The organism is Motilibacter peucedani (assembly GCF_003634695.1).
Taxonomy (GTDB): domain Bacteria; phylum Actinomycetota; class Actinomycetes; order Motilibacterales; family Motilibacteraceae; genus Motilibacter; species Motilibacter peucedani.
The window spans coordinates 1-56390 of sequence record NZ_RBWV01000017.1 but is presented as its reverse complement, the minus strand read 5'-3'; the positions used below and the strand labels follow the sequence as shown (position 1 = coordinate 56390).

52 protein-coding genes and 1 pseudogene are annotated in these 56390 nt (G+C 73.9%); 33 read left to right on the top strand and 20 right to left on the bottom strand.

What is annotated here, in order from left to right:
- The first annotated feature begins 68 nt into the window (after positions 1 to 68).
- From prcB to CLV35_RS18885, 3 genes are all read left to right on the top strand, one after another.
- Entirely contained in the window at positions 69 to 791 is a 723-nt protein-coding gene (gene prcB, locus CLV35_RS18895; protein ID WP_269203941.1) for a proteasome subunit beta, read from the top strand.
- A gap of 58 nt (positions 792 to 849) precedes the next feature.
- A complete protein-coding gene (prcA, locus tag CLV35_RS18890; protein WP_121195071.1) occupies positions 850 to 1656 on the top strand; it encodes a proteasome subunit alpha in 807 nt (268 codons plus the stop codon).
- A gap of 109 nt (positions 1657 to 1765) precedes the next feature.
- Positions 1766 to 2176, top strand: a complete 411-nt coding sequence (locus tag CLV35_RS18885) for a ChaB family protein (protein ID WP_121195070.1) — start codon at positions 1766 to 1768, stop codon at positions 2174 to 2176.
- A gap of 42 nt (positions 2177 to 2218) precedes the next feature.
- Here the strand turns inward: CLV35_RS18885 and CLV35_RS18880 are convergent, their stop codons facing one another.
- Both CLV35_RS18880 and CLV35_RS18875 read right to left on the bottom strand, forming a co-directional pair.
- Complete coding sequence (locus CLV35_RS18880) at positions 2219 to 2644, bottom strand: hypothetical protein (protein WP_121195197.1); 426 nt, start codon at positions 2642 to 2644, stop codon at positions 2219 to 2221.
- A 131-nt stretch (positions 2645 to 2775) separates the two neighbouring features.
- Positions 2776 to 4602 (bottom strand): putative bifunctional diguanylate cyclase/phosphodiesterase, encoded by a 1827-nt coding sequence (locus CLV35_RS18875; protein ID WP_183062080.1) that lies wholly within the window; start codon positions 4600 to 4602, stop codon positions 2776 to 2778.
- 165 nt (positions 4603 to 4767) lie between these two features.
- On the opposite strand from CLV35_RS18875, the gene pafA reads away from it, so the two are divergent.
- Positions 4768 to 6129 carry a Pup--protein ligase gene (gene pafA, locus CLV35_RS18870; protein WP_121195068.1) on the top strand — a complete coding sequence of 454 codons (1362 nt, stop codon included), beginning with the start codon at positions 4768 to 4770 and terminating at the stop codon, positions 6127 to 6129.
- 148 nt (positions 6130 to 6277) lie between these two features.
- Complete coding sequence (locus CLV35_RS18865; RefSeq protein WP_121195067.1) at positions 6278 to 7222, top strand: type IV toxin-antitoxin system AbiEi family antitoxin domain-containing protein; 945 nt, start codon at positions 6278 to 6280, stop codon at positions 7220 to 7222.
- An 84-nt stretch (positions 7223 to 7306) separates the two neighbouring features.
- Here the strand turns inward: CLV35_RS18865 and CLV35_RS18860 are convergent, their stop codons facing one another.
- Complete coding sequence (locus CLV35_RS18860; protein ID WP_121195066.1) at positions 7307 to 8401, bottom strand: DUF3866 family protein; 1095 nt, start codon at positions 8399 to 8401, stop codon at positions 7307 to 7309.
- Positions 8402 to 8476: 75 nt separating this feature from the next.
- On the opposite strand from CLV35_RS18860, the gene CLV35_RS18855 reads away from it, so the two are divergent.
- From CLV35_RS18855 to CLV35_RS18830, 7 genes are all read left to right on the top strand, one after another.
- A complete protein-coding gene (locus tag CLV35_RS18855) occupies positions 8477 to 8848 on the top strand; it encodes an FKBP-type peptidyl-prolyl cis-trans isomerase (RefSeq protein WP_121195065.1) in 372 nt (123 codons plus the stop codon).
- Positions 8849 to 8891: 43 nt separating this feature from the next.
- Positions 8892 to 9875 (top strand): helix-turn-helix transcriptional regulator, encoded by a 984-nt coding sequence (locus tag CLV35_RS20250; protein ID WP_183062079.1) that lies wholly within the window; start codon positions 8892 to 8894, stop codon positions 9873 to 9875.
- Positions 9872 to 10837 carry a helix-turn-helix transcriptional regulator gene (locus tag CLV35_RS20245; RefSeq protein ID WP_183062078.1) on the top strand — a complete coding sequence of 322 codons (966 nt, stop codon included), beginning with the start codon at positions 9872 to 9874 and terminating at the stop codon, positions 10835 to 10837. The genes CLV35_RS20250 and CLV35_RS20245 overlap by 4 nt, the downstream gene beginning before the upstream one ends.
- Positions 10838 to 10975: 138 nt before the next feature.
- Positions 10976 to 11296: a hypothetical protein gene (locus CLV35_RS20240; protein ID WP_183062077.1), complete on the top strand. Its 321-nt coding sequence runs from the start codon at positions 10976 to 10978 to the stop codon at positions 11294 to 11296.
- Positions 11297 to 11440: 144 nt separating this feature from the next.
- Positions 11441 to 11722 carry a Sec-independent protein translocase subunit TatA gene (gene tatA, locus CLV35_RS18840; RefSeq protein ID WP_121195064.1) on the top strand — a complete coding sequence of 94 codons (282 nt, stop codon included), beginning with the start codon at positions 11441 to 11443 and terminating at the stop codon, positions 11720 to 11722.
- A gap of 61 nt (positions 11723 to 11783) precedes the next feature.
- Positions 11784 to 12668 (top strand): twin-arginine translocase subunit TatC, encoded by an 885-nt coding sequence (gene tatC, locus CLV35_RS18835; RefSeq protein WP_121195063.1) that lies wholly within the window; start codon positions 11784 to 11786, stop codon positions 12666 to 12668.
- Between the two features lie 65 nt (positions 12669 to 12733).
- On the top strand, positions 12734 to 15448 hold the full coding sequence (locus CLV35_RS18830) for a DEAD/DEAH box helicase (RefSeq protein WP_121195062.1): 2715 nt from the start codon (positions 12734 to 12736) through the stop codon (positions 15446 to 15448).
- A gap of 117 nt (positions 15449 to 15565) precedes the next feature.
- On the opposite strand, the gene CLV35_RS18825 is transcribed toward CLV35_RS18830, so the two are convergent.
- Positions 15566 to 16486, bottom strand: coding sequence for a 5'-3' exonuclease (locus CLV35_RS18825; RefSeq protein WP_121195196.1), 921 nt, complete (start codon positions 16484 to 16486; stop codon positions 15566 to 15568).
- Between the two features lie 80 nt (positions 16487 to 16566).
- Between CLV35_RS18825 and CLV35_RS18820 the strand changes: the two genes are divergently transcribed.
- The 3 genes from CLV35_RS18820 to CLV35_RS18810 all read left to right on the top strand — a co-directional run bounded on the left by CLV35_RS18820 (position 16567) and on the right by CLV35_RS18810 (position 20120).
- On the top strand, positions 16567 to 17688 hold the full coding sequence (locus CLV35_RS18820) for a M24 family metallopeptidase (protein ID WP_121195195.1): 1122 nt from the start codon (positions 16567 to 16569) through the stop codon (positions 17686 to 17688).
- Between the two features lie 196 nt (positions 17689 to 17884).
- Positions 17885 to 18433: a CAP domain-containing protein gene (locus tag CLV35_RS18815; RefSeq protein WP_121195061.1), complete on the top strand. Its 549-nt coding sequence runs from the start codon at positions 17885 to 17887 to the stop codon at positions 18431 to 18433.
- Positions 18434 to 18500: 67 nt separating this feature from the next.
- A complete protein-coding gene (locus CLV35_RS18810) occupies positions 18501 to 20120 on the top strand; it encodes an amidohydrolase (RefSeq protein WP_121195060.1) in 1620 nt (539 codons plus the stop codon).
- Between the two features lie 50 nt (positions 20121 to 20170).
- Here the strand turns inward: CLV35_RS18810 and CLV35_RS18805 are convergent, their stop codons facing one another.
- The gene (locus CLV35_RS18805; protein WP_121195059.1) at positions 20171 to 22792 is read right to left on the bottom strand and encodes an FG-GAP repeat domain-containing protein; all 2622 of its coding nucleotides are present in this window, start codon (positions 22790 to 22792) and stop codon (positions 20171 to 20173) included.
- A 630-nt stretch (positions 22793 to 23422) separates the two neighbouring features.
- Between CLV35_RS18805 and lnt the strand changes: the two genes are divergently transcribed.
- Genes lnt through CLV35_RS18790 form a run of 3 tightly spaced genes read left to right on the top strand, consistent with a single transcriptional unit; the run spans position 23423 to position 26417 of the window.
- The gene (lnt, locus tag CLV35_RS18800; RefSeq protein WP_231122055.1) at positions 23423 to 25105 is read left to right on the top strand and encodes an apolipoprotein N-acyltransferase; all 1683 of its coding nucleotides are present in this window, start codon (positions 23423 to 23425) and stop codon (positions 25103 to 25105) included.
- Positions 25102 to 25878 (top strand): polyprenol monophosphomannose synthase, encoded by a 777-nt coding sequence (locus tag CLV35_RS18795; protein ID WP_121195058.1) that lies wholly within the window; start codon positions 25102 to 25104, stop codon positions 25876 to 25878. The genes lnt and CLV35_RS18795 overlap by 4 nt, the downstream gene beginning before the upstream one ends.
- 5 nt (positions 25879 to 25883) lie before the next feature.
- A complete protein-coding gene (locus CLV35_RS18790) occupies positions 25884 to 26417 on the top strand; it encodes an FxsA family protein (RefSeq protein WP_121195057.1) in 534 nt (177 codons plus the stop codon).
- An 87-nt stretch (positions 26418 to 26504) separates the two neighbouring features.
- Here CLV35_RS18790 and CLV35_RS18785 read toward each other — a convergent pair whose 3' ends face one another.
- Together CLV35_RS18785 and CLV35_RS18780 are read right to left on the bottom strand one after the other, a co-directional pair.
- Entirely contained in the window at positions 26505 to 26864 is a 360-nt protein-coding gene (locus CLV35_RS18785) for an RNA polymerase-binding protein RbpA (RefSeq protein WP_121195056.1), read from the bottom strand.
- A gap of 287 nt (positions 26865 to 27151) precedes the next feature.
- Positions 27152 to 28366 carry a lycopene cyclase family protein gene (locus CLV35_RS18780; RefSeq protein ID WP_183062076.1) on the bottom strand — a complete coding sequence of 405 codons (1215 nt, stop codon included), beginning with the start codon at positions 28364 to 28366 and terminating at the stop codon, positions 27152 to 27154.
- A gap of 62 nt (positions 28367 to 28428) precedes the next feature.
- Between CLV35_RS18780 and CLV35_RS18775 the strand changes: the two genes are divergently transcribed.
- Entirely contained in the window at positions 28429 to 29400 is a 972-nt protein-coding gene (locus CLV35_RS18775; RefSeq protein WP_121195054.1) for an aldo/keto reductase, read from the top strand.
- Here the strand turns inward: CLV35_RS18775 and larC are convergent.
- The gene (larC, locus tag CLV35_RS18770; protein WP_121195053.1) at positions 29385 to 30587 is read right to left on the bottom strand and encodes a nickel pincer cofactor biosynthesis protein LarC; all 1203 of its coding nucleotides are present in this window, start codon (positions 30585 to 30587) and stop codon (positions 29385 to 29387) included. The two genes, CLV35_RS18775 and larC, sit on opposite strands and share 16 nt — an antisense overlap.
- Positions 30584 to 31378, bottom strand: coding sequence for a nickel pincer cofactor biosynthesis protein LarB (gene larB, locus CLV35_RS18765; RefSeq protein WP_121195052.1), 795 nt, complete (start codon positions 31376 to 31378; stop codon positions 30584 to 30586). Before larB ends, larC begins: the two co-directional genes overlap by 4 nt.
- A 19-nt stretch (positions 31379 to 31397) precedes the next feature.
- Here larB and larE point away from each other — a divergent pair, with 19 nt between their 5' ends.
- Complete coding sequence (gene larE / locus CLV35_RS18760; protein ID WP_231122054.1) at positions 31398 to 32207, top strand: ATP-dependent sacrificial sulfur transferase LarE; 810 nt, start codon at positions 31398 to 31400, stop codon at positions 32205 to 32207.
- Between the two features lie 88 nt (positions 32208 to 32295).
- Positions 32296 to 32676, top strand: coding sequence for a hypothetical protein (locus tag CLV35_RS18755; protein WP_231122053.1), 381 nt, complete (start codon positions 32296 to 32298; stop codon positions 32674 to 32676).
- On the opposite strand, the gene CLV35_RS18750 is transcribed toward CLV35_RS18755, so the two are convergent.
- From CLV35_RS18750 to CLV35_RS18740, 3 genes are read right to left on the bottom strand one after another with little or no spacing between them, the layout of a single operon-like run.
- Positions 32673 to 34262 (bottom strand): N-acyl-D-amino-acid deacylase family protein, encoded by a 1590-nt coding sequence (locus CLV35_RS18750; protein WP_121195050.1) that lies wholly within the window; start codon positions 34260 to 34262, stop codon positions 32673 to 32675. The two genes, CLV35_RS18755 and CLV35_RS18750, sit on opposite strands and share 4 nt — an antisense overlap.
- Positions 34259 to 35497: a glycoside hydrolase family 10 protein gene (locus CLV35_RS18745; RefSeq protein WP_121195049.1), complete on the bottom strand. Its 1239-nt coding sequence runs from the start codon at positions 35495 to 35497 to the stop codon at positions 34259 to 34261. Before CLV35_RS18745 ends, CLV35_RS18750 begins: the two co-directional genes overlap by 4 nt.
- Entirely contained in the window at positions 35494 to 36330 is an 837-nt protein-coding gene (locus tag CLV35_RS18740) for an SDR family NAD(P)-dependent oxidoreductase (RefSeq protein ID WP_121195048.1), read from the bottom strand. Before CLV35_RS18740 ends, CLV35_RS18745 begins: the two co-directional genes overlap by 4 nt.
- Before the next feature lie 109 nt (positions 36331 to 36439).
- Here CLV35_RS18740 and CLV35_RS18735 point away from each other — a divergent pair, with 109 nt between their 5' ends.
- Positions 36440 to 38818 (top strand): ATP-binding cassette domain-containing protein, encoded by a 2379-nt coding sequence (locus tag CLV35_RS18735; protein WP_231122052.1) that lies wholly within the window; start codon positions 36440 to 36442, stop codon positions 38816 to 38818.
- 52 nt (positions 38819 to 38870) lie between these two features.
- On the opposite strand, the gene CLV35_RS18730 is transcribed toward CLV35_RS18735, so the two are convergent.
- The 6 genes from CLV35_RS18730 to CLV35_RS20900 form a co-directional block, all read right to left on the bottom strand.
- Entirely contained in the window at positions 38871 to 39335 is a 465-nt protein-coding gene (locus CLV35_RS18730) for a phage tail protein (protein ID WP_121195047.1), read from the bottom strand.
- Between the two features lie 203 nt (positions 39336 to 39538).
- Entirely contained in the window at positions 39539 to 40315 is a 777-nt protein-coding gene (locus tag CLV35_RS18725; protein ID WP_121195046.1) for a VOC family protein, read from the bottom strand.
- 64 nt (positions 40316 to 40379) lie between these two features.
- Entirely contained in the window at positions 40380 to 41141 is a 762-nt protein-coding gene (locus CLV35_RS18720) for a DinB family protein (RefSeq protein ID WP_121195045.1), read from the bottom strand.
- Positions 41142 to 41166: 25 nt separating this feature from the next.
- Entirely contained in the window at positions 41167 to 41373 is a 207-nt protein-coding gene (locus tag CLV35_RS18715) for a hypothetical protein (RefSeq protein ID WP_183062075.1), read from the bottom strand.
- A 50-nt stretch (positions 41374 to 41423) separates the two neighbouring features.
- Positions 41424 to 42704, bottom strand: coding sequence for a WD40 repeat domain-containing protein (locus CLV35_RS18710; protein WP_121195043.1), 1281 nt, complete (start codon positions 42702 to 42704; stop codon positions 41424 to 41426).
- Positions 42701 to 43150, bottom strand: a complete 450-nt coding sequence (locus tag CLV35_RS20900) for a PadR family transcriptional regulator (RefSeq protein ID WP_121195042.1) — start codon at positions 43148 to 43150, stop codon at positions 42701 to 42703. Before CLV35_RS20900 ends, CLV35_RS18710 begins: the two co-directional genes overlap by 4 nt.
- Here CLV35_RS20900 and CLV35_RS18700 point away from each other — a divergent pair.
- On the top strand, positions 43149 to 43919 hold the full coding sequence (locus CLV35_RS18700) for a phosphotransferase (protein ID WP_121195041.1): 771 nt from the start codon (positions 43149 to 43151) through the stop codon (positions 43917 to 43919). The genes CLV35_RS20900 and CLV35_RS18700 overlap by 2 nt on opposite strands.
- Positions 43920 to 43929: 10 nt before the next feature.
- On the opposite strand, the pseudogene CLV35_RS21050 reads toward CLV35_RS18700, so the two are convergent.
- Positions 43930 to 45107, bottom strand: a pseudogene (locus CLV35_RS21050) (APC family permease).
- A 335-nt stretch (positions 45108 to 45442) separates the two neighbouring features.
- On the opposite strand from CLV35_RS21050, the gene CLV35_RS18690 reads away from it, so the two are divergent.
- Positions 45443 to 45628 carry a hypothetical protein gene (locus CLV35_RS18690; RefSeq protein ID WP_121195040.1) on the top strand — a complete coding sequence of 62 codons (186 nt, stop codon included), beginning with the start codon at positions 45443 to 45445 and terminating at the stop codon, positions 45626 to 45628.
- A 192-nt stretch (positions 45629 to 45820) separates the two neighbouring features.
- Here CLV35_RS18690 and CLV35_RS18685 read toward each other — a convergent pair whose 3' ends face one another.
- Positions 45821 to 46117: a putative quinol monooxygenase gene (locus CLV35_RS18685; RefSeq protein ID WP_121195039.1), complete on the bottom strand. Its 297-nt coding sequence runs from the start codon at positions 46115 to 46117 to the stop codon at positions 45821 to 45823.
- A gap of 767 nt (positions 46118 to 46884) precedes the next feature.
- Between CLV35_RS18685 and CLV35_RS18680 the strand changes: the two genes are divergently transcribed.
- The 9 genes from CLV35_RS18680 (at position 46885) to CLV35_RS18640 (ending at position 56266) form a co-directional block, all read left to right on the top strand.
- Positions 46885 to 47253 carry a DUF308 domain-containing protein gene (locus CLV35_RS18680; protein WP_121195038.1) on the top strand — a complete coding sequence of 123 codons (369 nt, stop codon included), beginning with the start codon at positions 46885 to 46887 and terminating at the stop codon, positions 47251 to 47253.
- Positions 47254 to 47345: 92 nt separating this feature from the next.
- Positions 47346 to 49232 carry a molecular chaperone DnaK gene (dnaK, locus tag CLV35_RS18675; protein WP_121195037.1) on the top strand — a complete coding sequence of 629 codons (1887 nt, stop codon included), beginning with the start codon at positions 47346 to 47348 and terminating at the stop codon, positions 49230 to 49232.
- Between the two features lie 7 nt (positions 49233 to 49239).
- Positions 49240 to 49818, top strand: coding sequence for a nucleotide exchange factor GrpE (locus CLV35_RS18670; protein WP_121195036.1), 579 nt, complete (start codon positions 49240 to 49242; stop codon positions 49816 to 49818).
- A gap of 3 nt (positions 49819 to 49821) precedes the next feature.
- Complete coding sequence (locus tag CLV35_RS18665) at positions 49822 to 50832, top strand: DnaJ C-terminal domain-containing protein (protein WP_121195035.1); 1011 nt, start codon at positions 49822 to 49824, stop codon at positions 50830 to 50832.
- Positions 50829 to 51212, top strand: coding sequence for a chaperone modulator CbpM (locus CLV35_RS18660; protein WP_121195034.1), 384 nt, complete (start codon positions 50829 to 50831; stop codon positions 51210 to 51212). Before CLV35_RS18665 ends, CLV35_RS18660 begins: the two co-directional genes overlap by 4 nt.
- Entirely contained in the window at positions 51203 to 53827 is a 2625-nt protein-coding gene (clpB, locus tag CLV35_RS18655; RefSeq protein WP_121195033.1) for an ATP-dependent chaperone ClpB, read from the top strand. Before CLV35_RS18660 ends, clpB begins: the two co-directional genes overlap by 10 nt.
- Positions 53824 to 54288, top strand: coding sequence for a thioredoxin (gene trxA / locus CLV35_RS18650; RefSeq protein ID WP_121195032.1), 465 nt, complete (start codon positions 53824 to 53826; stop codon positions 54286 to 54288). Before clpB ends, trxA begins: the two co-directional genes overlap by 4 nt.
- A complete protein-coding gene (locus tag CLV35_RS18645) occupies positions 54285 to 54557 on the top strand; it encodes a UBP-type zinc finger domain-containing protein (protein WP_183062074.1) in 273 nt (90 codons plus the stop codon). Before trxA ends, CLV35_RS18645 begins: the two co-directional genes overlap by 4 nt.
- Complete coding sequence (locus CLV35_RS18640) at positions 54554 to 56266, top strand: FAD-dependent oxidoreductase (RefSeq protein WP_121195031.1); 1713 nt, start codon at positions 54554 to 54556, stop codon at positions 56264 to 56266. Before CLV35_RS18645 ends, CLV35_RS18640 begins: the two co-directional genes overlap by 4 nt.
- The last annotated feature ends 124 nt before the right edge of the window (positions 56267 to 56390 follow it).

The following is a 56390-nucleotide window of genomic DNA, read 5'->3' as shown; positions in this document are numbered from 1 at the left end:
CGCGACGGGCGAGAGCCCCCACGCGACGACCATCGTGGCCATCACCTTCGACGGCGGCGTGGTCATGGCTGGCGACCGCCGCGACGGGCGAGAGCCCCCACGCGACGACCATCGTGGCCATCACCTTCGACGGCGGCGTGGTCATGGCTGGCGACCGGCGCGCGACCATGGGCAACCTGATCGCCTCGCGCGACATCGAGAAGGTCTTCCACGCCGACGAGTTCTCCGCGGTCGGCATCGCGGGGGCCGCCGGGCTGGCCGTCGAGATGGTGCGCCTGTTCCAGGTCGAGCTCGAGCACTACGAGAAGCTCGAGGGCACGACGCTCTCGCTCGAGGGCAAGGCCAACCGGCTCGCGACCATGATCCGAGGCAACCTCGGCCTGGCCATGCAGGGCCTGGCGGTCGTGCCGCTGTTCGCGGGCTACGACCCCGAGTCCGAGCAGGGGCGCATCTTCAGCTACGACGTCACGGGCGGGCGCTACGAGGAGACGCGCTACCACTCGGTGGGCTCGGGCTCGCTGTTCGCCCGGGGCGCGCTCAAGAAGCTCTTCCGCGACGGTCTCAGCGCCGAGGACGCTGTCACGTGCAGCGTGCAGGCGCTCTACGACGCCGCCGACGACGACAGCGCCACCGGCGGGCCCGACCTGACCCGGCGCATCTTCCCGGTGGTCGCGGTCGTCGGCGCCGAGGGCTACCGGCGCCTGGCCGACGACGAGGTCGGCGCGGTCGTCGAGACCGTGCTCGCCGGGCGCATGGCGCGCCCCGGCGGTCCCGGCGCACCGCTGACCTGACCGCCGTCGCACCCACCCCGCCGTCCCAGAACCACCCGAGAAGGAGGCCCGAGCCCCGGTGAGCATGCCGTTCTACGTCTCGCCCGAGCAGGTCATGAAGGACAAGGCGGACTACGCCCGCAAGGGCATCGCCCGCGGGCGCAGCGTGCTCGTCCTCGCCTACGCCGACGGCATCCTCTTCGTGGCCGAGAACCCCTCGCGCGCGCTGCACAAGATCTCCGAGATCTACGACCGCATCGCGTTCGCCGCGGTCGGCAAGTACAACGAGTTCGAGAACCTGCGCATAGCAGGCGTGCGCATCGCCGACTTCCGCGGCTACGCCTACGACCGGCGCGACGTGACCGGCCGCGGGCTCGCCAACGTCTACGCCCAGACGCTCGGCACGATCTTCACGGAGACCTCGAAGCCCTACGAGGTCGAGCTGGCCGTGGCCGAGGTCGGCGAGACGCCCGACGACGACCAGATCTACCGGCTCACCTACGACGGGTCGGTCGCCGACGAACAGGGCTTCGTCGTCATGGGCGGGCAGGCCGACACCATCGCGAGCGTCCTGCAGGAGCGCTGGACCCCGGGGCTGCCGCTGCGCGACGCGCTCGGCCTCGCGGTCGAGCTGCTCGCGCGCGACCCGGCCGGCGGCGAGGCCCGCGCCTTGACACCGGGCCAGCTCGAGGTCGCGGTGCTCGACCGCGGCCGGCCGCGGCGCAAGTTCCGCCGCCTGGCCGGCACGGCGCTGGCCGCGCTGCTCGACGGCGAGGTCGCCGACGTGTCGCTGGCCCCTGACGACCCGGCCCTGCGCGAGGTCCCCGGCCCGACGAAGCTGGCCGGCGGGGGCCACGAGCCCGCAGGACCGACGCCCGAGGGCTGACCGGCTCGGCTGCCGGGCCGCGCAGAGCGGGCGGCCCGCGCAGGTGCGAGAGCCGGCGAGGAGGGGAACGAGTCGGGGGAGACGACCCCGTCGGACCCGGAGGTGCGCGATGCCCGGTCGCAAGGAGCTGCCCTCGACGCTCGCCCGCTCGCCGGAGAAGGCCCAGGACACCTGGGTCGAGACCCACGACTCGGCGGTCGAGACCTACGGCGAGGGCGAGCGCGCCCACCGCACCGCGTTCTCGGCGGTGAAGCACTCGTTCGAGAAGGTCGGCGACCACTGGGAGCCGAAGGACCAGCGCGGGCCCAGCGACGCGCAGGCGGCGAAGAAGGCGTCGGAGACCTCCTCGGCCACCGGGCCCACCAAGGGCGGGGTGGACGCGAACGCCAGCAAGGAGCACCTCCTGCAGGTCGCGCGGCGCCTCGAGGTCAAGGGCCGCTCGCGCATGACCAAGGACGAGCTGGTCGACGCGATCGGCAAGGCCAACGACAGGGCGACGGCGAAGGCGCGGAAGGGCTGAGCTCCCGCGCCTGCGCCGTGGACCCCCGGTGCGGACCGGGTCTCAGAGCTCGGCGGGCCGGGCCTCGTGGCCCGGGAGCCCGTGCGTACGCCGGTCCTCCTTCATCTCCGCCTCGTAGACGTGCCGGCGCCCGCCGGTGAGCGCCTCGCGCACGTCGCGCTCGAGCCCGCGGAACGTCGACCAGTAGCCGTCGTCGTAGTCCTCGACGATCTGGAACGTCCAGCGGCCCTTGAGCACGTTGCGGCCGACTAGCTCGGTCTCGACGCGCTCGGCGAGCTCGACGTGGCCGGCCGCGCGCAGCTGCTCCGCCGCGTCGCCCGCCTTGATGTCGGCCTCGCCGGTGAGCTGGTGGAAGTCGAAGAGCCGCCCGCGGGCGCGCTCGACGGTCTCGAGCGCCTCGGTCAGCCGGCCGACCGCAGCGACCGTGGCGTCGTCGAGGCCCTCAGGGCGCACGTGGTCCTCGAGCATGCGCTCGGTGACGGGCACGCTGCCGTCCGGCGGCCCGTCGAGGGTGGTGCGCGTGGCGCTGGCCACGCTGGTGGTGGTGTCTGTCGGGGAGTCGCTGCTCATGCCGGCGGGCCTACCCGCCGGCGACGGTCTCACAACCGCTCGGCCGCCACGGGCTCCACCTGGGCCAGCAGCTCGGCCGGCGGCACGGGGCGGCCGAACAGGTAGCCCTGGCCCTCGCCGCAGCCCAGCGACGCGAGCAGCAGCGCCTGGTGCTCGTCCTCGACGCCCTCGGCGACGACGGCCAGCCCGAGCGCGCTGGCCATCGCGGTGATCGCCGCGACCAGGGGCGCCGAGCGGGTGGTGGGCCCGATCGGCGACACGAAGGACCGGTCGATCTTGAGGATGTCGATGGGGAGGGCGTCGAGCCGGCTCAGGCTCGAGTAGCCGGTGCCGAAGTCGTCGATCGCGATGCGTACGCCGTGGCCCCGCAGGTGCTCCAGGGTCCGCTGCGCCTGCTCGCCCGGCCCCGAGAGCGTGCTCTCGGTGATCTCGAGCACGAGCGCGTCGGCCGGGAGGCCGGAGCGCTCCAGCGCCTCGTGCACCTGCTCGGCGTAGCACTCGTCGTCGAGCTCGCGGGCCGAGACGTTGACGGTGACCTTGAGCGGCCGGCCCTCGGAGCGGTCCCAGGCCGCCGCGTGCTCGCACGCCTCGAACAGCACGTGCCGCCCGATCTCCCGGATGAGCCCGCTGCTCTCGGCGAACGGGATGAACTCGAGCGGCGGGACGGTGCCGCGCTCCGGGTGGATCCAGCGCACCAGCGCCTCGGCGCCGGTGACGCAGGGAACCGGCCCGCCGAGGTCGACGATCGGCTGGAAGTAGACGTGCAGCTCGCCGCCGACGAGCGCGCGGCGCAGCTCCTCGGCGGCGGCCCGGTCTCCGGCCTGGTGCACGGTGCGGTCCCGGCCCGAGCGCTTGGCCTCGTAGAGCGCGACGTCGGCGCGGTTGACCAGGATGGAGGCGGAGTCGCCGGGCTCCCACTCGGCCAGCCCGGCCGAGGCGGTGCGGCCCTCGGGCAGTGCGCGGCGCAGCTCGTCGACGATGACGGTGGCGCGGTCGCTCGGACAGCTGGGCAGCAGCAGCGCGAACTCGTCGCCGCCGAAGCGTGCGAGCACCTGGCCCGGCCGCAGCAGCGGCCCCCACGCCTTGGCGACCGCGCGCAGCAGGCGGTCACCGGCACCGGAGCCGTCGCGCTCGTTGACGTGGCGGAAGTGGTCGAGGTCGATCAGCGCGACGAGCAGGGTGCTCTGCGTACGCTCCGCCGCCGTCATCGCGTCGCCGAGCAGCCGGTCGAAGCCGCGCCGGTTCGGCAGCCGAGTCAGGACGTCGAACTCCGCCGCTGACGCGGCGTTGGCGAGGTACCCGGTGACGGTGGCGACTGCGAGCACCACGCCGACGAGCATGACGCCCTGGCCGGCCGACGCCTTGCCGGTCGTGATCAGGGCGCCCGCGCCGGCACCGACCGCGCACGTCGTGTGCGCGGTCGCGACCGGCCACGAGTAGAAGAAGAAGGTGTCGACGGCGATGAAGACGTAGAGGCTCGCGTAGGCCAGCGAGGCCCCGCCACCACCCGCGGCGAGCACGCTCACGGTGATGATCAGCGAGCCGCTGCACACCGCCAGGTGGTGCGCCCAGACCGGGATGTGCCGGCCCACGGCGACCAGCCCGACCGCGGCAGCGACCGCGACGACCGCCAGGAGCTGCAGCAGCCCGACGTGGGTCACCGACGGCTGGGGGAACAGCAGGGCGATCAGCGAGACGAGGCCGCCGCTGCCGAACAGCGCACCGGTGACGAGCGAGACCTTCAGCGGGGTGGCGTTGGTGGGCGTCGGGCGCAGGAGCTCGGCGAGCCGCTCGAGCCGCTCCGGGCCGAGGGCGCGGCGCAGCGCTGCAGGGCCGCGCAGGGGCACCGGGCGCACGCAGTCCTCCGCCGGCTCGCCGCCCCCAGGTCGGGGCTCTCGGGCCACTGATCGGCACCGCGGCCGGGGAGTTGAGCGCATCGGCCGCACCGCGTACCCGAGGCGGTGTGTATAGGCTCTTGACGAGGGCGTGGCACTGCACGGCGCGGCAGACGGGACACGATCATCGACCGGCGGATCTTCGGCATCGAGAACGAGTACGGCGTCACGTGCACGTTCCGAGGGCAGCGCCGGCTGAGCCCCGACGAGGTCGCCCGCTACCTGTTCCGGCGCGTCGTGTCGTGGGGCCGCTCGAGCAACGTGTTCCTCGCCAACGGCGCTCGGCTCTACCTCGACGTGGGCTCCCACCCCGAGTACGCGACGCCCGAGTGCGACTCCGTGCGCGACCTGGTCGTCCACGACAAGGCGGGGGAGCGGATCCTCGAGGGGCTGCTCATCGACGCCGAGCGCCGGCTGCGCGAGGAGGGCATCGCGGGCGACGTCTACCTGTTCAAGAACAACACCGACTCGGCCGGCAACTCCTACGGCTGCCACGAGAACTACCTCGTGGGCCGGCACGGCGAGTTCTCGCGGCTGGCCGACGTGCTGATCCCGTTCCTGGTGACCCGCCAGATCGTGTGCGGCGCGGGCAAGGTGCTGCAGACCCCGCGCGGCGCCGTCTACTGCGTCTCGCAGCGCGCCGAGCACATCTGGGAGGGCGTGTCGTCGGCCACGACCCGCTCGCGCCCGATCATCAACACCCGCGACGAGCCGCACGCCGACGCCGAGCGCTACCGCCGGCTCCACGTCATCGTCGGCGACGCCAACATGAGCGAGTCGACGACCCTGCTCAAGGTGGGCTCGGCCGACCTCGTGCTCCGGATGGTCGAGGCCGGGGTCGTCATGCGCGACCTGACGCTCGAGAACCCCATCCGCGCCATCCGCGAGATCAGCCACGACATCACCGGCCGGCGGAAGGTGCGCCTGGCGAACGGGCGCGAGGCCTCCGCGCTCGAGATCCAGGAGGAGTACTTCACGCGGGCGCGCGACTTCGTGGCCCGCCGCGAGATCTCCGACCCGACCGTCGCGCGCGTGCTCGACCTGTGGGAGCGGACGCTGACCGCCGTCTCGTCCGGCGACCTCGACCTCGTCGGCCGCGAGATCGACTGGGTGATCAAGTACAAGCTGCTCGAGCGCTACCGCGCCAAGCACGACCTCGCCCTCGGCTCCGCCCGCGTCGCCCACCTCGACCTCGCCTACCACGACATCCGGCGCGGACGCGGCCTCTACTACCTGCTCGAGTCGCAGGGCGTCGTCGACCGCGAGGTCGAGGACCTCGAGGTCTTCGAGGCCAAGTCCGTGCCACCCCAGACCACCCGGGCCCGGCTGCGCGGCGAGTTCATCAAGCGCGCCCAGGAGAAGCGCCGCGACTTCACCGTCGACTGGGTGCACCTCAAGCTCAACGACCAGGCCCAGCGCACCGTCCTCTGCAAGGACCCCTTCCGCGCCGTCGACGAGCGCGTCGACAAGCTCATCGCCTCCATGTAGGGGGCGCGCTCCGCGACGTTGATCGCCCTAGCCGATCAAACTCGTGCGAGGCCGACGCAAGTTGCTCGGCCTGGCACGAGGTTCGTGGGCCTCGCACGCCTGTGGACAACCACAGCGGCTGACACACCACTTGGCAGACGATCGACCGATGTCGACACGATCGTCGGGGCAGCATTCGTCGTTGCTCGCTGGCCGGGTGTTCGCGGCGTCCGAAGCTCTCGCAGCCGGTGTCTCGCGCGACGAGATCACGCGACTCGTCCGCACCCGGCAGTGGGTCCGCCTGCGGCACGGCGTCTATGTCGACCGCGCCACCTTCGACTCGATGAGCGGCCAGGCTCAGCGCCACCGGTTGTTCGTCCAGGGCCACCTGCTGAAGCTGGGCCCCGGGGCGGTCGCGAGCCACCGCTCAGCTGCTCTGCTCTCGGGCATGTCGCTGCTCGAGGGGCCGAGCGACGTGGAGGTCACGCGTACGACCTCCACGACTCGCGTGCGCGCCGGTCTGCGCGTGCTCGACGCGCCGCTGCCCGCGCACCACGTGGCGACCGACGCCCAGGGCGTCGCGATCACCGCACCGGCGCGTACGGTGGTCGACCTCGCGCGCTACCTGCCCTTCCGCGAGGCGGTCGTTGCAGCGGACAGCGCCCTCCACCAGCGACTCGTCGCGCCGGGGGAGCTGGCGACCGCCCTCGAGTTCGTGCGCTTCTGGCGGGGCTCGCTCCGGGCGGGTCGAGTCGTCGCCGCAGCGGACGGTCGCGCCGACTCGCCCGGTGAGAGCCTGCTCCGCCTCGACCTGCACGCGCTCGGCTGGCTCGAGGCCGTGGCGCAGGCAGAGGTGCATGGCGCCTCGGGTGCGAGGTACTTCGCCGACTTCCTCCTGCCGAGCGTCCACGTGATCATCGAGTTCGACGGACGCATCAAGTACCTCGACTCGCCCCACGCCGTCTTCGACGCGGAGAAGCGGCGTGAGGACGACCTGCGGCAGATGGGGTGGGCGTTCGTCCGCATCACCTGGGCCGACCTCGGTCGCCTCGACGTCCTTCGGGAGAAGATCCGCGCGGCAGTCGCCGTTGCTCACCTGCGACGGGCGGACTGAACTGCTCCGCAGCCAGGCCTACGAACATCGCGCCAGACCCATTCAACTTGCTAGGCCTCGCACGAGTTCGATCGGCTAGGGCGATCAACGTCGGGGAGCCGCCAACGTCGCGGCGTGGGCGCCGGCGGCGGCGGGGGAGAGGAAGCAGGGCGGGTCGTCGGCGTAGCCGCGGCCCATCGACGACAGGCGTACGGGTGAGGTGGCCAGCGCTTCGGGCAGCCCGTCGCACGCCACCTCCACCAGCCGGTGCCGGGCCGCGAGCGGTGCGGCGTCGGCCACGACGCGGTCCCCGAACGACCCGCCCAGCAGCGGCACCACCACGTCGGCGCGGGCGAGGGCCACGCGGCCGTACGCGGTGAGCGAGTGGTGCGAGACGCCGCGGTGCCGCTCGCGCGGGTCCGCGGACGACACCCGCAGCGAGGCCACCGGTCGCCCGGACAGCGCCGCCACGGCGTTGACGGCCTCTCCGCAGGCGACGCCGGAGAAGCCCCAGCGGGTGTCGGTGCCGAGGTTGCCCGGCCCCTGCGTCACGACGACCACGTCGCACTCCAGCACCAGCCGCGCAGCCAGCAATCCGGTGTGCAGCGTGACGGCCTCGAGGTCGCCGCCGAAGCTCTGCCCCACGGTCACGCACCCGGCGAGCCACCCGGCCGACCGCAGCCCCGACACCGTCCGCGACAGCCACAGCGGAAGGGCCGCGCCGTCGGTCATCACGTAGCCGACGCGGAGTGACGGCGACACCGACCGCAGGCCGCAGAGGATCGCCGGCAGCGCCGAGTGCAGGTCGGCCACGACCACCGGCATCCCGTCGAGCGACTCCGCGGTGGAGAGCGCCGCGTGCCACGGGCTGTCCTGCTCGTCGACCCCGAGGACGACCGGCTGGAGCGGGGTGTAGCGCGCCTTCACCAGGTGCCCGGGCCCGGCGGGCGGCGCAGGCGCCACCGGGTCGGGCGGCAGCCGGTCGGGCAGCGCGACGACGAGCGCGGAGCCGCCGGTGCCGAGGCCGAGGGACAGCGCGGTGACGTTGAGCAGCACCCGGTCGCCGGGCACGGGCGCGCCGACGAGCGCGACGTAGGCCAGGGCGCGTACGGCGTCCCCGTCCACCTCGACCGTGACCTCGCGGGCGCCGTCCCACTCGCGGTCGACCGTCGTGACGGTGCCCTGGCGCCACTGGATCACGGGCGCCACCCTTGCAGATGGTGTCGGCTAGTGTCGCTGCGGCACAGCCATCCGGACGAGGCGAGGAGCACGCACATGGCCGAGAAGCCCGAGGTCGACTTCCCCGTCGGCGACCCGCCGGCCGACCTGGTCGTCGAGGACATCACCGTCGGCGACGGCGACGAGGCGCAGCCCGGCCAGAACGTCACCGTCCACTACGTCGGCGTGTCGTTCTCGACCGGCGAGGAGTTCGACTCGTCCTGGAACCGCGGCGACCCGTTCGTCTTCCCGCTCGGCCGCGGTCGCGTCATCGCCGGCTGGGACCAGGGCGTCGCGGGCATGAAGGTCGGCGGCCGCCGCCGCCTCACCATCCCGCCGCACCTGGGCTACGGCGACCGCGGCGCCGGCTCGGCCATCAAGCCGGGCGAGACGCTGATCTTCGTCGTCGACCTGCTCCGCGTGCGCTGACCCCGACCGCAGCACGACGAGCGAGCGAAGGACACCCGACCGCGTGGCCGGCACCCCGACACGGCAGAAGACCGAGCGCCTGCTCAACCTGCTGATCGCGCTGCTGGCCACGCGTCGTCCGCTCACCCGGCGCGAGCTGCGCCGGCTGGTCCCTGGCTACCCCGAGTCCGACGAGGCGTTCGAGCGCGGCTTCGAGCGCGACAAGGACGAGCTGCGCGAGATGGGCGTGCCCGTCGAGACCGCGAGCGTCAGCGGCTCCGAGCTGTTCGAGGACGAGGTGGGCTACCGCGTGCGCCGCGAGGCCTACGCGCTGCCCGAGGTCCGCTTCACCCCCGAGGAGATGGCCGTGCTGGCCCTCGCGGCGCGCGCCTGGCAGTCGGCGGCGCTGAGCGGGCCCGCCAGCCGGGCGCTGCTCAAGCTGCAGGCGTCCGACGCGACCACCGCCGACGTCAGCATCGCGGGCATCGAGCCGCGCGTCGGTGCCAGCGAGCCCGCGTTCCTGCCGCTGTGGCAGGCGGTCCGCGACCGCCGGCCGGTCCGCTTCGACTACCGCAGCAGCCGCGCCGGAGCATCCGCCACGCGGGCCGTCGAGCCCTGGGGCGTCGTGTCGCGCGCCGGCCGGTGGTACCTCGTGGGCTTCGACCGCGACCGGCAGGACACCCGGGTGTTCCGCCTGAGCCGCATCGCCGGCCAGGTCAAGCCGTTCGGCCGCGCCGGCGAGGTGAGCGCACCGGCCGACGTCGACCTGCGCGCCGCCGTCGAGGCGGTCGCGCCGCGCACGCAGGAGGGCACCGCACGCGTACGCCTGCGGTCCGGTTCCGGCGGGTGGCTGCGGCGCGCGGCCACCGCGGTCGAGCCCGGTGAGGGCTTCGACGTGGTGGAGGTCGCCTACGCCGACCTCGGCCTGCTCGCCGACGACATCGCCGCGCTCGGCACCGCGGCCACGGCGCTCGAGCCGCCCGAGCTGCGCGCCGAGGTCGAGCGCCGGCTGCGCCAGGCGCTCGAGGCCCACGAGGTGGCCCGGTGAGGAACGGAGCCTCCGACCGGCTCGCCCGGCTGCTCGCGCTGGTGCCCTACCTGCTGGCCCGCCCCGGCGCGCGCGTCACCGAGGTGGCGGCCGCCTTCGGCATCGACGAGGAGCGGCTCGTCGACGACCTGCAGCTGCTGTTCGTCTGCGGGCTGCCCGGCCACATGCCCGACGACCTGATCGAGGCCAGCTTCGAGGGCGGGGTCATCCACGTCGGCAACGCCGACGCCATCGCGCGTCCCCTGCGGCTCGGGGCCGACGAGGCGCTCGCCCTGCTCGTCGGCCTCCGGGCGCTCGCCACCGTGCCCGACCTGCTGCCCGGCGAGCTCGGCCGCGACGCGCTCGACCGCACGACGGCCAAGCTGGAGGCCGCCGCGGGCGACGCCGCCTCGGCCGCCCGGGGCGTCGAGGTCGCCGACGCGCCGGGCGACCCGGCCGCGCTGCCGCTGGTGCGCGAGGCGCTCGCGGAGGGCCGGCGCCTGCACCTGCGCTACTGGAGCGCCGGGCGCGACGAGGTCACCGAGCGCGACGTCGACCCGATGCGCCTGCTCGTGGTGGAAGGCCGTCCCTACCTCGAGGGGTGGTGCCGGCGGGTCGACGACGTGCGCCTGTTCCGCCTCGACCGCGTCGAGCGCGCCGAGGTCCTCGACGTCGCTGCCGAGGTGCCGGCGACCGCGCAGCCGCGCGAGCTCGACGCCGGGCTCTGGCAGCCCGGTGAGTCCGACGTCACGGTCACCCTCGAGCTCGAGCCGGGCGGCCGCTGGGTGTCGGAGTACTACCCGTGCGAGCGCGTCGAGGAGCTGGGCGAGGGCCGGCTGCGCGTCGAGCTCCGCACGCCGCAGACCGGCTGGGTCGCCCGGCTCGCCCTGCGCTTGGCCGGTGCCGGGCGCGTCGTCGCCCCGCCGGAGCTGGTCGCCGAGGTGCACGCCTCGGCGGCGGAGGCGCTCGCCTCCTACTCCTGAGGCCGGGTCGCTCCTCGGAGCCCGTACGCCTGAACGGGTGGTGGTGCTCGCCCGACGTGTCAAGCCGCAGGCCGGACCGTCCGAAGCCCCTGTCATCACCGACACACCACGGGTCGGGGCGGACGGGGAGGACCCACCATGACGACGATCAAGGCTTCGTGCCCCATGTGCGGCGACGTCGAGCTCAAGCCGGCCCAGCTGCGCCTCGTGGTCTGCTCGCGCTCCGAGTGGTCGTACTACGCCTTCACCTGCCCCACCTGCTCCGACGAGGTCCGCAAGCCGGCCGACGAGGAGATCGTCGCGCTGCTGGTCTCGGGCGGGGTCGCGGCCGAGCGCTGGCACGTGCCGGCCGAGGTGCTCGAGGAGAAGACCGGCGGGGCGATCTCCTACGACGACGTCCTCGACTTCGTGCTCAACCTCGACCGCATCGACGCCGAGGCCCACGCGCTGTTCGGCTGAGGCCGCCCGGGTGGCCGCACGGCCGTTGCCGAATCGTCACCCGACCGACGCGCGCGAGGTTGGCTCGAGTCGTCGCGGTGCCCATACTCGGGGCGTACGATCCAGAGGTCGGTGTCACTGTCGAGCTGAGTAGGACCTTGTCGCATGCGCAACATCGGGGCACCCGAGATCATCGCCATCCTCCTGGTCGTCGTCCTGCTCTTCGGCGCCAAGCGGCTTCCTGACACCGCGCGCGGCCTGGGCCGCTCGCTGCGCATCTTCAAGGCCGAGACCAAGGGCCTGCGCGACGACGACAAGGCCGACGAGGAGACCGTCGTCACCACCCAGCAGGTGACGCCCTCCCCGCGGCCCATCGAGAGCCCGGCCCCGACGGTCACGCGCGTGACGCACACCACCCAGCACTCGTCGGACGTCTCCGAGCGCTGATCCCGCACACCTGTCCCACGTCCTCCACCGAGCGCTGAGGGCTGCCTAGACCGTGGCTGGTGTGAACGAGGCGATCCCGATCCCGCGCAACCGCCGACGCCCCCGCGTACCCGTGCCGCCCCTGCGCCGCAAGCGCCGCCGGCGCTCGCCCGACGGCGCGATGACGCTGGTCGAGCACCTGCGCGAGCTGCGCGCGCGTCTGGTCAAGTCCTTCGCGGCGGCGATCCCCGGCGTCGTCGTCGGCCTGGTCTTCTACAAGCGCATCTCTGCGTTCCTCGTGCAGCCGTTCTGCGACGCCCACATCCGCGGGTTCGGCCAGACCAGCTGCCCGGCGCTGGTGCAGAACGGCATCACCGCGCCGTTCAACACGGCGCTCTCCGTGGCCGCGATGACCGGCATCCTGCTGGCCGCGCCGGTGTGGCTCTACCAGCTGTGGGCCTTCGTGACGCCCGGGCTGCACACCAACGAGCGCCGCTGGTCGATCGCCTTCCTCTCGACCGCGATCCCGCTGTTCTTCTCCGGCGCCGTCGTCGCCTACCTGATCCTGCCGAAGGCGATCTCGGTCCTGCTGAGCTTCACGCTGACCGACGCCTCGAACCTGGTCGAGGTCGGCGACTACCTCAACATCCTCATCCGGATGATCCTGGTCTTCGGGCTGGCGTTCGAGATGCCGGTGTTCATCGCCATGCTCAACGTCGCGGGCGTGCTCTCGGCCCGCAACCTGCTGCGCTCGTGGCGCTACACCACCTTCGGCATCTTCGTCTTCGCCGCCGTCGCCACCCCGACCGGTGACCCCTTCACCATGCTGACGCTCGCCCTGCCGATGGTGGTGCTCTTCCTCGCGGCCTACCTGTTCTGCGTCTGGAACGACCGCCGCCGCGCCGCCCGCGGCACCGACTACGACCAGTTCGACGACGACGAGGCCTCGCCGCTCGACTACACCTGAGCCGGGCGCCGGGCGGGCGGCGCGCGCCTCGCGCGAGCGTCGGCACCGACACGTACGCTGAGGCCATGAGCTCTCCCGCCGAGCGGTACGCGGCGTCGCGGAGGCGGGCCGCCGAGGCCCGCACGGAGGTCGCCAGGTTCAGCGCGGGCTACGAGTTCGGGCTCGACGACTTCCAGCTGCGCGCGTGCAGGGCCCTCGAAGCAGGGCACGGCGTGCTGGTCGCCGCGCCGACCGGCGCCGGGAAGACGGTGGTGGGCGAGTTCGCCGTGCACCTCGCCCTCGCGCAGGGCCACAAGTGCTTCTACACGACGCCGATCAAGGCGCTGTCGAACCAGAAGTTCCACGACCTGGTCGAGCGCTACGGCCCCGAGAAGGTCGGGCTGCTCACCGGCGACAACACCGTCAACGGCGAGGCGCCGATCGTCGTCATGACGACCGAGGTCCTGCGCAACATGCTCTACGCCGGCTCGCCGACGCTGGTCGGGCTCGCGTTCGTCGTGATGGACGAGGTGCACTACCTCGCCGACCGCTTCCGCGGCGCCGTCTGGGAAGAGGTGATCATCCACCTGCCCGAGTCGGTGCGGCTGGTCTCGCTCTCGGCGACCGTGAGCAACGCCGAGGAGTTCGGCGACTGGCTGGTGACCGTGCGCGGCGACACCACCGTCGTCCTCGAGGAGCACCGGCCGGTGCCGCTCTGGCAGCACGTGATGGTGCAGGACACCTTGTACGACATGTTCACGGACCCCGACCAGCGGGCGGTGAACCCGGAGGTCGTGCGGGTCGCGCGGGAGCAGTCCGTGCGGATGTACGACCCCCGCCGACAGCCGCGCGGGCGCGGTCCGAGGGGCGGCGGGTTCCGCGGCGCCTCGCGCGTCGACGTCATCGAGCGGCTGCGTGCCGAGGGCCTGCTCCCGGCCATCACCTTCATCTTCAGCCGCGCCGGCTGCGACGCCGCGGTGCAGCAGTGCCTGGCCGCCAACCTGCGGCTCAACACGCCGGCCGAGGCGCTCGAGGTGCGCGGCATCGTCGACGCGCGCAGCTCCACGATCCCCGACGAGGACCTCCACGTCCTCGGCTACGACGACTTCGCCGAGGCGCTCGAGCGCGGCATCGCCGCCCACCACGCCGGTCTCCTGCCCACGTTCAAGGAGATCGTCGAGGAGCTGTTCGTCCGCGGCCTCGTCAAGGCGGTGTTCGCCACCGAGACGCTGGCGCTCGGCATCAACATGCCTGCGCGCACGGTGATCCTCGAGAAGCTCACCAAGTGGAACGGCGAGACCCACGCCGACATCACGCCGGGCGAGTACACCCAGCTCACCGGGCGCGCCGGTCGCCGCGGCATCGACGTCGAGGGCCACGCCGTCGTCGTCTACGCACCTGGGCTCGATCCGGCAGCCGTCGCGGGGCTCGCCAGCACGCGTACCTATCCCTTGCGCTCGAGCTTCCGGCCGTCCTACAACATGGCGGTCAACCTGGTGCGGCAGTACGGCCGCGGCCGCTCGCGCGAGCTGCTCGAGACCTCCTTCGCCCAGTTCCAGGCCGACCGGGCGGTGGTCGGGCTGGCGCGCCAGGTGCAGCGCAACGAGGAGGCGCTCGAGGGCTACCGCGAGGCGATGCACTGCGAGCTCGGAGACTTCGGCGAGTACGCGGCGCTGCGTCGCGCCCTCAGCGACCGCGAGGCCGAGCTGGCCCGCCGGGGCGCCGCCAACCGCAAGGCACAGGCCGCCGCCGCGCTCGAGGCGCTCAAGGTCGGCGACGTGATCGAGGTGCCGTCGGGCCGCCGCGCCGGGCTGGCGGTCGTGCTCGACCCCGGCTTCAACGGCTCGTTCGACGGGCCCCGCCCGACGGTCCTGACCGCTGACCGGCAGGTCCGCAAGCTCACCGCCGCGGACTTCCCCGTGCCGGTGAAGGCGCTCGACACCGTACGCATCCCGCGCGGCTTCAACCCGCGCAACCCGCAGGCCCGGCGCGACCTCGCCTCGTCGCTGCGCAACACGAAGGCGGTCGAGGGCGGGAAGCCCCGGCGCGTACGCGGTGGTGGCGGCGACGACCCGGCGATCGCGCGGCTGCGCCAGGCGATGCGCGACCACCCGTGCCACCGGTGCCCCGACCGCGAGGAGCACGCACGGTGGGGCGAGCGGACCCTCAAGCTCGAGCGCGACACCGCGGCGCTGCAGCGGCGGGTCGCGGCGCGCACCCACACGATCTCGCGCACGTTCGACCGGGTCACCGCGCTGCTCGAGTCGCTGGGCTACCTCGAGGGCGATCGGGTGACCGTGGCGGGGGAGCGGCTCGGGCGCATCTACACCGAGCTCGACCTGCTCGCTGCCGAGTGCCTGCGCGAGGGCATCTGGGAGGACCTCGGCCCGGCCGAGCTCGCCGCCTGCGCGTCGGCGCTGGTGTTCGAGTCGCGGGCCAACGACGACGGCGGCGCGCCCCGGCTGCCCGGCGGCGCCGCGACCGACGCGCTCGAGGCGACCGTGCGGCTGTGGGGCGCGCTCAACGGGCTCGAGGAGGAGCACAAGCTCGAGTTCACCCACCAGCCCGACCTCGGCTTCTCGTGGGCGGCCTACCGCTGGGCGAGCGGCGCGCGGCTCGACACCGTGCTGCGCGACAGCGGGCTGGCGGCCGGCGACTTCGTCCGCTGGTGCAAGCAGCTCATGGACCTGCTCGGCCAGCTGGCCACCGCCGCCCCCGACGGCTCGTCCGTCCGGCCGGCCGCGCAGGCGGCGATCGACCGCGTACGCCGTGGCGTGGTCGCCTACTCCTCCCTCACCTGACGCTCCGCCGGGGCTGAGCTTGATCGGCTAGGCCGATCAACCTCGTGCGAGACCCATGCAAGTTGCTCGGCCTGGCACGAGTTCGATCGGCTAGGGCGATCAACGTCGACAGGTGGGTCAGGGGCGGGCGAGGACGGCGAGGAGGCGGTCGGCGGAGCCGCCGAGGCCCCAGCGGCGTACGAGCTCGGCGAAGGCGTCGGGGTCGGCGGGGGAGCGGGGGAGCCGGTCGTCGTGCGGCGGGAGCGGGGCGTCGCGGGCGACGCGGACGACGACGGGCGCAGCGGCGAGGTAGTCGGTCGCCGCGCGCAGCTTGGCGGCGACGGCGGGGGTCATGCCGCGGTCGCCCCGCTCGAGCGCGTCGAGAACTCCGGCGAGCGTGCCGTACCGCGCGAGCAGGGAGGCGGCGGTCTTCTCGCCGATGCCGGCGACGCCGGGCAGCCCGTCGGACGGGTCGCCGCGCAGGAGCGCGAAGTCGGCGTAGGCGTCGCCGGAGGCCACACCGTACTTCTCGCTCAGCTTGGCCTGGTCGAAGACCTCGTGCGCCCCCACGCCCTTGTTGCCGACGTAGAGGACGCGCACCCGGCGGGTGTCGTCGACGAGCTGGAACAGGTCGCGGTCACCGGTCACGACGTCGGCCGGCATCGCCCCGCCGCACGCCTGGACGACCGAGCCGATCACGTCGTCGGCCTCGTAGCCCGGCACCCCGAACGACGCGATCCCCAGCGCGCGCAGGCACTCCTCGATGACCGGCACCTGGCCGACGATGGCGTCGGGCACGACCTCGCCGCCCTCGGGCGCGACGCGGTGGGCCTTGTAGGAGGGCAGCGCGGCAACCCGGAAGTCGGGTCGCCACGACGCGTCCATGGCGGCGACCAGCCGGGTCGGCCCGCGGTCCTTGACCAGCCGGGCCAGGAAGTCGAGGAACCCCCGCACGGCGTTGACGGGCGTCCCGTCAGGCGCCGTGACGGAGTCGGGCACGCCGAAGAACGCCCGGAAGTAGAGCGAGGGCGCGTCGACGACCATGAGGCGTTCGGCCATGGGCACAGGCTGCCACAGCCACCACGGTGTGAGATGACACCTGTGGTGCGCCCGGTGCGGAGGTGGATAGTGTGCTCGCCATGACCCCGCCGGCGAACCTCGACGCACTGCGCTCGAGGCTCGAGCGGGCAGCGGCGGCGACCGCCGCCGCGGGGCTCGACGCGCTGCTCGTCAGCCCGGGTCCTGATCTGCGCTACCTCACCGGCTACGACGCGGTGGCGCTCGAGCGGCTCACCTGCCTGGTGCTGCGCGCCGCGGGCGACCCGGTGGTCGTGGTGCCCACGCTCGAGCGGGCTGCGGCGGTGGCCAGCCCCATCGGCGGGCTGGGCCTCGAGGTCACGACCTGGGACGAGCTCGACGACCCCTACGCGCTCACGGTGGGCCTCGTGCCCGCTGCGCGCCGGCTCGCGGTCGACGACCGGATGTGGGCCGTGAAGGCGCTCGCCCTGCGCGCCGCGGCTCCCGACGCCGAGCAGAGCGCCGCGGGCGCCGTGCTGCGCGAGCTGCGGATGCGCAAGGACCCCGCCGAGGTCGACTCGCTGCGCGCGGCGGGCGAGGCCATCGACCGCGTGCACGCGCGCGTCGGCGACTGGCTGCGCGCCGGCCGGACCGAGCGCGAGGTGGGCCGCGACATCGCCGACGCGATCATCGCGGAGGGCCACGTCAGCGTCGACTTCGTGATCGTGGGGTCAGGGCCCAACGGCGCCTCGCCGCACCACGAGCTCTCCGACCGGGTCGTGCAGCACGGCGAGCCGGTCGTGGTCGACATCGGCGGCACCATGCCCGACGGCTACTGCTCCGACAGCACGCGGGTCTACTCGGTCGGCGAGCCGCCCGCGGAGTTCGTCGCCTACTACGACGTGCTGCAGCGCGCGCAGCAGGCGGCCTGCGAGCTCGTCGCCCCTGGCGTCAGCTGCGAGGCGGTCGACGCCGCGGCGCGCGAGGTCATCGAGGCCGCGGGCTACGGCGAGCGCTTCGTGCACCGCACGGGGCACGGCATCGGCCTCGAGACCCACGAGGACCCCTACATCGTCTCCGGCTCCACCCTCGCGCTCGAGCCCGGCATGGCCTTCTCGGTCGAGCCGGGGATCTACCTCGAGGGTGCGCACGGAGCGCGCATCGAAGACATCGTCGTCTGCACCACCGAGGGCGCCGAGCTGCTCAACCAGCGGCCCCGGAGCTTGGAGGTGGTCGGCGGGTGACCTGGCCGTCGACCACGACCGCTCACCCGTTCGGCTGCACCTGGGGGGGACCACATCAGGGCTCTGCGGAGCCCTGCCGATAGCACGACCAGCACTCCGGACGGGGGCGCGAGCGCCGACCCAGCCCGTCGGCACCCCTGTGCCCGCCCGGACCGACGGCCACGTCCCCGACCGACCCGAGCCAGAGGAGTCCCGAATGAAGCGCACCCTGGCAGGCCTCGCAGCCACCACCGCAGGCGTTGCAGCCCTGGCGGCCGCAGCCCTCACTGCGCCTGGCGCCTCCGCCACCCCGAGTGCCACCACCTCCGTCGCCAACGCCTCAGCGTCGATCACAGCATCGCAGAACGTGACGCCCGCCGCAGTCAAACGAGCGCGTCAGCGGGCGGCCTACTCCGCGAGCATCGTCACCCGCGTCAACACGCTGCGCGTGTCTCGCGGGCTGCCTGCGCTGACCGTCGCCGAGGACCTCACGGCCTACGCCACCACCCACTCGGCGCAGATGGCCCGCCCCCACCGGCTGGCCCACTCCACGGGTCTGGCCCAGCTGTGCTGCTGGCGGGTCGTCGGCGAGAACGTCGCGTTCGCCGCCTCGCCCTACAAGGCCCACGTGGCGCTCGTGCACTCGCCCAAGCACCTGGCCAACATGCTCGACCCGCGCTACACCGAGGTCGGCGTCGGCGCTGTCAGCAGCGGCGGGCAGGTGTGGGTGACCGAGGTCTTCCGCACCCGCGCGCCCGGCCGCTAGCCCCGTCGGGCGCCGCAGCCGGAGCACCGGCGCGCGGCGCCGCACCGGTGACAGGCAGGATGCCGGGGTGAGCTCCACACCGCCATCATCCCCCGCCACGCTGCTCGTGAACGGCTTCGTCCACAGCCCTGCCGACCCCTTCGCGACGGCTCTGCTCGTCGTGGACGACACCGTCGCCTGGGTGGGCTCGGACGCGGCCGCCACCACCTCGGCCCCCAGCGGCGCGCGGGTCGTCGACCTCGACGGCGCGCTCGTCACCGCCGCCTTCGTCGACGCACACGTGCACACGACCGCGGTCGGGCTGCGGCTGGTCGGTGCCGTGCTCGACCTCTCGCACGTGCGCTCGGCCCGCGAGCTGCTCGACGCCGTACGCGGTGCGGCCTCCGGCGCGCCGCTGCTGCTCGGTGAGGGCTGGGACGAGACGCGCTGGGACGACCCGCGGCTGCCCACCGCCGGCGAGCTCGACGAGGCAGCCGGCGGCGCGCAGGTCCTGCTGGGCCGGGTCGACGCGCACGCCTCGCTGGCCGGCACGGCGCTGCTCCGCGCTCCAGGACAGGCCGCGGCCGGCACGACCGGCCACCTCACCGGCCACCTCACCGGCACCGCGCACACCGCCGCCACCTCCTGGGCCTACGCCCACCTGCCCGCCGAGCTGCGCACGCTCGCCCAGCGGGCGGCGCTGCGCCACGCCGCGTCGCTCGGCATCGGCGCGGTCCACGAGATGGGCGGCCCCGGCTTCGGCGGCCCCGAGGACCTGCGCGCGCTGCTCTCGCTGACGAGCGAGGACGAGCTCGCCCTGCCGCGCGTCACCGGCTACTGGGGCGAGCTGGGGGCCAGCGCGCGCGCCCTGGAGCTCGGCGCCGCCGGCGCGGCCGGCGACGTGCTGGCCGACGGCACGCTCGGCTCGCGCACCGCGGCGCTGCGCGAGCCCTACGCCGACCGCGCGGGCTGGTCCGGCGAGCCCTACGTCTCGGCCGCCCAGGTGCGCGACGCCGTGCTCGCCGCGGCCGCCGACGGCAGCCAGGCCGGGTTCCACGTGATCGGCGACGGCGCCCTCGACGTCGTCGTGGCGGGCCTGCGTGAGGCGGCGGAGCGCGTCGGCGCGTCGGTCGTGCGCGCCGGTCGCCACCGCCTGGAGCACCTCGAGATGCCCGACGCCGGGGCGGTCGCCGTGCTCGCCGACCTCGGCGTCGTCGCCTCGGTCCAGCCGGCGTTCGACGCCGCGTGGGGCGGCGCCGACGGCATGTACGCAGCCCGCCTGGGCGCCGAGCGCGCCGCCCGGCTCAACCCCTTCGGCGCGCTCGCGGCCGCCGGCGTCGTGCTGGCCTTCGGCAGCGACGCGCCGGTGACCCCGCTGGCTCCGTGGGAGGCGGTGCGGGCGGCCTCGCAGCCGCGTACGCCGGGGGCCGGGCTCTCGGTCCGCGCCGCCTTCGCGGCGCACACGAGGGGCGGGTGGCGGGCGATCGGCCGCGACGACGCCGGCGTGCTCGTCCCGGGCGCCCCGGCGACCTACGCCGTCTGGGAGCCGGGCGAGCTCGTCGTCGCGGCGCCCGACTCGCGCGTCGCGGCGTGGTCGACCGACCCGCGCTCCGGCATCCCGGGCCTGCCGGACCTGTCGCCCGGTGTGCCGGCGCCGCGCTGCCTGCGCACCGTCGTCGACGGGCGCACGGCGTACGAAGCGTCCTGACGGGCGCTCGGCGCGGCACCCGGGCGGGGTGCCGCGCCGAACCCTCTACCTCAGGGTGAGGGGTGGCGCACCGAGGGGGCGACCGGGCCGACCGGCCCGACCACCGGCACGCGCCCGTCGGGCAGCCGGCCCTCGAGGAGCCGAGCGGCTCCCGCCCTCGACGCCGTGCCCGCCGGCGCCACGGGTCCGGCGGGCGACGCCGGCACGAGCCCGGTCACCTGCGGCAGCGGCGCCTCGAACGAGGTGTCGCGCTGGCCGCCCACCGGCATCCACGCGTCGACGTAGACAGCGAGCCAGCCCATGGCGACCTCGCTGGCGGCGTACTCCTCGCGGCCGGGGTAGGTGTCCTCGCCCGGCTGGAAGGTCCGGCCGTCGGGGTTGCGCGCCTGCAGCGCGAGCTGGCCCTCCAGGTGCTTGCCGAGCAGGTCGACGGCCTCGTCGCGCTGCACCGGGTCGGTCGTCGTGAGCAGCCGGTAGGCGTCGAGCGAGGCGAACTGGGCGCGGCGCACGACGCCCCACCGGGTGCCCTCGGGGAAGAAGATCGACCCGTCGGCGCCGTAGACCGGACCGGTCTGCACGGTGCCGTCGGCGTTGGTGCGCGTGAACTGGCGCGTCGTCAGCACCGACCACTGCCGGTCGGCCTGGAAGGTGGCCGACTCGGGTGCGGTCGTGCCGGCCAGGCGGGCGAAGGCCACGCCCCACCAGTCCTGCTGCACGGTGGAGAAGTAGTCGGGGTTGCGCACGCCCTGGTTGACGATCACGCCGTCGGCCTCGGCGTTGGTGCCGCGCAGCCGGGCGCGGGCCTCGACGCCGTTGACCACCTGGGCGGACGCCGCGTCACCCGGCGTCGCGAACGAGGAGACCTCGTAGTCGACCGCCTTGCGGCGCCACAGCGCGGCTCGCGGGTGGTCGGGCATCATCGCGACGGCCAGCTCGAGCAGCGCCGCGTTCCACGAGTTCTCCTCGGCCTTGGTGTCGCCGGCGGCCAGCTCGGTGCCGTCGACCGCGCGCCAGTAGGGGACGTCGAGAGTGAGCAGGTGGTCGGCCTCGGCGACGACCATCGTCGCGGCGTACTCCCGGTCCTGCGGCTCCACCGAGTCCCACGACAGCCAGGCCGCGAGCCCGGTCAGCATCGCCCAGTGGGCCGTCTGCCAGCCGTAGCCCCAGCCGCCCGGCGTGAACGCCGCGTGCTCGCAGGCGACCGTGCGGATCGTCCAGTCGAGGTAGCCGCGACCCTGCTCGGCGGTCACGCCGAGCGCGCCGGCGTCCCACGTCTGGGTCGAGAGCCCGATCGAGAGCGCCGCCGCGCGCATCGCGGGGATGCGGATCGCGTACTCCACCTGGGCCGGGCCCCAGTAGCCGAGCAGGTCGGCGTAGGGGCGGCGCACCATCGTCTGGGAGGGGTAGCCCGCGCCCATGAGGTAGCGCTCGGCGTTGCCCAGCGCCGTGCGCGACTGGCCCTCGACGTCCTCCATGCTCGTCGGCTGGCGCAGGCCCTGCGGCGGCACGACCAGCGAGGCGTTGGCGTCGTGGCGCGCCGCGACCGTGCGGGCGGCGAGGTAGGGGCACGAGCTGGCGCGGCCCACGGGCGCGCGCCACGGGAGGGGTACGGCTCCGGCCGCCCGGGTCACAGCGACCGCGGTGGTCGCGGGGCCGGGGTAGAGGTCGTCGCGCAGCAGCCAGGTGCGCCCGCGGACGACGCCGACGGTGTCGCGGCCGTCGCCGTCCCAGTCGCCGGCCACCGCCTCGTCGGCGGCCGAGCCGTACTGCAGCTGGGTCGAGCCCTTGGGGATGCCGGTCGGCAGCGGGGGCACGGGCGGGGCAGAGGGCGAGCCCGAGGGGCTCGCCGACGACGAGGGCGCGGGAGTGGCCCGGCCGACCAGGGCGGCGCGCGGAGCGGCGGACCCTCGTGCTGAGCTCGAGGGTGAGGCGCTGCTGCTCGGCGTGCGCGACGAGGTCGGCGTGCTCGAGGAGGTCGGCGTGCTCGAGGGGCTGGGCGTCGCCCGCGGCGGCTGGAGCCGAGACGGCGCACCGCGCAGGTAGAAGGTGGTGCCGCGGCGCACGCCGAGGTCGTCGGTGCCGTTGCCGTCCCAGTCGCCGACCACGGGCACGTCGCCCGCGCTGCCGAAGGCGACGCGCGAGGTGCGGCCCAGCGCCGAGCCGTGCAGCACGCGCAGGAAGAAGGTGCCGGCCCGGAAGACGCCCAGGTCGGTGCGCCCGTCGCCGTCCCAGTCGCCGACCACGGGGACGTCGCCGGCGGCGCCGAAGCCGCCGATCGTCGTGTCGGGCGCGGGCGACTTGCCGATCGCGACCGGGTAGAGCGTCCAGGTGCCGCCCGCGAAGACGCCGGGCGTGTAGGCGCCGTCGCCGTTCCAGTCGCCCCACACCGCGACCGCGCCCGGAGGGGTCGCCACGCGCACGAACGTGTCCCAGGCGGGGCTCACCGCGTCGCCGGTCTTGGCGACCCGCGAGTCGGGCAGCGCGTAGCCCGGCACGCTGCGCAGGGCGCCCACTTCAGGCCCGGCGTCGACCGAGCCCGGTCGGGCGTAGGTGGCCGACGCGGGAGAGGCGCCCACCGCGACGGTCAGGCCGGTGGCGAGGACGGTCGCGGCGGACCCGGCGGCGAGCCAGCGGGCGTGCGGGCGTCGGGCGGTGGAGGAGGCGAGAAGCACTGGGCGGACTCCGGCGACGTCGGTGGAGGCGGCGCTCCATCGTGCGCCTGGCCCGGCGCGTCGCCGGGCCTCGGCACCCTAACCGGCGTGTCGGACCCGACACGCCGCACGGGTGGCTGCGCGCCGATTTCCGGAAGGCGGCGCAGTGGTTGCGCGGCGGTGTACCTGACCTGCACAAACGCCGCTGTGGATCGCATCGTCGCAGGTCAGGGGCTGGTTGACACCTCGGACGACGTGAGTACGGTTTCCCCTAGTCCACCGCGAGGACGACCGAGAGACCGCCTGCTCCAACACGTGCGAGACCCGAGCCAGGGCACGGCTGACGCAACGGCCGCACCCCCGCGCCAGGTGACGGGTCGGTGGCGTGCGGGACGCAGAACCCGCGGTCCTCGGGGGGCGGGGTGGAGGAGAGAGCTCGCTGCCCAGTAGACAACGGCAGTCGATCCCGCAGCCGGCGGGACGGTGTCGGTCCGAAGGGCGCCCGCTCCTCCTCCACTCTGCCCGAGCGGCGGGCGCCGCCACGCGACCCGAGCGGCGGGCGCCGCCACGCGACCCGAGCGGCTGTCGCCGCCACGTACCCTGGGTGCCTCCGCCCGCCCCGGGCGGCGCGGACCGCGGGAGGATGCCGGAGTGCTCGACTCGCCCTCCGCGCCCGTGCTCGGCCCCGCCGCCCTGCGCTGGCCGGCCGACGAGCCCCGCCGCAGCGAGCTCGCCCTGCGGGCCGCGGCCTGCGTCGTCTCGGGCCTGCTGCTCATGCTGGCCTTCCCCCCGTGGTCGGTGTGGCCGGCGGCGATCGCGGGAGTCGGGCTGTTCGCCCTGGCCCTGCGCGGCACGACGCTGAAGCAGGGCACGTGGCTCGGCGCGCTGCAGGGCGCCGCGTTCTTCGGCCCGCTGCTGCACTGGACCGGGATCTACGTCGGGCCCGTGCCGTGGCTCGCGCTCGTGGTGCTCGAGGCGCTGTTCGTCGCGCTGCTCGGCACCGCGTACTCCGTCGTCGGGCGCCTGCACCCCGTGCCGTGGGCGCTCGCGGTCGCGTGCCTCTGGTCGCTGCAGGAGTCCGCGCGCGGGCGCCTGCCCTACGGCGGGTTCCCGTGGGGTCGGCTCGGCTTCGCCATGGCCGACGCGCCGGTCGCCCACCTGGCCCGCCTCGGCGGCGTGCCGCTCGTCGGCTTCGCCGTCGCTCTCGCGGGCTCGTCGGTCGCGGCCGGTGCGCTGCTGGCTGCCCGCCACCGCCGCGCCGCCGGCGCGCTGCTGGTGCTCGCCGGGCTGCTCGTCGCCGTCGTCCCGCGCGCGGTGCCCTTCGCCGAGCCGGCCGGCCGCCACGTACGCGTCGCGCTGGTCCAGGGCAACGTGCCGCGCGCGGGCCTCGACTTCAACGCCCAGCGCGAGGCCGTCCTGCGCAACCACGTCGCACGGACCCACGAGTTCGCCGCGAGCGTCCGGCGCGGCGAGGTGCCGCAGCCCGACCTGGTGATCTGGCCCGAGAACAGCTCCGACATCGACCCGCTGGTCAACGCCGACGCCCACGCCCTCATCGACGACGCCGTGCGCGACATCGGCGTGCCGGTGCTCGTCGGCGCGGTGCTCGAGGGCCCCGGCCGCTACGTCTCGAACGCGGGCATCGTGTGGGACCCGCAGACCGGCCCCGGCGCGCGCTACGTCAAGCGCCACCCCGTCCCGTTCGCCGAGTACATCCCGATGCGCGACGTGGCCCGGCGGTTCTCCTCCGCGGTCGACCGGGTCGCCCGCGACTTCGTCCACGGCAGCACGGTGGGCGCCCTCGACGTCGCCGGCGTGCGCCTCGGCGACGTGATCTGCTTCGAGGTCGGCTACGACGGGCTCGTGCGCGACGTCGTCGACCACGGCGCGCAGGTCGTGGTGGTGCAGACCAACAACGCCACCTTCGGGCGCACGCCGCAGACCGAGCAGCAGCTGCAGATGTCGCGGCTGCGCGCCCAGGAGACCGGGCGGGAGGTACTGGTCGCCGCGACCAGCGGCGTGAGCGCGGTCGTCGCGGCCGACGGCACGGTCGAGCAGCGCACGGCGTTGTTCACGCCGAGGGTGCTCAGTGCGGACGTGACGCTGGCCGACGGCGCGAGCCGGACGCTGGCCGTGCGCCTGCGCACCGCACCCGAGTGGGTCCTCGGCCTGCTGGCACTGGTCGGGCTGGGCGCGGGGCTCCGCACGGTGCGGCGGGGGCGCGGGTCCGGCCCGCGCGACGGCTGGGGGAGGATCTCTCCCGGCCGGCGCTCGGCGCCGACCGGACTCCTGCCGCCGATGCGGCGTGCCGACGGAAGGACTGCGCAGACGTGACGGGGGAGGAGCTGGGACGGGTGCTCGTCGTCGTCCCGACCTACGACGAGATCCACAACCTCGAGCCGGTCGTCGAGCGGCTGTTCGCGGCGGTGCCGGAGGCCGAGGTCCTCGTCGCCGACGACGCCAGCCCCGACGGCACGGGCGAGCTCGCCGACCGGATGGCCGCCGCCGACCCGCGGGTGCACGTGCTGCACCGCGCGGGCAAGGAGGGCCTCGGCGCCGCCTACCTCGCCGGCTTCGCCTGGGCGATCGAGCGCGGCTACGGCGTGGTGGTCGAGATGGACGCCGACGGCAGCCACCCGCCGGAGGCGCTGCCGCAGATGCTCGAGCGGCTGCGCACCAGCGACCTGGTGCTCGGCAGCCGCTGGGTGCCCGGCGGCGCGGTCGTCAACTGGCCGCGCAGCCGCGAGGTGCTCAGCCGCGGCGGCAACCTCTACACCCGGCTGGTGCTGGGTGTGCACCTGCGCGACGTCACCGGCGGCTACCGCGCGTTCCGTGCGGCCACGCTGCGCGGGCTGAGCCTCGAGGGCGTCCAGTCGCAGGGCTACTGCTTCCAGGTCGACCTCGCCTGGCGGGCGGTCCGCTCGGGCTACCGCGTGGCCGAGGTGCCGATCACCTTCGTCGAGCGCGAGCGCGGCGAGTCGAAGATGAGCCAGGCCATCGTGGTCGAGGCGCTGTGGCGGGTGACGCTGTGGGGCGTCCGCGACCTGCCGCGCCGGCTGCTGCGCCGCCTGCAGGCGCTGGCCCAGCCGCGGCTGCGCGAGAGCTGAGCGCCGTGCCCGCCCTCCTGGTCGTGTGCTTCCTCGTCGTCCCGCTCGCCGAGATCTGGGTCATCGTCCAGGTCGGGCAGGCGATCGGCGGCTGGCAGACGTTCGCGCTGCTCCTGCTCGAGAGCCTGCTGGGCGGGTGGATCGTCAAGCGCGAGGGAGTACGCGCGTGGCGGGCCCTGCGCGCGTCGCTCGCGGGCGGCGGGCTGCCCTCCCGTGAGCTGCTCGACGCGGCACTGGTGCTGGTGGGCGGCACGCTGCTGCTGGCCCCCGGCTTCCTGACCGACGTCGTCGGCTTCTTCCTCGTGCTGCCGCCGACCCGTCCGGTCGCGCGCCGGCTCGTCACCGCGGTGCTCGTCCGTCGCCTGCTGCGCCGGGGCGGCGCCGGCGGCCTGCTCGGCACGCTGCTGCTGAGCCGAGGGGCCCCGGCCCGGCCGCCGCGCGGGGCGCAGCCCGGCTGGGGCTCCGCACCGGGTGGGCGACCCTCGGCCCCGGGCGACGTCGTCCCGGGCGAGGTCCTCCACCGCGACGACGAGGGCTGAGCGCCTGGACCCCCGCACGCACGAGGACCCGCCGCCCGGGCGGGCGACGGGTCCTCGGCAGTGCGGACGCGGGACGTGCGGACCCGCTCAGGCGCTCTTGCGGCCCGTGGTCTCGCCGCGGCGGGCGCGGAGCAGGGCCAGGCGCTCCTCGAGCAGCTCCTCGAGCTCGGCGACGGTGCGCCGCTCGAGCAGCATGTCCCAGTGGGTGCGCGGCGGCTTGACCCGCTTGGCCTCGGGCATCTCGGCGTCGCTGCGCAGCGCCTCCTGCCCGCAGACGCGGCACTCCCAGACGAGGGGGACCTCCGCCTCCATCGACATCGGCACCGACGTGCGGTGCCCGCTCGGGCAGTCGTAGTCGATGCGCTGGCGGGGAGCTGTCTCCACGCCTGCGTCGGTCTCATAGCTCTGCGCCCCGAGACGAGAGCCGCGTAGTGCGCGCTCAGCCATTGGACGCCTCCCTTCCCTGCGACTGCGGATGCTTCATGCGGTGCTGCGGGTGCACGTGGTGCTGTGGCGGGTGCTGCGTGGCGGGAGCCGCTGCGCCGTGCTCCCGCCGTTGACGGTGCAACGTCCGACCGGTCGGTCGGATTCCCTGGACCGGTGACGCGGGCAACGAACCGCCACCCACCTCTCGCCCTCGCACGCAACGACTCGACACCCTGCATCGTCCCCGTCCAGCGTGCCCGTCAAGCCCGTCCACCGCAGTATTCGGAGCCCGCGGGGCCCCGGACGGCTCAGTGCCGCGGTGCGGCGACGGTGGCCCGCGCCACGTGCAGCCGCAGGTGCGCGGGCAGGCGGGCGAAGGTGGCCGACATGGCGGCCGCCACAGCCGCGGGCGGCGAGCGCAGGTCGAGGTATGCCGACCAGCGCTCCTGCGGCAGCGCGAAGAACGCGGCGAAGAAGCGGTCGACGTCCTCGGCGCCGAGGGGCAGCAGGGCCTCGAGCCCCCGGTCGAGCAGGTACGCGGTGGCCCGCCGCCCCCGCGGCCACAGCGCCGTGCGGGCCGCCTCCACCGCACCGCCGCCGTCGGTGGGGCCGCGCCCGCCCGTGGCTCCCAGCGCGCCGGCCGCCGCCCGGGCGAGCGCCGGCGCGAGCAGGAGCGAGCTCAGGACGCTGTAGCCGGTCGCCGGATGGACCATGCCGGCAGCCGCGCCGAAGGGAAGGGCCGGGGCGAAGGCACCACTGCGTACCCGGGCGCGCCCGAGCGGGATGGCCACCCGCTCGCTGCGGCCCGCGCGCACGATGCCGCGCTCGTCGAGCAGGGCGTGCAGCTGCGAGCGCAGCTGCTCCAGCGCGACCGGCGGCCGGGCGGCCAGCGAGGTGAGCTCGAGCAGCGAGGTGCCGTCGCCGAGGTCGAGGCCGTAGAGGAAGGCCGGCGGGCCGTCGCGCCCAGGCGCGACCCAGTCCATGAAGAGCGCGCCGCCCGGTGGTAGCAGGTCGGGCACGCCCTCGACCACCTCGCCCCAGGCCCGCTGCTGCGCGGGCGCGTTCGCGGCCCCGCCGGTGGCGTCGACGACGAGGGAGCCCGCGACCTCCGTGCCGTCGGCGAGCACGGCCACCGACGACGTACCGGCCCCGCGCACCCCGGCGAGCCGGCCGCGGCGCTCGACCGCACCGGCGCCGAGCGCGCGGGTCCGCAGCGCTGCCGCGAGCGCGGCGTCGTCGAGGCGGGCGTAGGGCCGGGGGAGCAGCACGTCTCCGCCCGCGCGGGTGCGCACGAGCGGCTGGTCGTGGCGGGTGGCGAGCGCGTAGGGATCGCCGAGCCGCAGGGCCGCCGCGGCGTCGACGACCTCGTCCCACCAGCAGCAGTAGGTCGCCGACCAGCGCACCGGCGGCCCCACGCGCAGCACGCGCAGCCCCTCGAGCGCCAGGGCAGCGGTCGCGGCCAGGGCAGCGGGCCCCGACCCTGCCACCACGGCGTCCCAGTACGCTGCCGAACCGTCCCTCACGGCGCACAGACGACCACAGACCGCTCGTCGGCGCCAGGCAGCGCTTCGCGAAGGAGTCGGCGATGGAGTACCGCACGCTCGGCCGGACCGGCCTCTCGGTCTCGGAGATCGGCTACGGCGCCTGGGGCATCGGCGGCGGCGCGTGGGTGGGTGCCGCCGAGGACGAGTCGGTCGCCGCGCTGAACGCGGCCATCGACGCCGGGGTCACCTTCATCGACACCGCCCGCGGCTACGGCGAGAGCGAGCGCATCGTGGGCAAGGTCCTGCGTGCCCGGCAGGACGACCGCATCGTCGTGGCCACGAAGGTGCCGCCGAAGAACGCGACGTGGCCCGCGCCCGGCGGCCTGGACCCCTCGGCGACGTTCCCCGGCGAGCACATCCGCGCCAGCCTCGAGGAGAGCCTGTCGGCCTCGGGCCTCGACGCCTTCGACGTCGTGCAGTTCCACGTCTGGAGCGACGACTGGGTCGGCCGCGGCGACTGGCTCGAGACGGTCGAGGCGCTCAAGCGCGAGGGCAAGATGCGGTTCTTCGGCGTCTCGATCAACGACTACCAGCCGGAGAACGCCCTCGAGCTGATCCGCAGCGGCGTCGTCGACACCGTCCAGGTGATCTACAACATCTGGCACCAGCAGCCGGCCGAGCAGCTGCTCCCGGCGTGCGAGGAGCACGGCGTCGGCGTCATCGTGCGGGTCGCCCTCGACGAGGGCGGGCTGACCGGCCGGGTCCGGGCCGACACCGAGTTCCCCGAGGGCGACTTCCGCAACGGCTTCTTCGGCGGGGCGCGCAAGGCCGAGGTCGAGCACCGGGTCGGTGCGCTCACCTCCGACCTCGGCATCCGGCCGGAGGACCTCGCCGCGACGGCCCTGCGCTACGTCCTGGCCCACGACGCCGTCTCGACGGTGATCCCCGGCATGCGCACGGTGCGCAACGTCGAGCGCAACGTGGCGGTGAGCGACGGGCAGCCGCTGCCGGCCGAGCAGCTCGAGGTCTTCCCGCGCCACCGCTGGGAGCGCAACTTCTACGAGCCGGCGTAGGCCTCCGCCTCGACGGCGGCCGCGTAGGCGGCCTGGGCGGCCGCCAGCACGTCCTTGACCGGCCGGTCGAGTGCGGCGCTGGCGGCCAGCACGTCGGCGTGCTCGGGCGTCGCCGTGACGACCTCGCCGGCGAGCCAGCCGCGCTTGACCGCGACGCGCACGCCGTCGACGTGCACGACGACGAAGTCGCGCGCGAGCTCGTGCTTGTCGACGGCGTGCTCGCGCAGGCCGAGGGTGGTCGTCTCGCGGAAGACGACCTCGCGCAGCGCCGGCAGCCGTGCGGGGCGCGCGAGCACGCTGAGCACGTGCCCCGGCCGGCCCTTCTTCATCAGCACGGGGACGAGCCACGCGTCGGCAGCGCCCGCGTCCAGCAGCCGGGCGAGCACCTCGGGCCACAGCCGGGGGTCCAGGTCGTCGACCGTCGCCTCGAGGACCACGGCGGACGAGGGGGCCGGTGCGTCGGCGGTGGGCGAGCCGAGCAGCACGCGTACGACGTTGGCCGCCTGGTCGAGCTCGCGGGTGCCGGCGCCCGTGCCGCTCGCCTGCAGCGTCATCGCAGGCAGCGGCCCGAACCCCTCGCAGAGCGCGGCGAGGACGGCGGCGCCGGTGGGCGTGCAGAGCTCGACGGGCGCGGCACCCGGCGTGACCGGCGCACCGGCGGCCGCGAGCAGGGCGACGACGGCCGGCACCGGCACCGGCAGCCGGCCGTGCTCGCTGCGCACGCTGCCCGACCCCACCGCCACGGGCGAGGCGAAGACCTGGGTGACCCCCAGGTCGTGCAGCGCGGCGCAGGTGCCGACGACGTCGGCGATCGAGTCCAGCGCGCCGACCTCGTGGAAGTGGACGTCGTCGGCGGGCACCCCGTGGATGCGGCCCTCGGCCTCCGCCAGGGCGGTGAACACGCGCAGTGCGGCGACCCGCACCGGCTCGGCGAGGACCGCGCCCTCCAGCAGGCGGCGGAGGTCGGACCACGTACGCGGTCGCGGGTCCGCCGCGGTGCGCACGTCGGCCTTCGCGGCGCGCAGGCCGTGGCGCGAGACGGTGCGCACCTCGAGCGACACCTGGTCGGCGTCGACGGCGGCCACGGCCGCCTGCACCGCCTCGAGCGAGGCGCCCGCATCGAGCAGCGCGCCGAGCAGCATGTCGCCGCTGGCGCCGGCCGAGCAGTCGAACCAGGCGAGGGTCACCGCGACCGCGCAGCGGCCGCGCGGCGGGCGACGCGCGCGGCGAAGAGCCCCGCTCCGAAGCCGTTGTCGATGTTGAAGACGGCGACGCCGGGCGCGCACGAGTTGAGCATGGCCAGCAGGGCGGACACGCCGCCGAACGACGCGCCGTAGCCGACGCTCGTGGGCACCGCGACGACGGGCGTGCCGACCAGGCCGCCGACCACGCTGGGCAGCGCGCCGTCCATGCCGGCGACGACCACGACGCAGTCGGCGGCGTCGATGCGGTCGCGCACGGACAGCACGCGGTGGAGCCCCGCGACGCCGACGTCCTCGACGCGCTCGACCTCGGCCCCGTGGACCCGCGCCACGAACGCGGCCTCCGCGCTCACGGGAGCGTCCGAGGTGCCGGCGGACACCACGCACACCCGGCCAGCGGTCGCGGGGAGCCCCCCGACGCACACGCACCGGCCGCGGTCCTCGACCAGCGCGCCGGGGAAGGCGTCGACCAGCGCGGCGACGGTCTCGGAGGGCACACGGGTGGCGAGCACCGGCCGGCCCTCGCCCGCCTCGCGCAGGGCGCGCACGATGGCGACGGTCTCGTCGGGCGTCTTGCGCTCGGCGAGCACCACCTCGGGGTCGCCGGTGCGCAGCGCGCGATGCGTGTCCAGCGTCGCGAAGCCGAGCTCGCGGGTGCCCGAACGGCCGTCGGCCCCGGCGAACGGACCCTCGACCAGGGCCCGCAGGGCGGCGTCCACGTCGGTGCCGCCCTCGGCGACGGAGCGGAGCAGTCGCGCGACGTCGGCGGAGTCCACGGTGTGCGAGTCTAGGCAGGTGGGCACCCGCGACGACCGGCTGGGCGCGCTCGACGCCGACCTGGCCGAGCGCGGCTCGCTGGTCGTGGCCTTCAGCGGTGGCGTCGACTCCACCTTCCTGCTCACCCGGGCCCTGGACGTCCTCGGCGCCGACCGCGTCGTCGCAGCGACGGGCGTCTCGCCGTCGCTGTCGGCCCAGGAGCGCGCCGAGGCGCAGGCGCTCGCCGCCTCGCTGGGCGCCCGGCACCACGAGGTCCAGACCGACGAGGGCGAGCTCGAGGGCTACCGCGCCAACACCGGCAGCCGCTGCTACTTCTGCAAGTCCACGCTGCTCGACCTGCTGGTGCCGCTCGCCAGCGAGCTCGGCCTCGCCGCGGTCGCGACCGGCACGAACGCCAGCGACGCCACCGACCCCTTCCGCCCCGGCATGCGCGCGGCCGACGAGCGCGGGGTCGTCGCTCCGCTGCGCGACGCCGGCCTCACCAAGGACGACGTCCGGGCGGCCAGCGCCGCGGCCGGTCTGCCCACCTGGGACAAGCCGGCCGCTCCCTGCCTGGCGAGCCGGATCGCCTACGGCGTCGAGGTGACGCCGCGCCGGCTCGCCCGGGTCGAGCGCGCGGAGCTGGCGGTCCGCGGGCTCGCGGGGGAGCTGGGGGTGCCGCTGCGCGACGTGCGGGTGCGCGACCTGGGCGACGGCGTACGCGTCGAGGTCGACGAGCGCGCGGTCGAGCCGCTGCGCGGGCGGGTCGAGGCCGCGGTGCGCGACTTCGAGGGGCCGGTGACCGTCACCGCCTACCGCTACGGCGCGCTCAACGACGCGCTGCGCTGACGTCGGGGAACTGCACCGGGGAGGTTCGCTGCTCCGGGTGCTGGGCAGGTGTGCAGGCGCCAGCAGCCGACCCAGGAGGAGCAGCACGATGAGCGAGCAGTCGACCGGCAAGGCCTCGAAGGCGGCGCAGGACGCCGACGCGGTCGACGAGGTCACCCGCAACACCAAGACGCAGACGACCGCCGCGAGCTACACCACCACCGACCACGACGTCATCCGGGCGTGGGCCGAGGCGCGCGGCGGCCGGCCGGCGTCCGCGGGCGACACCGCCGAGGGCGACGACGCGGGCCTGCTGCGGCTCGAGTTCCCCGACGCGCCTGACGGCGGCGCCGACCTCGAGGAGGTCGACTGGGAGCCGTTCTTCCGGACGTTCGAGGACCGCAAGCTCGCCTTCGTCTACCAGGAGAAGACCTCCGACGGGTCCGAGAGCAGGTTCAGCCGCTTCGTCGACCGCAGCAATGCCTCCTAGCGGTCCAGGCGCTGGCTGCGGCGGATGCCGCGGCCCGGTCGGGCGACCGTGAGCCGTCCGTGCTCGACGACCGGCACCCCGGCGACGAGCACGTGGCGCACGCCCGTGGCCGGCTCGCGCGGCGACTCGTAGGTCGCGCGGTCGGTGACCGCCGCCGGGTCGAGCACCGCCAGGTCCGCGACCGCCCCTGGCTCGACCCGGCCGCGTCGGCCGAGCTGGAAGCGCTCGGCGGCGTGGCCCGACAGGTGCCACGCCGCCGCGCCCCAGGTCCAGTCGCCGAGCCCGCCCACGTGCCGGGCGAGCAGCCGCGCGAAGCTGCCCCAGCCGCGCGGGTGCGGCGCGCTGCCCAGGAAGATCGCGTCGGAGCTCGCCAGGTGCAGCGGGGAGCGCAGCAGCTGGCGCAGGTCCTCCTCCGTGCGGTCGGGACCGTTCTCGAAGACGCACCCGACGGCCAGCTCGCAGGCGACCAGCGCGTCGCAGACGAAGTCGGTGAGGTCGCTCGCGGCGGCCCGCGCCGCCTGCTCGAGCCCCATGCCCTCGGCCCAGGCGAGCTCGGGCGCGCGGAGGAAGGACAGCCGGATCGAGGGGACGTAGCCGTTGGCGGGCAGCACCTCCGAGCGCAGCCGGTGCCGCACGGTCGGGTCGGCCAGCCGGTCGAGCGTGGCCTCGAGCCCGCCCTGCTGCAGGTCGGGCGGCAGCAGCAGCATCGCGAGGATGGAGCTGCCGCGCAGGTAGGGGTAGGAGTCGAAGCTGACGCCGTGCTCGACCTCGCGCACCATGCGCTCGAGCGCGGGCTCGACGACTGCAGCCCTGCCGTGCAGGTGCGAGACGTGCACGGCCACGCCACTGGCCCGCCCGATCTGCGCCGCCTCGGCGAGCGAGTGCTCGATGCGGGCCGCGGAGTAGCCGCGCAGGTGGCTGACGTAGACGCCGCCGACCGCTGCGGCGGGGGCGCAGACCGCGGCGAGCTCGGAGGCGTCGGCGAAGACGCCCGGCACGTAGTCCAGTCCGGTCGAGACGCCGACCGCTCCTTCTACCAGGCCGTCGGCGACCAGGCCGGCCATGCGGTCGACCTCCGTCGCGGTGGCCGGTCGGGCGGCCGGGCCGACCACTGCGTACCTCACCGAACCGGCTGGGACCAGTAGGGCGGCGTTGAGGGCGCCGGCTCCGTCGTAGGACCGGAGCAGGACGTCGACGGTCCCGCCGCCCGCGAAGCCGGCGGGGGCCGGGCCGTCGACCGCGGCGAAGTAGCGCGAGACGTAGCCGGCCGCTGCCGCGTCCGTCGGCGCGAACCCCAGCCCGTCCTGGCCCAGCACCAGCGTGGTCACGCCCTGGCACAGGTAGGCCTCCTGCACACGGGGGTCGGCCAGCAGGGCGTCGGCGTGGGAGTGCGCGTCGATGAAGCCTGGCAGCACGTACGTGCCGGTCGCGTCGAGCTCGACGGCAGCCGCGGCGTCCCTGAGGTCACCGACGGCCGCTACCGTGCCGCCGCTGACCGCGACGTCGGCGCGCCGCGGCTCGGCGCCCGAGCCGTCGACGACCGACCCGCCGCGGACGACGAGGTCGTAGGCGGGACCGTCCGTCACGTCGCGCCGGTGGCCCGGGCGAGAGCCTCTGCGGCGCGGTCGATCCCGGCGTCGGAGACGAGGCCGTAGTGGTAGAAGTCGACGCCGGTCACGCCGTGCTCGACGGCCGCCCGCACCTTCGCCGCCAGGTCCCCGGCGCTGGTCGAGTCGGGCGCCTCGGGCCGCAGAGCGAGGCGGATGGCGGGCCCGTCGCCCAGCGCGGTGCGGTAGCCGGCGAGGTCGGAGGCCACCGCGTCGGCAGAGCTCCGGTAGCCGAGCACCTGGTACTCGGCGACGGTCCTGCCCAGCGCCGGCACGTCGACGCCGGCGCGGAAGGCCTCGTCGAGCACGCCCGGCCCGAGGACGGCCTGGTCGGCCGCCGCCTGGTCCATGAAGCACAGACCCACGCCCGCCGACCTCGTCGCCTCCGCGACCTCGGCCGCGAGGCTGCTCACGACTCCGGCGCGCACGTGCAGGAAGCGCACCAGCTCACCGTCCGCGAAGCCGGCGCAGTCGTCGAGGCCCAGCACCCGCTCGCTCGCCTCGACGCGCCCGGCGAAGGCACGACCTGCCGCGTCCCGGGCCCAGGCCGCCACGGCTCCCGCGTCGACGCCGGCGGCCTGCGCCGCGGCGGTGCAGTGCTCGCAGAAGCAGAGGCCGAGCGCGAGGCGGGCCGTGCTGTCCAGAGGGAAGAAGCTCCTGCTCAGCCGGAGCCCGTGGTAGTGCAGGGACTCGGCGACGAGGACGTCGGGCGCCCGCTGCGCGACGTCGCGGGCCAGCGCGACGAAACCCCGGCGTACGACGGGGTCCGCGGGGCACAGGTCGCTGCTGCTGCGGTCGCCGAAGGCGGTGGCCTGACCGAGCGACGGCTCGAGGCGAGCCAGCCTCTCGTCGAAGCCGAAGACGGTCCAGGCCCGCAGCTCGAGCCCGCGGCCGGTGCAGGCGGCGCGCAGCTCGGCGAGCACGTCGCGCTCGTCGAACGGCGCGGGAGTCCACGGCGGCATCTGCTCCGGATAGCCCGCGGGTGACGTGGGGAAGTAGGAGGCCCCGGGCGGCAGGTCGAGCACGGCACCGCCGGCGCCCGGGGCGCTCGTGCGCCCGGCTGTACGCGGCCGCGCGTCGCGGGACGCGTGGTAGTGCACGGCCACCGTCACGCCGGTCGCGCCGAGGTGCACCAGTCGGTCGCAGAACTCGTCGACGCCGACCTCGAGCGCGTCGTGCAGGAAGCAGAAGAAGCTCGCGCCCAGACGGCTCATGCGCCGGCCCGGTCGTCGCGGCTGGCGGCGGGTCCGAAGAATCCGGGCCCGAAGATCTCGCCGACCAGTGCGCCGTGCCCGGCGGTGATGCCGCCGTCGACCGCGAGGCACGTGCCGGTCACCCAGGCCGCGTCGTCGGAGGCGAGGAAGGCGCACGCCGCAGCGATGTCCTCGGGCCGTCCGACCCGCTTGAGCGGGTAGAGCGCCGCGATCCGTTCGAGCACGTCGGGCTCGGCCGCCCGCCGCACGTCCCACGTGCGGGTCTCGATGGTCCCGGGCGCGACGACGTTGAAGCGGACCCCTTGCGCGCCGTAGCGCAGGGCGAGGTTCTGGGTGAGGTTCATCAAGCCGGCCTTCGCGGCGCCGTAGGCCTCGTTGCCGAAGGCGGCGATGCCGTTGACCGAGCCGATGCTGACGACGCTGGCGACGGGGGAGCGCAGGAGCAGCGGCAGGGCCGCCTGGATGCAGAAGAACGGCGCCTTGAGGGTCAGGGAGACGTCGCCGTCGAACTCGCTCTCGCTCACCCGCTCGAAGTGGGTGTCGCTCGCCCGCGCCGGGCACAGCACGAGCACGTCGAGCCCGCGCCCGCCCTCGCCGACCGACGCGAACACGCGGGCGACCGACGCCGCGTCGAGCACGTCGACCTCGACCGCCTCGGCCGTGCCGCCGGCTGCGACGACCTCGTCCACGACCTCCTGCGCCGGCTGCGCCCTCGAGTCGGCCACCACCACGTGGGCGCCTTCGCCGGCGAGCCGCAGGCACGTGGCCCGCCCGATGTCGCCACCACCACCGAGCACCACAGCGACGCGACCGGCGAAGCGAGCGTGCACCATTCGACCGACTCCACGTGGCCCGACTGCTGAGGGGCTCCACCCTCCTGACTCCGGCCGACGACGTCAAGCACGGCGCGCGGCCACAGGCGCCCGTGGCACGATCCTCGGCGTGGCCACCGTTGCAGCACCCGCGACCGCCGGCTCCGACCGGCTCCACGACGTCATCCGCGTGCTCGGCGCGCGGGTCAACAACCTCAAGGACGTCAGCGTCGACATCCCCAAGCGGCGGCTGACGGTCTTCACGGGCGTCTCCGGCTCGGGCAAGAGCTCGCTGGTCTTCGGCACCATCGCGGCGGAGTCCCAGCGGCTCATCAACGAGACCTACAGCGCCTTCGTGCAGGGCTTCATGCCCTCGCTGGCGCGGCCGGACGTCGACGTGCTCGAGGGTCTGACGACCGCCATCATCGTCGACCAGCAGCGGATGGGCTCCGACCCGCGCTCGACGGTCGGCACGGCCACCGACACCGGGGCCATGCTGCGCATCCTGTTCAGCCGGCTCGGGCAGCCCCACATCGGCTCGGCGCAGGCCTTCTCCTTCAACGTCGCCTCGATCAGCGGAGCGGGCGCCGTGACGACCGAGCGCGGCGGCCGTCAGGTGAAGGAGCGCCGCAGCTTCTCCATCACCGGCGGCATGTGCCTGCGGTGCGAAGGCCGCGGGGCAGTCAGCGACATCGACCTGGGCCAGCTCTACGACGCGTCGAAGTCCCTGCGCGAGGGGCCGTTCACCATCCCGGGCTACAGCATGGACGGGTGGTACGGCCGCATCTTCATCGGCTCGGGGTTCTTCGACCCTGACAAGCCGATCGCGACGTACTCCAAGCGCGAGCTCGCCGACCTGCTGCACAAGGAGCCGACCAAGATCCAGGTCGACGGCATCAACCTCACCTACGAAGGGCTGATCCCGAAGATCACCAAGGCGATGCTCTCGAAGGACGTCGAGTCGCTGCAGCCGCACGTGCGCGCCTTCGTCGAGCGGGCGGTCACCTTCACGACCTGCCCTGAGTGCGGCGGCACGCGGCTGAGCGAGGCCGCTCGCTCGTCGCGCATCGAGGGTGTCAACATCGCCGAGGCCAGCGCCATGCAGGTCAGCGACCTCGCCGACTGGGTGGGCCGGCTCGACGAGCCGGGCGTCGCGCCGCTGCTCGCGTCGCTGCGCGCGACGCTCGACTCCTTCCGGGAGATCGGCCTGGGCTACCTCAGCCTCGACCGGCCCTCGGGCACGCTGTCGGGCGGCGAGGCGCAGCGGGTCAAGATGGTGCGGCAGCTCGGGTCGTCGCTCACCGACGTGACCTACGTCTTCGACGAGCCGACGGCGGGCCTGCACCCGCACGACATCGAGCGGATGAACGGGCTGCTGCTGCGCCTGCGCGACAAGGGCAACACCGTGCTCGTGGTCGAGCACAAGCCCGAGACCATCGCCATCGCCGACACCGTGGTCGACCTCGGGCCCCGCGCGGGCGCTGCCGGCGGGCAGGTGGTCTACCAGGGCACGCTGGAAGGCCTGCGTGCCAGCGGCACCCTCACCGGCCGGCACCTCGACGACCGGGCGACGCTGAAGGAGGCGACACGTACCCCGACCGGCGTCCTGGAGGTCCGCGGCGCGGACCGCCACAACCTGAACGACGTCGACGTCGACATCCCCCTCGGCGTGCTCGTCGTGGTCACCGGCGTCGCGGGCTCGGGCAAGAGCTCGCTCATCACCGGCTCGGTGTCGGGGCGCGAGGGCGTCGTGACCATCGACCAGGCGCCGATCAAGGGGTCGCGGCGGAGCAACCCCGCGACCTACACCGGACTGCTCGACCCGGTGCGCAAGGCGTTCGCCAAGGCCAACGGCGTCAAGCCGGCGCTCTTCAGCCCGAACTCCGAGGGCGCGTGCCCGGCGTGCAACGGCGCCGGGGTGGTCTACACCGACCTCGCGATGATGGCCGGTGTCGCGACCCCCTGCGAGGAGTGCGAGGGCCGGCGCTTCGACTCCTCGGTGCTCGAGCACCGGCTCGGCGGGCGGGACATCAGCGAGGTGCTGGCGATGTCGGCGGGGGAGGCCCGCGACTTCTTCGGCGAGGGCGAGGCGCGTACGCCTGCGGCTCGGGCGGTGCTCGACCGGCTCGTCGACGTCGGGCTGGGCTACCTCACCATCGGGCAGCCCCTGACGACCCTGTCGGGCGGCGAGCGGCAGCGGCTCAAGCTCGCGACGCACATGGGGGAGAAGGGCGGGATCTACGTGCTCGACGAGCCGACCACCGGACTCCACCTCGCCGACGTCGAGCAGCTGTTGGGCCTGCTCGACCGGCTGGTCGACTCGGGCAAGTCGGTCCTCGTCATCGAGCACCACCAGGCGGTCATGGCGCACGCCGACTGGATCCTCGACCTCGGGCCAGGTGCCGGGCACGACGGCGGCCGCGTGGTGTTCGAAGGTACGCCGCGCGACCTGGTCGCGGCCCGGTCGACCCTGACGGGGCAGCACCTCGCGGACTACGTCGGCGCGTGACCATGCTCGTCAGCGACCTGCCGGTCGTCCCCGCCCGGTGGGCCACCCCGGATCAATGCTCTCCCTTGATGACGAAGTACGTCCCGCGGATCTCTCCGGCGAGCTTCGACTTCTGACGCGCGAACTTGAACCGCTCCGCCAGCTCCGCGGGGACGGCCATGCCCTGGGAGAGCTTGAAGCCGACGGCGCGCTTGCTCCCGTCGGCGATGCCGTACATCACGTTGACCGACAGCCCGGACTCGTAGAACACGTAGGCCATGCGCGTGCCGTCCACCTCGAACGCGCACGCCTCGAGAGGCCGACTGCTGATGACCAGGTCCCGCTCCTCGCGGAGGATGCCGTGGACCCACTCGACCGTCTCGGCAGCCTCGTCCGCAGCGTCGGTGGCGAACACGTGGCCGAACTTGTTGCGGTAGTAGCGGGCTTCGTTCGCGCGCAGCCCCGCCAGCGCGGCCGCGACCGGCGAGGACTCCAGACCCTCGGTGGACACGTGCTCGAAGTCGACGACGTGCGACACAGCGCCTCCTGGGCGGCGTACGGCTCGACGGACGGACCGTCCGAGCGGGACGACGGGCAGACTAGCGGCCGGCGGCCAGCGACGTCCGCTCGATCGGCACCTCCGTGCGGCTGGCGCGACTCATCGGTGCCTGCTGGCACGCTGCGGGGGTGGACCCCGACTGGTCGACCGCTCCGGCGGGTAGTGAAGGGCACTCGTCTCCATCAGGCGCGAGGCGCTTCACACGGGGAGGTCCGGACCGCCGAGGCGGAGGGAGAGGTCGTCGCCGTCAGGACGAACTCGTTGCCGTCGGGGTCGGCGAGCTCGAGGATCCCGTGCTCGAGCGGCCGCAGCACGCCTGCGCCGAGTGCCGTGAGCCTCTCGACCGCCGCGTCGAGCTCTCCGCCGAGCGCGGCGAGCTCGAACCGCTGACGGTTCCTACCGAGCTTGGGCTGCAGCGGCGGTCCGCCCCAGGCGACCTTCGTGCCGCCCGATGGCGACTGCACGGCGGTCTCCTCGTCCTGGTCCCACACGAGCGGCCAGCCGAGGACACGGCTCCAGAAGACCCCGACCGCACGCGTACCGTCGCACGCCAGCTCGCCGAGCGGGCCGCAGCCGGCGAGGAAGGTGCTGTCCGGCCCGATGATGCAGAGCTCGTCCCCTTCGGGGTCGGCCAGCACGATGTGGGTCTCGGTGGGTAGCTGCCCCACGTCGAGGTGCCGACCTCCCAGCTCGAGCACCCGTCGCACGAGGCGCTCCTGGTGCTCGGCACTGTCGCTCGTCACGTGCAGGTGAACCCGGTCGCGGCCCTGCTTGACGCTGTCGCTCGGCACGAACCGCAGCCCGACCTGGGTGTCCGAGCCGGGCAGGAGCGGGCCGGTGGGCTCGTCCACGACCTCGCGGCCCAGCAGGGCCGCCCAGAACCGTGCCGCCCGTGGCGGGTCCGCGGCGTCGAGGGCGAGCGCGCTGAGGCGTACGACTGCCGGTCGTGCGTTGCCCATGTCCCGACAGTGCCACGGGCTCGTGCAGCCGCGCCACGTCTTTGCCCTGGTGTGTGGGCTCGGCCTACCGGGCCGGTAGCGCCTCGAGCACAGCCAGGTCGCGCAGGGCGTAGCGGTGGTGCTCGGCCTCCTCCTGCAGCACGACGCGCAGGCAGCGGCGCACGAGGTAGTCCTGGTCGGGGTACGGGTCGGCCGGCTTGCGCCCGCAGACCCGGTCCAGCTCCGCCTCGGTGAGGGTCTCGACGAAGCGCCGCAGGCTCGCCATGCGGGCGAGTCGCGGCTCCAGCACCTCCTCGAGGCTGGGTGACGCGTCCACGTCGAGACCCAGCGCTGCGGCGTCGTCCGCTGCCATCGCGCTGGCTGGGAGACCGAGCGGGTGGTACGCGGTGGCTTCCTCCAGCACGGCGTTGCCGAACCACGCGTCGCTGGCGAAGAGCAGGTGGCGCTGGGTCTGCACGAACGACCATTCGCCGTCGACTTGCTGGTGGAGCAGTGACTCGGGCAGCTCCCGGACCTGGTGGAACGTCGTGCTCCACCCGCTGTCGACGGCACGCCAGGCCGCCCGGTAGTCGTCGGGGGAGTGGACCGTGCGAGCCAGCACCCTCGTCGGCTGCCGACGGTCGAGCTCGCCCTCGACGTAGGCAGTCACGTCCACGTCGTTGACCACCAGCCGCGGGAAAGCACCGCCTAGGTAGACGTCGGCGCCGTAGCAGTCGACCACCTTGAGGCTGCTCACGTCGCAGTCGCGGACCTCGAGTCCCGTGAGGTCGCTCCCGACGATGCGTGCACCACGGAACCGGTCGGAGCCGGCGTAGTCCTCGGACATCCGCCCAGTGTGCCCTCGCCAGGCGTCAGCGGGCCAGCACCAGCACGGACCACCGGTCGGCGACGAAGCGCGCTCGTCCCAGCGACCGGCCCAGCACGTAGGCCGCGATGGCCGCGAGCGCGGCGGCGTCCCGCCACAGCACGATCCCGCTCAACGCCTCGAGCATCGCGTAGCCGAGCAGGCCCAGCGCAGCGGCAGGCGCAGCCAACGTCGGCTCCTGCATCGCTCCCACGAGGTCGCGGACGGTGCGGCTGCTCGACCGCCGCCTCGTCGGTGGGTGGCTCACGCCGGCGACCAGGGCCACGAGGACGAGGCCGAGAGCGACCCAGTAGCGACCGGACCCACAGGACCGCGGTCCGGTGTCCCGAGCGCGACGGTGCGTTCGTGCGGGACCAGGGCGGTGGCCACGCGCAGGTCGGCGCGCAGCCGGCTGCCCTTCGACGCAGTGACGACCGCGGACTTCAGCGTCGACGGGTCCCAGCGCTCGAGGGCGGCGCCCGCACTCACCAGCAGGTCTCCTTGCTGCCACGCGACGGCGACCGACGGACGCGGGGGAGCGAGGAACGCAGGGCCTTCCCCGCCTGCGGCTGTGCGCAGGCCGAGCTGGCCGTCGCGGGGGCCGTTGCCAGAGAGGTCGCCGACGAGGGGGCGCAGGGCGAGCGTACGACCGTCGGCCGACCACCCGGCCGGCGCGATGGTCCACCCCTCGGGCGTCGGCCGGCTGTCCACGAGCGCGCGGAGGTCGTAGGCGTAGGTCTCGAGGCGGCCAGCACGGTCGAGGGTCAGCCGGCCGTCATGGGCGAAGGCCGCAGCGGTGGCGCCGCCGGGAAGCTGCACCTGTCGGCCCGTCTCGAGCGCCACCACGCGGGTGTGCAGCTGGGAGCCGACGACGACCCGCGTGGCGTCCGCCGACCAGGCGAGGAGGGCGTCCTGACCGTCGAGCTGCAGCCCCGGCGGGGTGGTGCCCCTGCCGGTGCGCAGGTCCTTCACGCGCAGCCGTCCGGTCCAGGTGTCGGCGACGCGCGTGCCGTCGGGGGAGAGGAGGGAGGGTGTGGAGCTGCGCAGGTCGCCGGGCAGCCGCATCCGACGCAGGGTGGCACCGTCGCTGCCGACCAGGGCGAGGAACTCGCCGCGGTCGTCCGTCCCGTCGACGTAGGCCATCGCCGCAGCGCCTGCGGGGCTGCGCTCGACGGTGGCGGGCACGGGTTCCCAGCTGGGGAATCGGTCGAGGAGCACAGGCGCAGCGACCCCCGTGCGCGACGCCAGCACTCCTCGCTGGTCCAGGTTGGTGGTGAACAGGACCGCCGCGAGCAGCACCAGGACCGTCGAGCACAGGGCTCCGGCCCGGGCCACCGGGTCGGAGACGAGCAGGCAGCGCAGGCGCGACCGCGCTGCTGCACGCAGAAGGTCGCCGGTCTCGCCGACGCTCGGCCGCGTACGCGTCGCCGGGGCCGTCGCCAGCAGCACACCGAGCATCTCGTCACCGCGGGCCCGGCGCTCGGGAGCCGGCAGCAGGCGCAGCAGCGCACGGTAGCTGCGCTCGAGCGGCGGGCGGGCGGTCACGTCGCAGTCCCTGGGAGCGTCCCGGTGCCGAAGGACTTGAGGCGGCGCAGGGCGGTCTCGGCCTGCCGGCGGGCGCGCCGCGCCTCCTCCTCGAGCCGGTGGGCGCCCTGCTCGGTGAGCGCGTAGTTGCGGCGCAGGCGTGAGTCGACCACCTCCTCGGAGGCCACCTCGACGAGGCCTTCGGCGGCGAGCCGGTCGAGCGCGCCGTAGAGCGTGCCGACGCGCAGGCGCACCTCGCCCTGCGAGATGCGCTCCACCTCGGCGACCAGCCCGTAGCCGTGCCTCGGCCCGGAGGCCAGTGCCGTGAGGATGAGGAACGGTGGGCTCCTGCATCCGGTCGCGCGCCATGACCGGGACCATACTCCGTCGACCGGGGTATTACCAGGCGCTGGACCATGCCGCCCGACTAGTGTCACGAGCGCGGGAGCAACAGGGGAGAGGCACATGGGTGGGGCGGACGAGGGGCCCAGCGGGCGTGTGCGGCACGACGTGCAGGTCGTCACTGTGCACGGAGACCGCACCACGGTGCGTGTGGGCGACGTCTTCCTGAAGATCGATGCCGTCCAGGCACGGGCCGACGCCGAGGTCGAGGCGATGGCCCTGGCTCCCGTCCCGACTCCCGAGGTGCTGTGGCACAGGCCTCCGGTGCTCGCCCTGGCCGCCGTGCCCGGCGCTCCGCTGGGGCGCGTAGGGGAGCCGTCGACGGCGCCGGCGTCCGCCTGGCGCGCCGCGGGAGCCGCGATCCGTACGCTGCACGACGCGCCGCTGCCGCCCCGGCTCGGCGTCGGCCGCGACGAGCTGGCCGCGCGACTGGCAGCCGAGTGCGAGTGGCTGACAGCCTCGAGCGGTCTGCCGAGCGACGTGCTCGCGCACCACCGCCGACGGGCAGAGTCCGTCCTGCGGCCGTGGACGCCGGTGTTCGTCCACGGCGACCTGCACGCCTCCCACGTCTTCGTCGACGGTGGGCGAGTGACCGGCATCATCGACTGGTCGGAGGCCGCGCAGGGGGACGCGCTCGCCGACCTGGCGAGCCTCAGCCTGACCCACGAGCGGCACGTGGACGACCTGCTGGCCGGCTACGGCGCGGAGGTCGACCGGGACCTCATCAGCGGCTGGTGGTCCTACCGGTGCTTGACCGCGATCCGGTGGCTGGCCGAGAACGGCTACGGTGCGCCGGAGGAGCTGCCGGAAGCGACGTGGTTGCTGAGCTCTTGAACTGACGGTCTCAGGTCCGGTCGGGACGCCGTCTCCTGCGGCTGTACGCGCGGGCAGCGAGCCCGAGCGTCAGCACCCCAGTGCCGGAGATGACGCTGGTGCGGGGGAGGCTGGCGGCGAGCACGAGACAACCGGTAAGGCCTGTCGCCGCGACGACGCGGAGCCGGCGTCGACCGAGGGTCCAGGCACTCGCGTTGGCGACGGTGTAGTAGACGAGGACGCCGAGGCTGGAGAAGCCGATGGTGCCGCGGACGTCGGCGACGCTGACGACGGCGCTGACTACTGCGCCCAGCGCGAGCTCGGCTCGGTGGGGGACGCCGTGGCGGACGTGGACGGCAGCCAGCACCCGGGGGAGCTCGGCGTCGCGGGCCATGGCGAGGGTCGTCCTGCCGACTCCTGCCATCGCGCTGAGGAGCACTCCGAGGCTGGCGGTCACTGCTCCGGCGCGAACGATGCCTGCTGCGCTGCTGAGGTGCCCGGCAGCGACTGCGTCGTGGAGCGGGGCGGTCGACCCAGCGATCCCGGTGGGGCGAGCACGAGCAGGAGGCTGGTGCCCACCAGTGCGTAGATGACGATGACGACGGCGAGGGCGATGGGCACGGCTCGGGTGATGGTTCGGGCGGGGTCGCGGACCTCTTCACCGAGGGTGGCGATGCGGGCGTAGCCGGCGAAGGCGAAGAACAGCAGCCCTGCTGCCTGCAGCACGCCGTAGGCGCTGACGCTGCCCCCGTCGTGCAGCCGTGAGCCGCTCGTAGCGCCTCCGCCGAGGCACGCGGCGATCACGAGGGCCAGCACGAGGACGGTGACTGCGACGAGGACGCGATTGAGCGCCGCTGTGCGTATGATCCCGAGGTAGTTGACCGCAGTGAGCGCGGCAGCGGCGGCGACCGCGGCGAGGTGCGGGTGCGCGGGCCACGCGTACGAGCCCGCGGTGAGTGCCATGGCTGCGCAGCTCGCCGTCTTGCCGACGACGAACCCCCAGCCGGCGAGGAACCCACAGCCGGGGCCGAGCTGGCGGCGGCCCTAGAGGTAGGTCCCGCCGGCCCGGGGGTGCACGGCGGCCAGCGCCGCGCTCGACGTCGCGTTGCAGTAGGCGACGACACCTGCGAGGAGGAGAGCTCCCAGCAGTCCTGCGCCCGCTGCGCGCCCGGCGGGCGCGAAGGCAGCGAACACGCCGGCGCCGAGCATCGCGCCCAGTCCGATCAGCACGGCATCGGCGACGCCGAGCTCGCGACGCGACCCACCCGCTGGCGATGTGGCGCCGGTGCTCGGTGCTCGGTGGTCGGCCGGAGACGCCACCGGTGCTGATCATGCGTGCATGGTGCTGCACGCCGGTGAACTCGAGGTGAGCAAGGTGGTGTGCCGCAGCCGTCGACAGCCCTCTCCGCCGGGCTCGTCCGGATCCCGCTACGGTGGCGCACTCAGGTCGGCAGAGGGGGCTCCATGGGTGGTGCAGCGCTGATCATCCTGGTGCCGATCGTGTTCTTGGCACTCGTCCTGTTGGCGCTGCTCGTGCTCCACCTGTGGCGATCGTCGACGCGATCATCCATCCTCAGGCGGCGTGGCAGCAGGTCGGCCGGTCCAAGCTCCTCTGGGCTGCGGGTCTGATCGTCGGGCTGTGGATCCCTGTGCTCGGCAGTGTCGCCGCTCTGGTCTACCTGATCTGGCTGCGCCCGCAGCTCCGTGCCGCTCATCGGTTTCCGGCCTAGCTGCAGGATGTGGCGGACAGCTCGCTCGCCGGTGATGCCGCGCAGTGACGTAGCCATCGAACCAGGTCGCCGACGAGCTCCTGCAATTCCTCGGTCTGGTCGGCGACTGGCTCGTCGCACGCGTCGTTCTCCGGTAGCTCGGCCTCCTGCCGAGACGCGGGGACCGGAGGCCGGTCCGACGCGCGATCCCAACTACTTGACTGCCAGTACGTCGATCGGCCTGATGTCGGGGGCTTCGGCCAGAAGATCCGAGCCGACATCTTGGAGAGCCGCGGGGATCTGGCCGTTCACGTGTGCCTGGCGAGCCTCCTCGCTCTCGAAGGTGTCGAAGATCCCGTACGTCGTGTCGTCGAGTCGGAATGCGTACCAGCTGACGGTGCCCTCCTCCTGAGCGGCCAGCTCGCGGCCCTGCTTCAGGAACGCTCCAAGCTCATCGCCCTTGCCGGGCTTTGCCGTCAAGGTCGCGAGCAGTCCTCGGTCGATAGCCATGTAGAGGGTCCCTTCGTCTGGATGCACTCGACAGTAAGGGTCAGAGTTCTGGAACCGCATCGGCAGGTCTGCCCATGGTGATCGTCAGCTGTGGGCAGTCGCTGCAGACCTCGAGCAGGGTGGTTGGTGCCATGTGCTGCACACGGATCCCAAGATCCTCCACGAGGTGCCCGCGTCCAGCCCGACCGATCCCGGCCCCACCCACGAGCTCGCGCCGCGGGCGTGACCCCCCGACCGCCTGTGGGGTCGTAGCCCCGACGACCGGGGCGAGGTCTGTGTCAACGTGGCGTACGCCATGTCTTCTCCGCGGGGGGCGTCGGTTGTCGACCGTGCGAACTCCGGTCGAAGGGCCGTGCACCCGACGCTAGAGCGGTTCGCTGCCTGCGGCATCGGCTGATCGTCCGATTCGCACATCCGCAGCGCCTCCTGGTGCCCGCCCCCCTGCCGGCGAGGCGTTCCTGGAATGGGCAGGTCTGCCGATGTCCTCAGCTCTGCCTACGTGCTGCGATGGACGTACGGCGCCCGCCGCCGGCGCGGCTTCGGCAGCGGCATCCTCGCGGATCGCTGCCGGAGCGGTCGCCGATTGCTCATGTCGCACCCGTTCCGGTGCACGGTTCGCCACCACGTCTCCGGACGACGACGGCGCAGTTCCTGCCTCGGCCTCAGGGAAGTCGGCGAGATGTCACGGACACGTGAGACGACAGCTCAGGGCCGCGGTGACACGACTCCTGGGGGCCTCAGGGTCGACAGGTCCGTCGAACAGGTGGATGCGCCGCCCCCTGTCGGCCCTGCTGGCCGTTCGTGGCGTCCTGGCCTTGCTCTTCGGCGTGCTGGCGCTCGTGTGGCCCGGTGTCACGGTGCTCGCGCTCGCGCTCCTCTTCGCCGTGTACGCCGTCCTCGACGGCGTCGGGATGGTGGCGAGCGGGCTCTCGCGCGGGGACCGCGGACGGCGGTGGTCGTACGTCTTCGCCGGCGGCGTGGGTGTGGTCGCGGCGGCGTCGCCGGCCGTCAGGGCTCTGGCACTGATGGTGCTCGCCGGTGCCTGGGCGGTCGTCACCGGCGTGCTGGAGATCTCGGCGGCGGTGCTCCTGATGAGCGCCTGGCGAGTCCGCGAGGCGCCCCTGGTCGTCCTGTGACCCGTCCAAGTCGGCTCCAGGTGACCGACCGCCCACCGCTCATCACCCCGCTTCCCACCAAGCGGTCCGGCTGACAGGAACGGAGATCTGACATGGCACGCGCGGTTGGGATCGACCTGGGTACGACCAACTCGGTCATCGCCGCCTGGGAAGGCGGCGAGGCATCCGTCCTCCCCAACGCGGAGGGCGCCCGGACGACCCCGTCCGTGGTGGGGTTCACGGAGAGCGGGGAACGGCTCGTCGGTCTGCTCGCCCGGCGGCAGGCGATCCTCAATCCCCAGGGGACGGTCTACTCGGTCAAGCGGTTCATCGGCCGACGGTACGAGGAGATCGAGAAGGAGGCGGACCAGGTCACCTACGACGTCGTCCCTGACGAGAACGGGAACGCGCGGGTCAAGGTGAGGGGCAAGCTGCACGCCCCCGAGGAGATCTCCGCGCTCATCCTGCGCAAGCTCGCCGACGACGCGACACGCTCGCTGGGCGAGAAGGTCACCCAGGCGGTCATCACCGTCCCGGCGTACTTCAACGACGCGCAGCGGCAGGCCACGCGGGACGCCGGCAAGATCGCCGGGCTCGAGGTGCTCCGGATCATCAACGAGCCGACGGCAGCCGCGCTCGCCTACGGACTGGACAAGCGCGAGCACGAGACGGTGCTGGTGTTCGACCTCGGCGGCGGCACGTTCGACGTGAGCGTCCTCGAGGTCGGGGACGGAGTGGTCGAGGTACGCGCCACCGCCGGAGACACGCACCTGGGCGGCGACGACTTCGACCGGCGCATCGTCGACCACCTCGCCGATCAGTTCCAGAACGAGAACGGCATCGACCTGCGCAAGGACCCGCAGGCCCTGCAGCGGCTCTCGGAGGCGGCCGAGAAGGCGAAGGTCGAGCTCAGCTCCGTCAGCCAGACGCAGGTGAACCTGCCCTTCGTCACGGCGGACGCGAGCGGCCCCAAGCACCTGACGACGACGCTGATGCGCTCGACCTTCGAACAGCTGACGGCTGACCTCGTCGAGCGGACGATGGGACCGGTCCGCCAGGCGATGTCGGACGCGAAGGTCGGCGCCGACGACATCGACGAGGTCATCCTGGTCGGCGGCTCCACCCGCATCCCGGCGGTGCAGGCGCTCGTGAAGCGGCTCACCGGTGGCAAGGACCCGAACATGACGGTGAACCCCGACGAGGTCGTCGCCGTCGGCGCGGCCATCCAGGCCGGCGTGCTCAAGGGTGAGGTCTCCGACGTCCTCCTGCTGGACGTGACCCCGTTGTCGCTGGGAGTGGAGACCCAGGGCGGCCTGATGACGAGGATCATCGAGCGGAACACGACGATCCCCGTACGCCGCAGCGAGACCTTCTCGACGGCCACCGACGACCAGCCCGCCGTCGACATAGTGGTGCTGCAGGGCGAGCGCGAGCGCGCCGCCGACAACCGCGTGCTCGGCCGGTTCCAGCTGACCGGGATCCGGCCGGCTCCCCGCGGTGTGCCGCAGGTCGAGGTCATCTTCGACATCGACGCGAACGGCATCCTCAACGTCACCGCACGGGACAAGGACACCGGGGTCGAGCAGGGCATCACGATCTCGGAGAGCACCAACCTCGACCAGAGCGAGGTCCAGCGCATGGTGCAGGAGGGCGAGCGCAACCGGGCATCCGACCAGCAGCTCCGGCAGGAGGTCGACGCACGGAACGAGCTCGACACGCTCGCCTACCAGGCGGAGCGCCGACTCGAGGAGCTCGGCGAGGCAGCGCCGTCGCACGAGCGCGCCCGGGCCGAGATGCTCATAGCCGACGCCCGCCGGGCCGTGCAGGACCAGGCCCCGGTCGACCGTGTGCGCGAGCTGACCGACGAGCTGCAGCAGGTCCTCGCGGGGCTGATGGCTGCGCAGCCGTCGACAGGTGAGTCGTTCGGCGCGGGAGCCCGCACCGGTGGTGGGGCTACCGCCGACGACGACGTCATCGATGCCGAGTTCGACCGGGGCTGACCTCCCCATGACCGACGACCCCGGGACCGACGCCCCTGCGACCGACGCCCCCGTCACCGACCACGCGGTGACCACCTCGACGAGCTCTGACCCACCGCCCAACGACGACGCACAGCCGTCGGGCGGCACCCTTACCGGTCCCGAGGGCTCGGACCTCGCGCAGATGGAGGACCGCTGGCGGCGCGCCGTCGCCGACCTGGACAACCTGCGCAAGCGGTACGCGCGGGAGCTGGAGCGCGAACGGCAGACCGAGCGGGAGCGGGTGACCTCGGCCTTCTTGCCGATCCTCGACAACATCGACCGGGCGCTCGAGCACGCTGCTGCGGACCCGCGCTCGATCGTCGAGGGTGTCCATGCCCTGCGCGAGCAGGCACTGGCGATCGTGGCGGGACTGGGCTTCCAGCGCCAGGACGAGCCCGGTGTGCCGTTCGACCCGACGCGCCACGAGGTCGTCGGTGTCGTCGACCCCGGCGACACCGACGTGGCACCGGGCGCGGTGGCGCAGGTGCTGCGACCCGGCTACGGCGCTTCCGGTCGCCAGCTGCGGCCGGCGGCGGTCACCGTGGCGCAACGCGCGGGAGGGTGATCGATGGCTCGTGACTTCTACGACGTGCTGGGGGTCTCGCGGGACGCCGGCCGCGACGAGCTGCAGCAGGCCTTCCGGCGACTGGCCCGGCAGAACCACCCCGACGTGAACCGCGACCCAGGGGCCGAGGAGCGCTTCAAGGAGGTCAACGAGGCCTACTCGGTCCTGTCGGATCCCAAGCAGCGCAAGAAGTACGACCGGTTCGGGGACGACTTCCGGCAGGTCCCGGACGACTGGGAGGAGCGGGTCGGGGCGGCGGCGGGTGCGGGGCGCGGAGGTCCGGGTCCGCGCGGTCGCCGGACCACCCGCACGACGGGTGCCGACGCGGGCGCGGACTACGTCGACTTCGGCGGCGGGGGCTTCCGGAGCGACTTCGGAGGGGGCATCGACATCGAGGACCTGCTCGGCGGCATGTTCGCCGGTCGCGCCGGGGCTCGCATCGGACCTCTCGCCGGGGCGGACCAGGAGGCGGAGCTGCCCCTCACCGTCGAGGAGGCCTACCGCGGCGGGCGTCGGGAGATCACCCTCAACGGCCCGGACGGACCGCGCACCTACACGGTCACCATCCCGCCCGGGGTCACCGACGGCCGGCGGATACGGCTGGCCGGGGAGGGCGGCCGGGGGATGGGCGACGGTCCCGCCGGCGACCTCTACCTGATCGTGCGTCTGCAGCCGCACCCGGTGTTCCGCGTCGAGGGCAAGGACATCACGGTCCAGCTGAGAGTGGCCCCCTGGGAGTCGGCCCTCGGCGCCACCGTCCCGGTGACCACGCCGGGTGGAGCGACCAAGGTCACCGTTCCACCCGGTTCGTCCTCCGGGAGGCGGCTGCGGCTGCGCGGCGAGGGGATGCCCGACACGCGAGGCGGCCCGGGGGACCTGTACGCCGAGGTGAGGGTCATGGTCCCGCCGCACCCGAGCGACCGGGAGCGGGAGCTGTTCTCCGAGCTCGCCCAGGTCTCGACGTTCGACCCGCGCGGCCACTCCCGCCAGGAAGCGAGGGCAGGCCGACGATGACCAATCCCCTCCTGCCCGTCCCGGTTCGGCCCGCTCGCCGGCTCATGGGACATGACGAGTTCGCGCGCCGATGCGGCGTGCACCCCGAGCTGGTGCGACGTTTCGTGGCGCTCGGCGTGCTGCCGGCCGTGCGCGACGCCAGTGGTGCGCTGTGGTTCGACGCCACGCAGGTCGCGGCTGTCGCGCGGCTGCTCCGGCTGCGGGCCGGGCTGCCCCTGAACTGTGCCGCCCTGGGTCTGGTCGTCGACCTGCTCGACCGGATCGCTGAGCTGGAGACCGCACTGCGCGTACGAGGACGCACGGAGCCGGTGCGCCACCGGACGGAGCAGCACCCGACGACACCTCACGACACCGAGAAGGCGAGCGAGCGATGGACCTGAACCGGCTGACGCAGAGATCCCAGGAGGCGCTCGCCGCGGCACAGACGCTGGCCACGGGACGAGGCCACACCGAGGTCGACGCCGAGCACCTGCTCATGGCGCTGCTGGAGCAACCCGAGGGGCTGGTGCCACGGTTGCTCGCCGCGATGGGGGTCGACCTTGCGGAGCTGCGCCGGGACGTCCAGGCCGAGCTCGCGAGGAAGCCCCGCACCACGGGCGCGGCGCCTGCGCCGGGGCAGGTGTCGCTGACGCAGCGGCTGGCGCGCGTCCTCGAGGCCGCCGACCGCGAGGCCCGCCGGATGAAGGACGAGTACGTCTCCGTCGAGCACCTGCTCGTGGCGCTCGCGGAGGAGGCCTCGGCGACTGCAGCCGGCCGGTTGCTCGCGAGGCACGGCGTCACCCGCGATGCCTTCCTCGCCGCACTGACCCACGTGCGCGGCAACCAGCGGGTGACGTCCGCGACCCCCGAGGGGTCCTACGAGGCGCTCGCGAAGTACGGGATGGACCTGGTCGACTCCGCGCGCTCAGGTCGGCTGGACCCGGTCATCGGGCGCGACTCGGAGATCCGGCGCGTCGTCCAGATCCTCTCGCGCAAGTCGAAGAACAACCCGGTTCTGATCGGAGAGCCGGGGGTCGGCAAGACCGCGATCATCGAGGGACTGGCGCAGCGCATCGTCAACGGGGACGTGCCCGAGGGACTGCGCGACCGCACCATCTTCTCCCTGGACATGGGGCTGCTCGTCGCCGGCGCGAAGTACCGCGGCGAGTTCGAGGAGCGGCTCCAGGCGGTGCTGGCCGAGGTCAAGGCGGCGGAAGGACGGATCCTGCTGTTCATCGACGAGCTGCACAACGTCGTCGGCGCCGGGGCCTCCGAGGGCTCGATGGACGCCGGCAACATGCTCAAGCCGATGCTCGCCCGCGGTGAGCTGCACATGATCGGCGCCACCACGCTCACGGAGTACCGCAAGCACATCGAGAAGGACGCCGCGCTCGAGCGTCGCTTCCAGCCCGTCCTCGTCGACGAGCCCACGGTGGAGGATGCGGTGTCGATCCTGCGCGGTCTGAGCGAGCGGTTCCAGGTCTTCCACGGGGTGCGGATACTCGACGGCGCGCTCATCGCGGCGGCGACGCTCTCCCACCGCTACCTGACCGAGCGTTTCCTTCCCGACAAGGCCATCGACCTGGTGGACGAGGCGTGCGCCCGGATGCGCACCGAGATCGACTCCATGCCTGCCGAGCTCGACGGGATCACCCGCAAGGTGATGCGGCTGGAGATCGAGGAGGCCGCGCTGTCGCAGGAGGACGACCCCGCGTCGCTCGCCCGGCTCGACCAGCTCCGTCGCGAGCTGGCCGACCTGCGCGCCGAGGCCGACGCCATGCGCGCCCAGTGGAACGCGGAGCGGCACGCCATCCAGCGCGTCCAGGAGCTGCGCCGCGAGCTCGAGGAGGTGCGCCAGCAGGTCCAGGAGGCGGAGCGGTCCTACGACCTGAACCGCGCGGCCGAGCTGCGCTACAGCCGGCTCGCCGACGTGGAGCGCAGGCTCGAGACGGAGGAGAAGCGGCTCACCCAGAAGCAGGGCGAGCACTCGCTGCTGCGCGAGGTGGTGACGCCCGAGGAGATCGCCGAGATCGTCGCGGCGTGGACGGGAATCCCGGTCTCCCGGCTCACCGAGGGCGAACGGGAGAAGCTGCTCCGCCTCGACGAGGTGCTCCACCGGCGGGTGATCGGGCAGGACGAAGCGGTGCAGGCGGTCGCCGACGCGATCATTCGGGCCCGAGCCGGGGTGAAGGACCCGCGGCGGCCCACCGGCTCCTTCATCTTCCTGGGCCCCACGGGGGTCGGGAAGACCGAGCTGGGCAAGGCCCTGGCCGAGGCGCTGTTCGACTCCGAGGACAACATCGTCCGGATCGACATGAGCGAGTACCAGGAGCGGCACACCGTGTCCCGGCTCGTGGGGGCACCTCCCGGCTACGTGGGCTACGAGGAGGGTGGGCAGCTGACCGAGGCCGTGCGCCGCCGTCCCTACGCCGTCGTCCTCTTCGACGAGATCGAGAAGGCCCATCCGGACGTCTTCAACACGCTGCTGCAGGTCCTCGACGACGGTCGGCTGACGGACGCCCAGGGGCGGACCGTCGACTTCCGCAACACGGTGATCATCATGACGTCGAACATCGGGTCCCAGCACCTGCTCGACGGCGTCACACCCGACGGCCAGCTCAAGCCCGAGGCCCGCGACCTCGTGATGGCCGAGCTGCGCGGGCACTTCCGGCCCGAGTTCCTCAACCGGGTCGACGACACGGTCCTGTTCACGCCGCTGAACCTGGCGGAGATCGAGAACATCGTCGAGCTGATGCTCGCCGACCTCCGCGTCCGCCTGTCCGACCGCGACATCACCGTGCACATCACGGAGGAGGCCAAGCGCCTCATCGGCCGGGAGGGCTACGACCCGGTGTACGGCGCGCGGCCGCTGCGGCGGTTCATCGCCAAGGAGGTGGAGACCCAGGTCGCGCGGGCGCTGCTGCGTGACGGCGCGATCGAGGGCTCGAGCGTGCGGGTCGACGCGGACGGCGACCGGCTCGTCGTCACCCACGAGCTGGTCGGGGCGCCGTCATGAGCGCCCCTTCGGTCGAGCGGACGAGCATCGTCACCTGCTCGAACTGCTCGAAGAAGAACAGAGTGCCGGCCGCAGCCAACGGCATCCCGAAGTGCGGGAACTGCCACCGTCCGCTGCCCTGGATCGTCGACGCGGGCGACGGCGACTTCGCCCAGGTGGCGGAGCAGGCGCCCGTCCCCGTGCTCGTCGACCTGTGGGCCACCTGGTGCGGCCCGTGCCGGATGGTGAGTCCGGCGCTCGAACGGCTGGCGACGGCCCGTGCCGGGGAGCTGAAGCTCGTGAAGGTCGACGTCGACAGCGCGCCTCGGCTGTCGCAGCGGTTCGAGGTGCAGGCCGTCCCGACCCTGATGGTGCTGCGCGGCGGAGCGCTGCTCGCCCGTCAGGCCGGCGCCGCGCCCGAGCGGGTCCTGGCGAGCTGGCTGGACCAGGCACTGCAATCGAAGGAGGCGCAGAGCTCATGACCGTGCCCGTCGACGTCGACCCGCACCTGGTGTTCGTCCGCAGCGGCGTCACACCGCACACGCCGGAGGGTTGCGAGGAGTGCCTGCGCACCGGATCCCCGTGGGTGCACCTACGGCTGTGTCTCACCTGCGGGCACGTCGGGTGCTGCGACTCGTCCCCCAACCGGCACGCCCGCCACCACGCGGGGCTCGTCGGCCATCCCATCGTGCGGTCGTTCGAGCCGGGGGAGACCTGGCGGTGGTGCTACGTGGACGAGGCCTTCGCGTGAGCGCCCCGGCCGGCTCCGACGCCTACGGCGTGGACGAGCTGCTGGCAGAGGTCCCGCCCGGTGATACCCCCGACCTGCACGGGGCGTTCCCGCGGCTCGACGACGCGCAGGTCCGGGCGCTGGACGCCGTGGGGGAGCGTCGGCCCATCGCGAGGGGCGACGTGCTCATCGCCGAAGGGGACCGGGAGCAGGCCTTCTACGTCGTCCACTCGGGCCGGGTGGCCGTCGCCGAGGCGTTCGGGACGCCCGCGCAACGGGTGGTGCGGGTGCACGGAGCCGGGAGGTTCCTCGGCGAGCTGGGCGTTCTCACGCAGCAGCCGGCCTTCTTCACCACCGTCGTCGTCGACCCGGGCGAGGTGGTCGCGGTCGAGGTCGACCGGTTGCGCGCTCTCGTGGCCAGGGACCGCGCGTTCGGCGACCTGGTGCTGCACGCCTTCCTGGCCCGGCGGGCGCTGGCGCTGGGCGAGGGGCTCGGCTTCCGGATCGTCGGCTCCCGCCACTCCGCAGCGAGCCGGCAGCTGAGGGAGTTCGCCGCCTGCAACCGGCTGCCGCACCGGTTCCTCGACGTGGAGACCGACCCGACGGCCGAGCGGCTGCTGCGCGCGCTCGGCCTCGGGCCCGGGGACACCCCGGTCGTGCAGTACCGGGACCGGCTGCTGCGCAACCCCACGACCGCGGAGCTGGCGACGGAGTTCGGGTTGCGCGATCTCGGCAAGGACGACGAGGTCTGTGACCTGGTGGTCGTCGGCGCCGGCCCGGCGGGGCTGGCCGCCGCCGTCTACGGCGCGTCGGAGGGGCTCGACACGGCTCTGCTCGACGCGGTCGGGGCGGGCGGTCAGGCTGCCCGGACCTCGAGCATCGAGAACTACCTCGGGTTCCCCGCGGGCATCTCCGGTGGCGAGCTGGCCGAGCGCGCGGTCCTGCAGGTGGACAAGTTCGGCGCCCACCGCACCGTGCCGGCCGAGGTCGTCGGTCTCGAGCAACGGGACGGGAGCTACGACCTGCGGTTCGCCGACGGCGGTCACCTGGCGACGCGCTGCGTCATCGTCGCCACCGGCATGCGGGTCCGCCGGTTGGACGTGCCGCGGCTCGAGGAGTTCGAGGACACCTGCGTCTACTACGCGGCCACGCCGCTGGAGGCGAAGCAGTGCGTCGGTGACTCCGTGGTCGTGGTGGGCGGGGGCAACTCGGGTGGGCAGGCCGCGGTCTTCCTCGCCGACCACGCGGCCGAGGTCCGGCTCGTCGTCCGGGAGCCGAACCTCGACGAGAACATGTCCCGGTACCTCGCCGACCGGATCGAGAAGGACCCGCGCATCGAGGTTCACCTGCGCAGCACGGTCGAGGAGCTGCAGGGCGACGCCGGGCGGCTGAGCGGCGTCGTCGTGAGGTACCTGCAGAGCGGCGAGCGTACGACACTGCCCACCCGCGATCTGATGGTGTTCATCGGCGGCGAGCCGAGCACGACATGGCTGCCGGCCTCGGTGACACGCGACGAGAGCGGCTATGTCATGACCGGGCCGGAGGCCCGCCGGACCGAACAGCCGGCAGATGCCGGGGCGCAGGCGCCGCTGACGCTCGAGACCAGCCTGCCCGGGGTCTTCGCGGCGGGCGACGTACGCAGCGGCTCGGTCAAGCGCGTCGCCTCGGCCGTCGGGGAGGGTGCCATGGCCGTCCGGATGGTGCACCAGCACCTTGCCACAGCTCGGTGACAGTCACTGGCGCCGATAATGAACATTATGTCAACCAGAACGTCCGCTATTGCATCTGATGCATGATCGCGTCGCTCCCCCTGCGGTCGCCAGAGTAGAGGTGGTGTCGGTGGCCGCGACCTGC

Excerpts from the sequence above, each read along its gene's own strand:
- CLV35_RS18815 (WP_121195061.1), top strand. The coding sequence starts at position 17,885 with ATGAAGCGCACCCTGGCAGGCCTCGCAGCCACCACCGCAGGCGTTGCA.
- CLV35_RS18670 (WP_121195036.1), top strand. The coding sequence starts at position 49,240 with ATGACCGACGACCCCGGGACCGACGCCCCTGCGACCGACGCCCCCGTC.
- CLV35_RS18880 (WP_121195197.1), bottom strand. The coding sequence starts at position 2,644 with ATGCTCGAGGACCACGTGCGCCCTGAGGGCCTCGACGACGCCACGGTC.
- CLV35_RS18820 (WP_121195195.1), top strand. The coding sequence starts at position 16,567 with ATGACCCCGCCGGCGAACCTCGACGCACTGCGCTCGAGGCTCGAGCGG.
- CLV35_RS18680 (WP_121195038.1), top strand. The coding sequence starts at position 46,885 with ATGCGCCGCCCCCTGTCGGCCCTGCTGGCCGTTCGTGGCGTCCTGGCC.
- CLV35_RS18885 (WP_121195070.1), top strand. The coding sequence starts at position 1,766 with ATGCCCGGTCGCAAGGAGCTGCCCTCGACGCTCGCCCGCTCGCCGGAG.
- CLV35_RS18830 (WP_121195062.1), top strand. The coding sequence starts at position 12,734 with ATGAGCTCTCCCGCCGAGCGGTACGCGGCGTCGCGGAGGCGGGCCGCC.
- CLV35_RS18745 (WP_121195049.1), bottom strand. The coding sequence starts at position 35,497 with ATGAGCCGTCTGGGCGCGAGCTTCTTCTGCTTCCTGCACGACGCGCTC.
- CLV35_RS18645 (WP_183062074.1), top strand. The coding sequence starts at position 54,285 with ATGACCGTGCCCGTCGACGTCGACCCGCACCTGGTGTTCGTCCGCAGC.
- CLV35_RS18855 (WP_121195065.1), top strand. The coding sequence starts at position 8,477 with ATGGCCGAGAAGCCCGAGGTCGACTTCCCCGTCGGCGACCCGCCGGCC.
- dnaK (WP_121195037.1), top strand. The coding sequence starts at position 47,346 with ATGGCACGCGCGGTTGGGATCGACCTGGGTACGACCAACTCGGTCATC.
- clpB (WP_121195033.1), top strand. The coding sequence starts at position 51,203 with ATGGACCTGAACCGGCTGACGCAGAGATCCCAGGAGGCGCTCGCCGCG.
- CLV35_RS18825 (WP_121195196.1), bottom strand. The coding sequence starts at position 16,486 with ATGGCCGAACGCCTCATGGTCGTCGACGCGCCCTCGCTCTACTTCCGG.
- CLV35_RS18720 (WP_121195045.1), bottom strand. The coding sequence starts at position 41,141 with ATGTCCGAGGACTACGCCGGCTCCGACCGGTTCCGTGGTGCACGCATC.
- CLV35_RS18660 (WP_121195034.1), top strand. The coding sequence starts at position 50,829 with ATGACCAATCCCCTCCTGCCCGTCCCGGTTCGGCCCGCTCGCCGGCTC.
- CLV35_RS18775 (WP_121195054.1), top strand. The coding sequence starts at position 28,429 with ATGGAGTACCGCACGCTCGGCCGGACCGGCCTCTCGGTCTCGGAGATC.
- CLV35_RS18740 (WP_121195048.1), bottom strand. The coding sequence starts at position 36,330 with ATGGTGCACGCTCGCTTCGCCGGTCGCGTCGCTGTGGTGCTCGGTGGT.
- CLV35_RS18865 (WP_121195067.1), top strand. The coding sequence starts at position 6,278 with ATGTCGACACGATCGTCGGGGCAGCATTCGTCGTTGCTCGCTGGCCGG.
- CLV35_RS20900 (WP_121195042.1), bottom strand. The coding sequence starts at position 43,150 with ATGTGCCTCTCCCCTGTTGCTCCCGCGCTCGTGACACTAGTCGGGCGG.
- tatA (WP_121195064.1), top strand. The coding sequence starts at position 11,441 with ATGCGCAACATCGGGGCACCCGAGATCATCGCCATCCTCCTGGTCGTC.
- trxA (WP_121195032.1), top strand. The coding sequence starts at position 53,824 with ATGAGCGCCCCTTCGGTCGAGCGGACGAGCATCGTCACCTGCTCGAAC.
- CLV35_RS18700 (WP_121195041.1), top strand. The coding sequence starts at position 43,149 with ATGGGTGGGGCGGACGAGGGGCCCAGCGGGCGTGTGCGGCACGACGTG.
- CLV35_RS20240 (WP_183062077.1), top strand. The coding sequence starts at position 10,976 with ATGACGACGATCAAGGCTTCGTGCCCCATGTGCGGCGACGTCGAGCTC.
- CLV35_RS18665 (WP_121195035.1), top strand. The coding sequence starts at position 49,822 with ATGGCTCGTGACTTCTACGACGTGCTGGGGGTCTCGCGGGACGCCGGC.
- CLV35_RS18725 (WP_121195046.1), bottom strand. The coding sequence starts at position 40,315 with ATGGGCAACGCACGACCGGCAGTCGTACGCCTCAGCGCGCTCGCCCTC.
- CLV35_RS18685 (WP_121195039.1), bottom strand. The coding sequence starts at position 46,117 with ATGGCTATCGACCGAGGACTGCTCGCGACCTTGACGGCAAAGCCCGGC.
- CLV35_RS18785 (WP_121195056.1), bottom strand. The coding sequence starts at position 26,864 with ATGGCTGAGCGCGCACTACGCGGCTCTCGTCTCGGGGCGCAGAGCTAT.
- CLV35_RS18755 (WP_231122053.1), top strand. The coding sequence starts at position 32,296 with ATGAGCGAGCAGTCGACCGGCAAGGCCTCGAAGGCGGCGCAGGACGCC.